Raw genomic sequence first — 57671 nt, 5'->3', positions numbered from 1 at the left:
TTTCTATGTTAGACGGGAGAGAGTATATTCTCCTAGATTATCGAAGACCAGAGTCATCGATCCGTGGGATGCAGCAATTCTTATTGCGTAAGAAGCATGAAAAGAATATTGCCACAGGAATACTCTGGGGTATTGGGCTCTTTCTAGCAGGTGCCTTTGTGGCGAACAGTGAAAACTCTTAGCAGGAGTGCTGGGAAATGCCACTTATTCAGATCACCATGAGTCACTTTGATGCCGTACTTGCTTAATGAAAGATAGCGAACTAATTACCAAAGCCGAACGCCTCTATTTGCAGGACGAGTTTGGCGCATCATTTAAAGCTTCAGAGAAGGCTCTCAAGGAAGCTCAAAGGACAAAGGACTTCCCACGTCAGGTCGAATGTCTCATTCTTCAGACGAAAGCATTGATGTCTACAGGTGAGGCGACCAAGGCCAAGCGCCTGGCAACCAAATTCGTCAAAATGGCACTAGACAGGTGCCCACAGGAAACGTATGCGAACGCGCTGATCGAATCCGGCTACCTGTTTCTGCAGTACCTGGAATACGCCAAAGCTGAAGAGCAAACCGCCGAGGCGCTGGTAATTGCTCGTGATCACGGTCTGGCGGCTTTGGAAGCAGACGCTCTGGTCCAACTTGCGTCTATAGACAGCTTGAGACAAAATCACAATCAAGCGCTGGTATATCTTCGCCAGGCACTTCACATCTCAGACGATGCTGATAACTCCCGATCGCGGTTGGAGACCATGCTTCAGCAAGGGCAGGTCTATGGAGCTATGGGAAACTATGAGAAGGCTCTGGATCTGTTGGAGCACGTACAATCGGCCTCAATGGAGCAACTCGAACTATTCGTTGAAAGTCTGTTATGTCAGGGTGATATTTACAGGTCTGTCGGCGACTTCGACAAGGCTGAGAGGATGTATGACGCCGCACTGAGCGCTTCCGAGAAACACGACGTCTCGACCAAGTCGGCAGACATTCTCAAGCGCGTCGGTAATTTGCTTCTTCACAAGCGCGATTTCAAGAGAGCGTTGGAGTGGTTCAGGTTTGCCGAGAAGGAGACGAAGCGATTCAAATCGCAATCCCTTTTTCCTTTCGTTCCGCTCGGTTATGGTACGGCCTATAATGGTCTTGGGGATTACAAACAGGCCATTCATCACTTGAAGAGAGCTATCGAATTCATCGCACCCGATTTCCTACTGCACAGCACTATCCTAAGTCAAACGCTTGATCAGTTTTCTCATGCCTTCGGATCGCTCAACAAAACCGGACCAAGCGGTCAGGCGGCTGAACTGTCACGCCGAATTCGGGACCTATCAAAGTCCGGAGTTGATGACTCCCCACATTCTGGCCTGTTGGCCCAGACCCTGAAACGTGATCTCAGGGATTTTATCACTTCACTTAAGAAGTCGGCCGTTACGGTATTTTCGCGTCACGGCGTCCGAATTGACCTGATTTCTGGTGAGATTTACGGTGAGGAAACACTCTCCATCGGCCAACTATCCGACCTCCAGCTTGCCATTTTCAACCTATTGGTCGAGCGCGAGGGTCATTTCGTGTCAAACACTGACATAATCAAACTGTATGAGGAGTTCGCCGAATCGCTGGAAGGCGTACCTCGTAGGGCTCATTATTTCATCGCCGAAATCCGCAAAAAACTCCCCGTCAAGCATATCATCGTGACCAAACGAGGTCGCGGTTACACGATTCCAAGCCTCTAATTCCCGTCCTTACAATCCTTACATAACGACTGGGTGGACTCGCATCTGAAAGCGGTCCATTTTGGCTTCGTGACAAGCAAACAAAACCCTCAAACTGAAAGGAGTTTGTCATGAAGCAAGTTGTAATCGTAATCGCCGGTTCAGGGCGTAGTCACGACGTGACTATTGAACCCGGTACCACACCCGAGGACATCTTCCGCGATCTCGGAATCGGGGAGGACTTTGTCCTGTCCAAGGACAACGGCGCTCACGTGTTCGGCAATACGGAAAACATCTACGCCGAAATCAAGGACGGCGAGAAGCTGCATGCCGCGAGTCGGACCGACGTGGGCCATGTTATCCATCACCACGGCGGGAGCCGGTAAGCGTACCGAACCGAGTCGGTGCAGGGAGGCGTCGGGCAGAACCGGCGTCTCCCACCCGCCTCCAACCAGAAAGGAGAAAAGACCATGGTCAATATCACGCGAAGGTTCCGGCCGCTGTGGATGGATCGCCGGTGGCAACGGCGTGGCGACAGTTTTTTCGGATGGTACCGGGTCAGCCCGTTCGGAGCGTGGCAGGGTCGCATCGTCAAACGCCACGCCACCAAGTGGTCATACTACATCTACGACCCGCCGCAGGAAGTACTGTCCGGCCCTCACGGCCCCTGTTTCATCCGCAAAGGAGATGACGTTTACGAAGTTCACTTTTCACGTCGAGGCAGATCGGTTGTTGACGGGATCGTGGGCATAGAACTAACCCTGCGCCAGGCATTCGAGGGATAAAGGGTCAATCACTTGTATCGAAAGGAAATAGAAAATGGAACGAGAACGGTTTTTGCGAAAGCTAACCGTAGAGCGTCTGGAGCAATTGTGTCAAAGTCTAGGCATGCAATCGCAGGTAGATTTCACCGCCCTGAGATCTGCCTTGACCAAAGGAGACATTGCCGATGCTGAGGCGATCTTCAGGCGGCTGATGACAGATCACGAGCTCCTGTACGGCCTAACTCATGCCAGAGCTTTGGCCAGTGATACTTTGCCTAACCAACCTACTTTCTTGGTGAGCTCCGAACTGCTTTACAATGAGTACGAACTTCTGCGGCAGTATGAGAACGAAGTGATTCGGTACGCAACCGGCACTGCTTTCAATGACCTGCTCACTATCGAGCGCACCGTAGACATTGAGCACGACCGCTCCGAGTACGGGCGGGCGACTTCGAATGCGGCCGCTACCAGCCGAATCCTGGCGCAACTCGAAAAACGGGGCAGTCTGCTGACGGCGTATCTACACATGCATCCGGGCCGCGGGAAATCTTCGAATCTGCCGTCACAGATCGATCTGACCAATCAGATGCAGCTGGAAACGGCTGGCTATCGCACGGTGGGGATCATCTATTCGCGCGATGGCTACGCCCGATTCTTTTCTCACCGGATGCCGTTTCGTGTTTGTGTCACAGGGAAAGGAGTTCGCCATGCGGCGGAAAAGCTCTATCGGCTCACTGAAGTCTAAATCGTTTCAAAGTCCCGATCTGAGAGATCAGGGTACCGAGCGCGACCGGGTATGGTCTCGCCAGGAAGGCATTCCGAATTGGAATCAGCAAACTGCCTGGGACACGACCGTGCTGCAGGTCGGCTGCGGAGGACTTGGGGGTGAGATACTTCACTCATTGGTCAAGAAAGGCTATGGAGAAATCCATTGTTTTGACGGTGACACCGTCGACTTGTCCAATCTCAACCGGCAACAATTTACACCCAAAGACTTGTGGAAGAATAAGGCTGAACGCCTTGCTCGCAATCTGGCGCAAGACGGTTGTATGGGCAGTCACATCAATGCCTATCCCTATTTCTTCGAAGCGGCGCTGGAGCGAGGTCTCGATCTTACTCCCGCTGTCGTCATTTGTGGTGTAGACTCCGATCAGTCGCGGCGGGCCGTCGCGGAATGGGCTATGAGAAAGCACGTACCGGCTCTGTTCTGCGCCGTATCACGCGACGGCGATCAATGTTACTGCTTGGTGCAACGTCCTGGCGAAGCCTGTTTCGGTTGCATCCTGCCGCACGCAATCAACATTGACATCACCCCCTGTCCCGGCGTACCGGCCATCATCGATCCGCTCAAGCTGGCCGCTGCTCTGACATCATTCGCCGTCGACTCGCTGGTTATGGGCCGCCCGATTGGCTGGAACTATCGGGAGATTCGCCTGGCCGGTTTCATGCCGGAGCTTGTCCGCACTGTCCCGAGAAATCCCGAATGTCCGCTGTGCGGTGAAAATCGTGAGGGACAATCATGACGGCGATAGAACGGATGCTCATACCGCTCTTTGAACGGCTGTTGGCTCGACCCCGATCGGCGAAGTCGAATGCGAGTCCGGGCGCGGGACGATTGCAGATCGGAGAGGCGAGCGCCTTGACAGATTGTCGAGTCATTGAGCCGTTCGCCATAGAATTGTCTGATTTGCAGCGCCACGCTGTCTCGCTGGGCTCGTCCGGTGGCGGGAAGACTTCATTGATATTCGTCTTCCTCGTGAACTTGCTCATGCATGGCTATGGCGGACTGATGGTCGACATTCATGACGCTGTTCCCAAGTTCCTCTCACTGGCAGCCCGATTGGTCACCACCGGCGTCCTGCCCAAGCGAGTCTTGAGCAGAATCCTCGTCGTCTCCTTTGATGACCAGGCCCCGCTGGTTCGATTCAATCCGCTGGCCAAAGTGACATGGGCCAAACCGCATCGAGTCGGGCAGCACATGGAACTTATGCTCCGCCGACAATGGCCCGAGGCAACCTGGGGTGCGCCCTCAAGTGAATTGATAGCCAACACCTTCTGTTTGATGGCCGAGCATGGTTTGCCGCTGACAATGACCGAACCGCTACTTAGAAATCCTGCCCTCCTGCATCACCATTGTCAGACTGTTCGCAATGAAGCCTGCCGTAATTACTTTCTCAATCGCTGGCTTCATCTCTCTGATGCCATGCGCGACTTCTACACGCAGGTTTTCCTCCCGCGACTCAGCACCTTTCTGGCCGATCCGAAGCTCCGCGTCATGTTCGGATCGAATACGTCCGATCTTGACCTGTTCCAATGCCTGAATGATCGCATGCTCGTTCTCTTTGACCTCAATAAGGGCATTCTCGGACGGGATGCTGAACTAGTCGCCAGTATCATTCTGGCAGTCGAGCAACAGGCAGCTTTCGCGCGCTTGCCCATTCCGGAGCCGGAGCGCCACCTGTCGACTCTTATAATCGACGAATTCAACGCCTTGGCCGGAGTCCACGAGATCATTGCTCCGGCCCTAAACGAGTTTCGCAAGCTGAAGATTCCGGTCCTCTTGAGCGGCCAGTCGCTAACCGGCATGGACCGAGCCATGCGCTCGACCATTCTCACCAACTGCGCGGTACGCTGCTGCTTTCGTATGGACGCCGAGAATCTCAAGACCGTAACGGCAGAACTGCAAGGGGAGGAACGGGAGTTACTCAGAAGCCGTATCGCCCGGCTCGGAGTTGGCGAGGCGATGGTCTTTGTCGGCGGGAAACCGGCCCGCCAGGTATCAGTCGATTATCTCCCCATTCCGGAGAAGCTCAGTCGGATCGAAGAGCAAATGGTCCGCCAAATGTACCGCAACGTCGGCGGTGTAACGTGGCCCCCGGCGTCTTCCGATGAGCACTCCAGTTTTGGTGAGCCGCCCAAATCTGAGCCACCCAAGGTAAACGAGCTACCGGCGTCTGACGCTGATCCGGACAGAGGCAATCATGACTTGCCGCCCGGCTATCGCGAAGGGGGATTCTGATGAGAGCCAACCCCTCCAGACGGCAAAGTGCGCCCCGCCTGGTCTTGAGTGATCGAGATCGAGAGCTACTCAACTTGCTGGACCGACATCTCCTTCTCACTCGGGAGCAGTTGCAATTGCTCCTGGACTGGCCGTGTGTCACCCGAATCAATCGTCGCCTAAGGCAATTATTCGATGCCGGTTTGGTGGAACGGCGATTCATGCCAGTGCAATCGGGGTCCGCACCAGCTATTTACTATCTCGGCCGAGAAGGTATCCGGCACCTTGCTTCTATAAGCCAGAATGATCTGGATATGCTACTGCGCCGCCGACGTCGAATTCGGCGCATGCCCGACAGCACGCTGGCGCATGATCTTGGCATCAGCGACTTCGCTGCCGCATTAATCGGCCACTGTTTGAAAACGTCCGGAGGTGAATGGATCTCCTGGCTTAACGAATACGCCTTCCTCAATACTTGCCAGACGGCCAAAGTGCCGTTGGCAGTCATGCCGAGGCCGGACGGGTATGGTCGATACGCCATTAACCGACTGCTGTACCACTTCTGTCTGGAACTGGATACTGGCAGTGAGTCGCTTCGACGCCTTCGCCGAAAGCTCGAACTCTATCAATTGGCCCAGTCATCCGGCTATTTCCGAAAGCTGTTCAAGCTCAGTCGGCTGACGGTTCTGATTGTAACCACGTCCTCAGGCAGAGCGGCAAGTCTCGCCGCAAGACTGCCACAGTCGCCTTCACTGCGAGTATTGGTCGGCACTCTCACAGAAGTCACACAAAACCCGCTTTTCGGCTCCGTTTGGAATATGCCGGGGCAACAAACGACCACTTCACTGCATCGTCAGGAAGTCACAAAGGAGCGTAGCTAGCATGCGTTGGTGCCCGTCGTGCAGGAGAATCTCACCCGGTCAGCCGGAACGGTGCCACTATTGCGGCCGTACCTGGAATCTCAGGCTTTGTCAGAGCGGGCACGAAAACCCGCCCGATAGCCAGTATTGCGGGTTATGCGGCAGCGCACGGCTCAGCGAACCGGCTCCCGGCGGCTACGTCGTCAATCGGTTGTTCCGCCTCTTTAACCAACCTGGCTTGATTGTGCGAACTGTAACAGCCGTGCTCGGGATCGCACTTGTAATCACGATTTTGACCAACATCGATAGCTTAATGCCACTACTGCTGGCCATTGCCTTTTTGGTGTTCGTGTTCTGGCTCGCCCGACGGCTGCTACCTGAATGGCCTGTAAGACGAGTCACACGAAGGCTTCGGTCGCCTAGGCGCAGTAAATCAACACCTAATAGACCACACAGGCGTCGGGGACGAACTACCGGCGCTTAATGAAAGGGAATCCAAAATGTCTAGTCGTCTTAACTCTTACGGAAACAACAGCCTTTCGGCAGGTCATCGGGAGGTACATCGGGACAGACAACCGGTGCACTGGTTGCATCAAGCAGGTGCACCAATCTGGAATAGGCACACGATCCCTGAGCACTTGATTCGGATTGATGTTGCAGCCGGTGTAGACACACCTCCCATGCCACGTGGGAGGTTCGATATCATCTATGCCGATCCACCCTGGCGCTACAAATGGTCGGGCATGAATACCAAAATAGAGAAGCACTACCCGACTATGGATTTGCAGGACATAAAGAGCTTACAGATTCCTTCGGCCGCAGATTCGGTTCTGTATCTGTGGACGCCACCGGCCATACTTGGTAATGCGCTGGAAGTTATGGAAGCTTGGGGCTTTCGGTATCGCAGCCATGCTGTGTGGGACAAGGAGATCATGGGGCTTGGCGTCTGGTGGCGAAATCAACACGAATTGTTACTGGTCGGCCGCAAGGGCACGTTTCCGGTGCCGCCACCGTCGCAACGGCTCCGTTCGGTGTTTCGTGAGAAACGAACCATCCATAGCAAAAAGCCGCACTCGGTTTACGAGATGATTGAGCACATGTACCCCGGAATGCGGTATCTGGAGTTGTTCGCCCGGAACCGCCGCCGCGGCTGGAAAAGCTGGGGCAACGAGGTATAAGGCGCTTAAGCCCTGTTTATGTCGCGTTCGACTACATATAGCGGTAGGCTCAACCAACGAGAACGAGTGTCGCTTGTTGCCGAGCTCTTGCTGGAAAGTGCCCTGAGGGTGATGGACTCTTCAACCGCGAAGACTGACGCAACAGAGCCGAAGGGACCGTGCCTTCATCCCGTCGCTGTCCTGACCAAAAACAACGAGTCAACTCGAATACCAACTGACTCATGAGAAAGGAGTTATCCAATTGAAAGACGACTTTGTTGAACCGACTGCCGAGGTAACGTGACAGTACATCAAGAAAACCCATTGCCGAAACAGCCGCCATGTGATCGCCCATGCGCCGGGTTACGAGGAGCACTTGGGAAAAGAGGTCATGTCTGTCTGTCAGGGCATTGCAGACCGGCGGTTTTTCTAAGTGTTTGAATCTTACGGTTTACGATTATTCGGCGTGGTTACTACGTCGTTGGACTTCACCTGCCGATCAGTCTTGATCGCCTGGCACACCCGGGTACATTGGTAGACGACGGTCAGGATCCACCCTCGCCCGTTTTCTTACCTCTTATTTCATTCAGGATTCTCGATCTCAAACTTCTTTAGGCGGTAGATCAATACATGGCGGGGGATATCGAGACGCTTTGCGGCCTTGGTCTTGTTCCAGCCGGTTTTCTCTAAGGCTTCGACGATCATTCTTCTTTCTGCTTCTTCGAGTGTTACCTGATTCTCGCCATCGCTATCATGGCCTTCATCCCGAGGGTCAAACTGACCGAAGTCCTTCGGAAGATCCTTCGCTGTCAGTTTGTTGCCTCGCCTGAGTATCGCCATCCGCGCTATGAGGTTCTCAAGTTCCCGGACATTCCCCGGCCAGTCATGCTCCATGAGTTTGTCCACAAGTTTTGGATCAAGGCTGATTTCGTCCTGTTCGCTGTATTTAAGAACAAACTCCCGAGCCAACAGGGGGATATCGTCGCGGCGTTCCCTGAGGCTCGGAACCTGAAGCGGAACCACATTGAGCCGATAAAACAGGTCTTCGCGAAATTTCCCGGAACGGACTCGTGCTCGGAGGTCAACGTTGGAGGCGGCAATGAGTCGCACATCAATAGGTCGTAAGACCTCGGCACCGACCGCCTCGATAACGTTTTCCTGGAGAACACGCAGCAGCTTAGCCTGTAGGTCAATGGCCAATTCGCTCACCTCATCAAGCAGCAACGTCCCTTTATCGGCAAGTTCGAATTTGCCCTTTTTGTCCCGGACGGCGCCGGTGAATGCGCCTTTCGTGTGTCCGAACAGCTCGGATTCTATCAACTCCCTCGGAATCGCGGCACAATTGACCGCGATGAATTCCTGCTCGGCGCGGGCACTCTCCTGATGAATTGTTCGCGCTACCACTTCTTTCCCAGTACCCGATTCACCGGTGACCAGAATCGTCGCATCGGTGTCGGCAATCTTGTGAATCATCGACTTCAATTGGCGAAATGGTTTTGAGGCTCCAATCAGTTTCTTGTCTGACTCAACCTTTTTCAGCTTGCCCCGAAGTCTCTTGTTCTCTGATTCGAGTTTTTCGAATTGAAGGGCCTTCTCGATTGCAACGAACAGCTCTTCATCCTCAAACGGTTTTGTGATGTAGTCGAATGCACCAAGCTTGACCGCCTGCACAGCCTGATTAACGGTAGCGTGGGCCGTGATCAAGATGACCTTTATGGCGGGCTGGGCGGTTTTTGCTTCATTCAATAACTCGATACCGTCCATTTTGGGCATGCGGATATCTGATAGCAGCAAGTCATAAGGTGCTGACTTAATCGCCTCGAGAGCCTGGAGGCCGTCTGCGGCTGTATCCACTTTGAACCCCTTTTTCTCAAGCTTGAATTGCAGCACTCTGCGGACAGAGGAGTCATCGTCAGCAAGGAGAATCTTCATACTGGTACTCCGACTACCGTCAATGGCAGTTTAATTTCCGCTCTTGCGCCACGGCTGGTATTATTTTCAAGTTTAATGCAACCCTTGTGCCGTTCAACTATGCTCTTCGCTATGGCGAGCCCAAGCCCCGTACCGGTTGATTTAGTCGTGAAGAACGGCTCGAAGATCTTCGATACATTCTCCTCACTTATGCCGTTGCCGGAATCTTCAATAGTGATCCGCGCATCGGACTCTTCGGTCCCAAGGCTGATTGTCACATTCGATTCATCTGGGGATGCATCCACGGCATTGAGCAGCAAATTAAGCATGACCTGGTGAATCCTCTCTTCGTCTGCCATCACGATTACAGGATCTTCAACGTGACTAATGATCCTTATATCTCGCCTCAAAGCCTGTGGCTGAATCTGCTTGAGGCTGGAGCGGACAACATCGGCCAGATTAAGTACGGCTAACGTTGTTTCACTGGGTCTGGCAAACTCGAGAAAATCGGTCACACTGGCGTTGATACGTTTCACTTCTTTCAATACGATGGCTTGGAATTCTGCCTTGTCTTCCTCAGAAGTACCATCTTCACAAAGGATTTCGACTGCCCCTTTAATGGAGGCCAGCGGGTTCTTTATCTCATGAGCCATGCCGGCAGCTATTTGCCCTACGAGCGACATTTTGTGTGAATGTTCCAGCTGAAGTCTCATATCTTCGGCTTTTTTTCGGCTTCGGAATTCCCGCTCGATGAGACCGCCGGACAGCAACGCGATCGCGAAGTAAAAGATGATTTCGGTCAGTTCATCTGCAAGCGCGTGAACTTCCAAGCCGGTTGTAAAAATGTAGGGAAGGACGGCAACGGAAATGAACAAGGCCGCGTAAAGGCCGCCACGCAACCCAAACCAGGCAGCGGCAATTACAATTGGGATATAGCAGAACCGGCCATGAATCGCATGAATCCAATGGACATGTCCGGATAATGGCTCCACTATCAAGCCATAATGTAAGGCCAGAGTGAAGGCGATTACACCGCCAAGGACATAGAATTTGGTTGTCTGTTTTTCAGGTTCCCACATAGAACTTTTGCCTCTGTCGATTTACTTAGCAATGAGTATGCCAGTCTACAGCTCCATCGCGTACTATCTCCGTAATGTATTGATTCACATTGGAATACAAGTATCAGTCCTGGAAAACAACGATAAGCGGTCCGGTCTTTTCTGCCGGGCTATACAGAATATTATTCGATATTGAAGAATATTCTACACACAAATTCTACACTCGCCTATCTCGGAATCCGGAAGTCGTTGTTGTTAAGTGGCTTGTGCTTTTGGGCATGCCATTTGATATCCCCATTGTTCAATGAAACCAACACGACTGAGAAACTGGATGATTAGGCCAAACATGATAATCAGACGTTTATTTGACCAGCCCCGATGCGCAACGAGGAACTACGGATACATGATCTCCTCACTGGCGGTGTTTGTTCTCTTCTGGGCAGGTTTAGTCCAGGCCGCCGACAAGTCTGAAGCGCGCTCGACTATCGACTCGCTGGCTCCTGTTCTGGACACAATCCCAAAACTGATTCCGTCCTTTGACTCGACCAGCACTCTGGCCGACTACTTGGCGGTGGCGATGGAAAGGAGTCCGCGGTTGCGATCCGCCTATAATCGTTGGATCGCGGACCTGAAGAAATCCGATCATGTCGGGGCATTGCCCGATCCGATGTTCAACTACGCCTACTTCATCGAGAACGTGGAGACCCGGGTCGGTCCGCAGGAACAACGGTTTGGGGTGCGTCAGTCGTTTCCGTGGTTTGGAACGCTTGGCGCGAAAGAAGACATGGCCTTTGCAATGTCGCAGGCATCATATCAGCGATTTGAAGCGGCCAAGTATGAGCTGTACTACGATGTAAAGTCCGCATTCTATGACTACTACTTTTTAGGTCAAGACCTCCAAATCACCAGTGAGAACTTTGAGCTTCTGAAGTTTTGGGAATCGGTCGCACAATCCAAATACAAGGTGGGACTAAAGCAACATCCCGATGTCATCAAGGCTCAGGTAGAACTTGGAAAGCTCGAAGACCATTTGCAGACGCTCCGTGAACAGGTTGAGCCCAAGGCCGCCCGATTGAGAGCCTGGCTAAATCTGCCGGGCGACGTAGAGATTCCCGTCCCGCAGTCTATTACTGTGGCGGAAGTGCCGCTTGTCGAAGATTCGGTGGTCGCCATCATCACCCGCCACAATCCGAATCTCCGAGCACTTGACCGGATTATCGAGAGTAGACGAGCCGAGGAGAGGCTGGCCGGCAAGCAAACGATGCCGTCGTTCTCCATTGGTGTCGATTACATCCAGACTGGGGAGGCTATCAATCCGGATATGTCGGAAAGCGGCAAGGATCCCTGGATGATTGGCGCCAGCGTATCGTTGCCAATCTGGTTCGGCAAGAACAGTGCTCGCAAGAAGGAAGCCGAAGCGCGGCGCCGGGCGGCTGAATACAATTTGAAGGACTCGGAAAACCAACTCGTGGCGGTGAGTGAACGGCTCCTGTTCGAGTATTCGGATGCTCTGCGCAAGACTCGCCTGTACCGCGACGGGCTTGTACCCAAAGCCGAGCAGTCCCTGAACGCCATCTATGCCGCCTATCAGGCAGGCGAAACGGATTTTCTAAATGTCTTGGATGCTCAGAGACAATTGCTGGATTTCCAGCTGACGGTGGCGCGAGAACAGACCCGACTTGCCACGAAGCGCGCCCAACTGGAAATGCTCAGCGGAACAGAACTCAGCAAACACCTGCAACAATAACCTACTCGGAAGGAGTAACGAAATGCGTTCATTCAAACATGCACTCACAGCCCTCGTCCTGCTCTTTGGACTTGTATCGGTCGCGCAAGCTGGGGATGCAGACAAGAAATCTGAAGCTGACGCTCCCAAGGAGCTGAAGAACCAGACTCATTGTCCGGTAATGGGCGGCAAGATCGATTCGACAGTCTATACCGATATTCAGGGCCAGCGGGTCTATCACTGCTGCCCGATGTGCTCGGAAAAACTGAAAGCCGATCCGGACAAGTTTTTCAAGAAAGCTGCCGGAGAAGGCGTACTGTTTGAGAACATTCAATCCACGTGTCCCGTCTCAGGCGAAATACTGGAGGACAAGTCTGTCTACTCAGACTACGAAGGCCGTCGAGTTGTGTTCTGCTGCAAGAAGTGCCGCGGCACGTTCAACGAAGATCCGGAGAACTACTTGAAGAAACTTGATGAGGATACTGACTCGAAGTCAGAAAACATGAAGAAGATGGATCACAGTGACCACAGCGGACACAATCACTAGGGTTGCTGTGCATTGAGATCGTAAGAGGGAAAGAACGTCATGAATACTGAACAGACAACTCGAAACAACTGGCGGGGGCTGATCCCGCGAGGACGCTCAGCAACCATCTCACTGTTGATTGTAGCTATCGTGGCGTTCTCCCTCGGCGGTCTCTTGTTTGGTGGTGGAGAATCGACAGAACCGAACAGCGGCGCAGATGAGCACGCTCCTGCCGCATCAGCTGAATCATCGGAACCCACCATGTGGACTTGTTCCATGCATCCGCAGATCCAGCTCCCGAAGCCGGGCAAGTGCCCGTTATGCTTTATGGATCTGATCCCGATTGAAACCAGCGGAGGCGGAGAAGACCTCGACCCCAGCCAAATTCGCATGTCAGAAACGGCTGTTAAACTGGCCGGCGTTCAAACGACTCCGGTCACCAGGGCGTTTGCCGAGCGATCGATCCGCATGGTCGGCAAGCTCGACTACGACGAGACCCGAGTTTCGTATATTACTGCTTGGGTGGCGGGACGACTGGACAGTCTCTTTGTCGATTATACGGGAGCGACAGTGTCAAAGGGTGATCACATGGTTCACATGTACTCTCCAGAGTTGGTAGCCGCCCAGGAAGAACTTCTGCAGGCCAAAAAGGCAGTTGCAACTCTCAGCACCGCCAATAGTACCGTTCTAAAATCAACGGCGAATCAAACATTGAAATCGGCCCGCGAGAAACTGCGTCTCTATGGACTCTCCGAATCACAGATTGCCGCCATAGAACAAGGAAACGTGCCCTCAGACCATCTTACGATTACGGCGCCTGCTGGTGGCGTAGTTGTCCACAAGGATGCAAAAGAGGGAATGTATGTTTCAACAGGAACCCGTATTTACACGATTGCAGACCTCAAGCGGCTGTGGGTTCTGCTCGAGGCGTACGAATCAGATCTACCTTGGCTGAAATACGGCCAGCGCATTGCATTCACATCGCCATCATTTCCGGGTGAGGTCTTCGATGCCGTTATCAGCTTCATCGATCCGGTAGTAAATCCCAAAACACGGACGGTCAATATTCGCGCGGTGGTGGGTAACGCCGACCAGCGGCTTAAACCGGAGATGTTCGTCAGTGCTTCGGTCCAATCTCGTTTGGATAGCGAGGGCAATGTCATAGCGCCGGAGCTTGCGGGGAAATGGATCAGCCCGATGCACCCGGAGATTGTCAAAGATGGCCCAGGCAAATGTGACATCTGTGGTATGGACCTGGTGCCGGCGGAGACGTTTGGCTACTCAGGAGGAAACAAGAAAACGGGGAAAGCTCCATTGCTGATTCCCGCCTCCGCACCGCTAATTACGGGCAAGCGAGCGGTTGTCTATGTGCAGGTGCCAAGCGACGAAGGTGTCGTTTTTGAGGGACGGCAGATCACGCTTGGTCCTCGTGCTCAGGAATACTATGTCGTAAGAGACGGGCTGGAAGAGGGAGAACAGGTTGTTACCAACGGGGCCTTCAAGATTGACAGTGAACTTCAGATCAAGGCCAAGCCAAGTATGATGTCGCCACAGGGTGGTGCCGTTGCTGCTGGCCACGATCACGGCGAGACCGGGTCGGTCAGGATGGCCACAGCGGAAGAACGCCCGTACGAAGCTGGTACCGCTGAGAGACTGGATGATTGTGAAGAAGCTCTGGTTGCCCTGGCTCCTGTATACGACGCTTACTTCGACGTTCAGATGGCCTTGGCCAATGACAATCTCGACGAGGCAAGAGAAGCATACGGCACGCTGGCCAAGTTGATCGATGGCGTGGACATGAGCCTGTTTGAAGGCAAAGCGCACGAGCGGTGGATGGACATATCCGAGAATCTTGCAGGAGCCGCTAAAATCGGTAACTCCGCAGGATCGATTGTCGGGGCGCGCGACGCTTTCTTCAATCTATCATTGGCAACTATAGAAATGCACGATACGTTTGGACACGCGTCCGATGAGCCGTTTTATCTGACGTATTGTCCGATGGCCCGTGACAATGCCGGAGCATACTGGTTGCAACAGGAAGACATCGTCTGGAACTCCTTTTACGGCGAATCAATGCTTCGTTGCGGAGAAATTAAGAAGGAGCTGCATGCCGGAGATGCAGTGACGGAGTAAATGCATCATGACTGAGCAACAACATTCACGTGAATTTCAGAGAGCGTCACTGTTGGACCGGGTGATCAGGTACTGTCTGGAGAATAAGCTGGTCGTTATACTTCTTATGCTGGTCATTATCGCTTGGGGAATCATGGTGGCTCCGTTCGATTGGCGGGTTGTCGGCTTGCAGCGAGACCCTGTTCCGGTTGACGCCATTCCCGATATCGGAGAAAACCAGCAGATTGTTTTCACCGAATGGATGGGCCGTTCGCCGCAGGACGTCGAAGATCAGATTTCATATCCGCTCACCGTTTCGTTGCTGGGTATTCCGGGCGTGAAGGACATTCGCAGCTATTCGTTTTTCGGATTCTCGAGCATTTATATCATCTTTAAAGATGATGTTGAATTCTATTGGTCCCGCTCACGTGTCTTGGAAAAGCTCAACTCATTGCCCAGCGGTACACTTCCGGACGGCGTCCAACCAGCCCTTGGTCCGGATGCTACCGCCTTGGGTCAGGTCTTCTGGTACACGTTGGAAGGACGTGACGAAGACGGCAACCCCACTGGAGGCTGGGATCTCCACGAACTGCGGTCAATCCAGGACTGGACCGTACGCTATGCCTTGCAGTCTGCAGATGGTGTCTCGGAGGTTGCGTCGGTCGGCGGTTTTGTCCAGGAATACCAGGTTGATGTCAACCCCGATGCCATGCGGGCAAACGATGTGACGCTGACTGATGTGTTCAACGCCGTCAGGATGTCCAATGTTGATGTTGGTGCAAAGACTATCGAGATTAACAAAGCGGAGTACGTGATCCGTGGTCTCGGGTTCATCGAAGAAATAGCGGATATTGAAAAGACCGTAGTCAAGCAGACGGGCAACGTGCCCCTGCGGGTGTCTGATGTAGCTACCGTCTCGCTCGGGCCCGCCTTGAGACGCGGCGCGCTTGACAAAGGCGGTGCAGAAGTTGTTGGCGGCGTCGTGGTGGTCCGCTACGGTGAAAACCCCCTCGCGAGCATTAAGAACGTCAAGGCCAAGATCAAGGAGATTTCGCCGGGTCTGCCGAAGAAAGTTCTGGCGGACGGCCGGACCTCGCAAGTCACGATCGTGCCATTCTACGATCGCACGGGGTTGATATACGAGACCCTAGGAACACTCAACACGGCCCTGGTTGACGAGATTCTGGTCACGATTATCGTAGTCATCATCATGGTCATGCATTTCAGGAGTTCGCTCTTGATCTCGGGGCTTCTCCCTCTGACCGTGCTGATGACGTTTATTGCCATGAAGCTGTTTGGAGTCGACGCAAACATCGTTGCGTTGTCCGGGATTGCGATTGCTATCGGCACAATTGTCGATATGGGTATCGTCATATGCGAGAACATTCTCAGACATCTTGAGAATGCGCACCCGGAGGAGAACCGCCTGGAGGTTATTTTCCGTGCGTCTTCAGAGGTAGGCAGTGCCGTTTTGACGGCGATTGCGACGACTGTCGTCTCGTTCCTGCCGGTGTTTACGATGGAAGCAGCCGAAGGAAAACTGTTTAAGCCGTTGGCATTCACCAAGACGTTTGCGCTGATAGCATCGGTGATCGTAGCGCTTACCATTATTCCGCCGCTGGCGCATATCCTGTTCACAAAGGGAAAAAACCTCTCGCGTTCGCGACGCTTTTGGTCTTTTGGACTGCTGCTTGGCGGATTGACTGCGTTCTTCTTCGCCTTTTGGTTCACAGGCTTTGTATTGATTGCAGTCGGAGCGTATCTGCACTTCAAGTCCCGTCTACCTGCGAAAGTCACTTCGAAGGTGCCAACATACTTCAACTATATAGTTGTTGTCATTGTCGCGTGGCTGCTCGCTGGTCACTGGGAGCCGCTGGGTGTTGACGCCGGTATAATACTGAACTTCATATTCGTGGTGTTCTCACTGGGTGGGGTTCTCTTGCTGTTTCAACTGTTCATCTGGGCCTATGAACCAATACTGCGCTGGTGTTTGTCACACAAGGCCTTGTTTCTTTCAATGCCGGTCCTTCTGGTTGTCCTCGGACTGACTGTCTGGCTGGGGTTTGGGTCCATTTTCGGTTGGATGCCCAGCTGGGTTAGTTCAAGCCGACCGTTTGTGGCAATGAATCACGCCTTCCCGGGTCTTGGGAAGGAGTTCATGCCGGATCTCGACGAGGGGTCGTTTCTGTGGATGCCGACGACGATGCCGCACGCCTCCATCGGTGAAGCATTGGATGTGTTGCAGCATCAGGATATGGCCTTCCGAAGTATTCCTGAGATTTCGTCGGTAGTTGGTAAGCTCGGGCGAGCGGATTCGCCGCTAGATCCGGCTCCCATCTCCATGATAGAAACAGTCATCAACTACAAGCCGGAATACAAGGTGGATGAGAGTGGTCACCGGCTGCGCTTCGAGTACGATGAGGAAAAGGGAGAGTTCGTCCGAGATCAGAACGGCGAGCTGATTCCGGATGATGATGGTAGGCCGTATCGTAATTGGCGCGACCATATCCAGAGTCCGGACGATATCTGGGACGAGATAGTAAAAGCCGGTAAGCTCATGGGTACAACCTCCGCTCCTAAGCTCCAGCCGATCGCGGCTCGAATAGTGATGTTGCAATCGGGTATGCGAGCCCCCATGGGAGTGAAGGTCAAAGGACCGGATCTTGAGACCATCGAGCGAGTCGGTCTTGAGATCGAGAAGTATCTCAAGCAAGTACCCTCGGTGGAGCCGGCGGCCGTGATTGCCGACAGAATCGTGGGCAAACCTTACCTTGAGATCGATATCGACAGGGAGAAGATTGCACGATACGGTCTGAGCATTCGAAAAGTGCAGGACGTAATAGAAGTGGCTGTCGGTGGAAAGAAGTTGACTACAACCGTAGAGGGCCGGGAGCGATATCCGGTTCGTGTTCGCTATCAGCGTGAACTTCGCAATAGCCTGGATGAATTGGGTAGTATCCTGGTACCTACGGCAAGCGGTGCCCAGATACCGATCATTGAACTGGCCGAGATTCGGTTTGTGCGCGGTCCGATGGTCATCAAGTCTGAGAATACTTTCCTTACCGGCTACGTCATTTTTGATAAGAAGCCGGGTTACGCTGAAGTCGACGTTGTGCAGGATGCACAGAGGCTGCTACAGGACAAGATTCGTTCAGGAGAATTTGATGTTCCGGCCGGAGTCAGCTACGAGTTCGCCGGCTCGTACAAGAACCAGGTTCGCTCCGAAAAGAAGCTGATGGTGGTAATGCCGCTCGCCCTGATCGTGATATTCCTGATCCTGTACTTTCAGTTTAAGCACGTTCCGACAACCTTGTTGGTTTTTTCCGGCATCTTTGTTGCGTGGTCGGGCGGGTTCCTCATGCTGTGGCTCTACGGCCAGGGTTGGTTTCTGGATTTCTCATTGTTCGGAGAGAATATGCGGGAACTATTCCAGGTTAGGAACTTCAACTTATCGGTTGCGGTATGGGTAGGATTCCTTGCCTTGTTCGGCATCGCTACCGACGACGGTGTGATCATCTCAACCTACCTCAAGCAGGTGTTTGACCGAGATCGTCCGAATACTATTCAGGCCGTGCGTGAGGCGACTGTCGAAGCCGGCAAGCGTCGAATCCGTCCGGCATTGATGACGGTAGCCACGACTATTCTTGCGCTGATTCCCGTGCTTACTTCGACTGGCCGTGGCGCAGATATCATGGTGCCGATGGCAATACCATCATTTGGCGGCATGACGGTAGTGTTGATAACCGTCTTCACAGTACCGACTCTCTACTGTTTGCTGGCAGAGCTGCGGGTCAAGCGCCAGATCTCCCGTGGAAAGGAGATTGAAGAATGAGACACCCGGTAAGTGCATATCTAGTGCGGTTTGCGGTACCCCTTCTATTGCTGGTCGTAACGTTCCTGGCACCTAGTGGTCAACTCAAGGCTCAAACGAATGAATACTGCCCTGTTACGACTTCCGAAAAGGCAGATCCCAACATCTATCTTGACTACGAAGACAAGCGCATTCATTTCTGCTGCAATAAATGTAAACGCGACTTTATTGCCGATCCTGATGAGTACATAGTTAGTCTGAGGGACGTTGACGCCGAGCCAGCGTCCGACAAGCTGGCGCACTACGCAGAGGATGCTGAGCGTGAGGCGGCCAAAGCGAGTGTATCGGACGACGGCCACAACCACGATCATGCGGTGTCTAGTGCAGACTCGTCAGAAGGAGCGACCGGGAGCTTAGGTCAGAAGGTTCACGATGATACCGATGTCGATTTGAATCACGGTAGTGGGACAGAGCCGGATTCCGATCACGATCATGCAACTGATCATGGGGCAAGTATCAGTGTCCTTGGCTTTCTTGGTAAACTACACCCGGTCGCCGTGCACTTTCCCATCGCGCTGATCATCATGGCTCTGATCTTTGTGGGAACGAAGTTCGTACTCGGTTCGGAAATATTCGACCAGATGGCGGCCGTCACCATGTATTGGGCTGCATTTTTTGCGGTGGTAGCCGCGCTGTTGGGATGGGCTCGCGCTTCAGGGGCCAGTTTCCCTTCAGCGCTGGAGGAATACTTCGAGTGGCATCGCCTGCTGGGGCTCGCCTCCACCGTGCTGACCGTGCTGACCGCATTGGTGGCATATCATTGGCGAAAGCGAGACTCGCAGCGCAGCCGACTGCTATTCAGAGTGCTGCTGGTGCTGAATGTAGTAGCAATAGGTGTGACCGGACATTTAGGAGCAACCCTCGTATTTGGCCCTAACTACTATGGTTTGTAAAGTACAATATGAGAAGGAAGGACAAAATGAAAACGCTAAGCACCTTAATCGGGATTACAATATTGGCTATCGCCGTAGTCGCCTTTGCGGGTTGCAGCGATGACGATCACGATATGATGTCGAACAGTGGCACGAGTGTCGTATCTGTCGCGGCGGTATATCCAGTGGATGGTTCGACGAACATATCAACGTCGGCCGCGGTTGCCCTAAAGTTCACCGGGCCGGTGGACACAATGTCGGTTATGCAAAATCTGCATCTGGCCGGCGGGCAACCGATGCATGAATGGCGCGATTCAGTTAGTCACCATGGCGGGTTCGGCATGATGAACATGAATATGGAACAGCAGATGATGCATTGGATGGACTCCATACACACGCCTGGTGAATTCCACTGGAATGGCACGCTCGATTCGTGCGAATTTGTGCCTGATTCCACATTGATGCCAACCACTGAGTATCTGTGTCTACTGTATGAGGGCGGCATGCATGACGGTCATGGCGGAATGATGGGTGGCGCCAACCACAACGACAACGGCTATCACATGTACGCCTTCACTACCGCTCCGTAGCGACGCCTCCTCCAGCGAGACGTAGGCCGGGATTCGGGAACAGAGCGGTTGCCGACCCGGCCTCGCTCTATAACTGCAGCTCTATGAATTGAGTCTCTTAATGGCAGATAGTGATAACAAACTAGGTCGACGGCCGTTCTTGGAATTGGCACTTACTGTATTCGGAGGACTTGCGGCGGGTACGATTGCGTATCCCATAATACGTTTCCTGATTCCCCCAAAGGGAAAAGGGCCCGGCAACAGTACCATCGACGTTGCCGCAGATGAAGGAATGGCGCCAAACTCAGGAATCATTTTCCCAATTGGCAATAGACCAGGCATTCTCATCCGAACGCCGGATGGTGAGCTTCGCGCTTTTACGGCTATCTGCACGCATCTGGACTGCACGGTTCAGTACCGCTCCGACTTTGAACACATCTGGTGTGCCTGTCACAATGGTCACTACGATCTCCGTGGCCGTAACATCGCTGGTCCGCCGCCTCGACCGCTCAAGGAATATGAAGTCAACGTACTCAACGGCCGGATCTTCGTCACAGTCACAGCATAGTCTCTTGACGTGTCAGCGCCGTTGGATACTACGTCTTGAGAATAATCGCCTACTTTATAGACTATTCTTCAACAGCATCACAGTCAAACGGCTCATCTATCATCACATAGTATTGCGTAGTCCTTGTAAGTGGTTTGCTTCTATGCGAGTAGACCAAGCTGGCACAATAGTGCTCTGCTTCGGCACGCGGGTTGCCTATCAAATCGAGTAGTGGGAAACTCGACGAGGATTGAGACAATGAGAAGTCCGACACAAATGACTGCAAAGCTGCTCTTGGCCGCGAGTATTGTTGGCTGGATCGCTACTTCACTGTCAAATACGGCCTACAGTAGCGAGTCGGGGCATGGTGCACTATCGCCGAATGTGGCAATGTCCAGTGGTATTGTGCCACAGTACTTTGAAGTCAGCCAGAACTACCCAAACCCCTTCAACGTGTCAACCAATCTCGACTACGATCTGCCTGACAAGGCGGATGTTGAAGTCAAAATCTACAATATTCTGGGACGGGAGGTAAGGCGGCTGGTAGACCGACGTCAGCAACCAGGGTCGTATACGGCACACTGGGATGGCACCGACGACCAGGCGCAGGTAGTGCCCAGTGGACTTTACTTTTTGGTCTTGCTGGCTGATGACAATTGGGCGGTAAGAAAAATGATGTTAGTGAAATAGAACCCTAAAAACAGGATGACAAGCGATGAAAACGAAGGCACTTATCTGGAGCGGAGCCCTGGCACTGTTGGCACTGCTGACCATATCGGCAGTAAGCACCGATGCGACCGGTGATCCGGAATCGGCCGCTGTCACTATCCAGACGGCTGACGAATGTCCGATGCACCCTCAAAAAGATGCTTCTTCCGAGACGCAGCCAGGCAGCGGTAGTGAACAAGACATGCTGAGGCTTCTTCAGGCATGTGAAGACGAAGTGAATTTAATTCTTAGCTCCGACAACATGGGAGAAATGACAGAGCGGCTCAATCAGTTCCGACAGAATCTTACCTATACGAAGCAAAGCTTGTTACAGCCACAGTCTATGGGTGGCTGCTGCGGTGATCCGAATCCATCTGTGATGTCCAGTCGTGACCCCCACGAAGGCTGTTCAGACGCAGAGGAGGCGAATTCATCCAACAAGTAGCGCAACCGCCATTGTACCAGCGCAGAAAGGAGGACGGCCGTGGAGTGGACTGCAGCTACAATAACCGTGGCAATCATACTCACCCTGACACTAGGAAGAACCGTTATGGATCGACAATGGCCGAAAGCAATAGGAATACTGCTATTAGTAGGGCTCATCGCTGTGCCGATGATGATCTCGCGGCGCACGGCACAGTCAGATCTCAAGCAATGGGACGCGGTTGAACCAGCCATTCAGACCGCCGCGATTATAGTCGATACGGCATTCGTTCCCGACCGTATTCAGTTCGCCGCGGGTGTTCCGGCAAAACTGATCTTCCTGCGAAACACGGGCGGGGAGTGCAACGAAGCGATTGTCTTTCCAGCCTTAAACAAGAGAGTAGAGTTACCGATAGGCCAGCGAGTGGAAGTTGAATTCAGCGGAGGAGAAGTACGACGCCTGGACTTCACATGCCTGAAAAGGAAGATGCGAGGCTTCGTTGAGTTTTCGACATGATTTCTCGCGACTGAAGGTGAGGTGAGAACTCGTCATGCAACCCGGCAACAGCAACGAACAGACACCCGGATTTGTCGACGAAACGCAGTCTAGCCTCCGGACAGGCAAACGATTGCCGCTGTTATTGTTTGCACTTGTGTTACTTGTCACAATCCTGCATTACCTGCTTCCGCCATCGAACTTCGTGCTCCACAACATTCTGCAACGGCTCTATTACATACCGATTGTGTGGGCAGCGTACGCCATATCGCGCAAGAGTGCCATTTTCATGGCGCTATTGCCTGCGGCGGTATACCTACCGCACATTCTCATGACATGGGAGGCGCACCCGGCTTACCAATCGGCTCAACTAATCGAAGTGCTGTTATTTCCAGTTGTTGGTTTTGTCGGCGGCTGGCTGTTTGGGCGAGAGGCTGAACTGAGGCATACCGCGCTCGGTTATGCACGTATGGCACAGTTTGGCTCTGTAGCGCGCTCTGTAATTCGATCGCTTAAGTCTCCGGTCCGATCGATTCAAGGAGTACTGATATCTTTGGAAGCGTCGATTGGAGACCACCCTGGTGCTCGTGAGTTCATCCATGTCATACGCTCTCAGACGGAGTCCATTGCAGACGTACGCAGCAGTTTAATCAGCTTGGTCGAGCGAAGACGAGTCCGCCTGGCTGTAATAGACCTGAATGATCTGGCAGAGGAATGCTCCCAACAAACATCCCCGTTACTCAATAGTTCCAATATCAGACTTGAGACGCGCTTGGCCTCAAGGCCACTAAAGTGCCGTGTCGCACGGAAACATCTCCTTCGGTGCCTGCACCGCCTTATTGAGGAGATGACCAGCGACAACGAGTTGATAGAGACAGTAACTATCTATACCGGGGAGTCCGGCAATTCCCGCTGGGTTGGTTGTTCAAGTGAGGACGTCAGGTTGCACTCATATTACTTAAGTGAACTATCAAGGCCCGAAAATGGCAATACCTCAGACTATTCCCTGGTCGATATCATAAACACGATGAATAGTCACTTCGGCAGCGTAAAAGTGCGACGACGCAGTGGTCAGCTTGTCGAATTCATACTGGTGCTACCCAGACGGATACGCTTACCGTGGTATCTAAAGGCGGAAGTGAAGCGTCCAGTTGGTTCGTCCGATTCAGCAGATACGTCATTAGATGAAAACAGGTTCTGAAAGGCAGCTACTTGACACCGTCTTGGTCAAGTCAATCAGAATCGCACGTGCTATGGTCTCGAAATCCCGAAAGGACTTTACTCCTATCGTACCGATTCGTCTTTTGAGTAATCAGGACGATCGTGAAACCGCGATCGTGGCTCACTTACGAGGAATTATTGCAGAACGTATCAACTACCGGAGAAACAACGACATCATCGCGGCCAGGATGTAAAGCACAACGGCTAGGCTCATCGCAATCGCAAAACCGGCGGACAGTGATACCGCTACCGCCGTAGCGGCACCGAGAACAGCCGCAAGGCCGTTAAGGGACCAATACAGAGGAACCTCGCCCGACATGCCCAGGCTGCCAGCGTAGCGCAATGCCGTAGGGAAAGGAATGGCCGCAGCGATCCCAAGAGGCGCCAGAGTAAGGGTTGCAAGCGCCATCCTCGTAGTCAGCACTTCGCCTTTAAATACCTCGAGCAGCATCGGCACAGCAAAGATATGAGCGGCCCCCACGAGTGCCACCGTGAGCAGTGATCCTACAAGCAAAGACCGCAGCGACCCGCCTATTTTGCTGCTGAAGAGACTACCTATCACACCACCGGCAAGCAATGAGCCGAGGACGATCGTCAGCCCATATATAGGTCTGCCCAGGAAAAGCGTGAAGCGCTGAACCAACGGCACCTCGATCAGCATAAATGCGAGCCCCAATCCTATAAAGACGGAGCCCCACGCTGAACTGTGAGCTCGACGCACTCCATTTGAGCGAATCCGCCACAGTATGACCAAAACTATCAATAGGCCGGAGATGAAGATTGCAAGATCAATCACCGCTGGGACATCCCGAGAGAAATTGTAGAAGAAAGGCGAATCATCCCGTGGGGGTGACAGGTTCAGATTACTCGCAGAAACCAACTCGTCCGGACCATAAGTGCCATCAGCCAGCCCCCTTATCTCTTCACTAAGCATTGGCATCTCCGAAGGGAGATTACCGGAAAGAAGGACCTGAATGTCGTGTGCCTGAATAAACGGGAACCAGGCACCGGCTGGATTGAAGTTGCCGGTTGCCATCGTAACATCGTGCAGCACGTTTGCCAAAGTGGAGTCCAGGGCGGTATTGTGAAATACAACAAACGGATTCATTCCGGCGCCAGCTGCGTAGAAGTGATTATAGAACTGCGATAGATGATTATTCGCGTAGTCACTTCGCTTTGCCGTCAGAACTAATTTCAATACCTCAGCTTCGTCGTGAGTAACTACCACCAGCCGTCCTCGCTCCGAAAGATGAGAGAAGTAATCATCGAATGCTTCGGTCGTGAACAGGAAGTTCTCGGTCAAGGCAAATGCTTCCGGGCTGCGACTTGACTTGATGATCGGTATGCTCAGATAAATAAGATCATAGTTTTGTTTCGCCCGCTTTATGAAACCGCGACCCTCAGCCTCGATCACTTTGATGTTGGGCAGTGCCCCATCGAAAATGCCGCCGTTAAACCAGCTGAACGTCCGACCCAGATTCAGGAGATCGCCATTGACCTCCACCGCATCAACCTTCTCATATCCAGCCAGCCGCACCAAGTGAATGTCGCGACCACCGCCAGGGCCAATAATCAGAGCACTCTGCTTCTCCGCGGGTGGAATCAGGGAAAGCGCGGAAAACGCCGGGAAGTACTTCAGCATCTGAACCGCAGTATTCGATGTGTCGGAGTAGTCGCCGTTGAATCGGAACATTGAAGATCCGGCGGAGCCGTCGGTAAAGAACACCATTCGGTCCGGCTCACTTTTACTTTGAAGCAGGTCGGTTCGTCCGAAACTGCTCCACTCGCTGGCGACAACTTCACCGTTGCGTCCGGGATGCTGTTGCATATGAAACATCTCTTTGTGTTGACCCGGTTGCAGGGCAATACGGGGTTGCCAGTAAGACGTTCCGGCCGCGAGCAAGAGCAGGGCCAAAATCGGAATCCACACAACCTGGGACCACGCTAGTAGCTGGCGGTGGGTCCTTACCAGGATTGGAATCAGAATGACGAGAACAAAGGCGCACAGAAGTAGCAGGAACAGAGCTCCCAGCGGTGCGGATATCACGTAGAGGCCAATTGCCACCAGGGCTCCGGCAAGATCAACCGCATACAAAATTGATGCCTTTCCCGAATGCGCCTTGAAGGCGTGGGCCAAAATCGCACCGCATGCCGCGAAGGGTACTATCGACAACCCCACAACCACATAGATATTGATCAGCAACGTGATTTGAGTGGAAATCAGGACGAGAAATAGCACTGTTGCCGTACCCAGCAACAACATCGACAACACGAGGGAAACAGGCTTCCGTCGCTCATGTTTTGACCAAACGTGATAGACTCCGGCACCCAACCCCAAACCGGAAAGAGCTAGAGAAATCGAGAGAAACGTAAAGTGGTAGTCAAACAGGAGAGAATAGACTCTCGGCAGAGTCAGCTCCATCAGCCAGACGAGCATTGAGGCTATGAATACAACCAGTGATGCGCGCAGTGCCGTATTTTTCCGAAAGTCCATTTTTCCCGATCTCTTTGAATAGCGTGGCCGTTAAAGATCGCCTCTACCGTCTTGGACCGGTCTGGCAGCGGCGTCCTGCTCCTCTTCAGTTTCCTTGGTTGCGCGCATGAGCGATCGCCAGGCGTTGCCTTTTGGGATGAATCGTGGCGTTTTGGCTGTGTACGCGGCGTACTCTGCACCGAACTTCTTAAGCATCTCTCGTTCTTCCTTTACAGCCAACCGCCAGTACATCAAGACAATCAACGGCGCCAGGACTAGAGTGAGCAATGTCGGCCAATGCAGGAGCTGCCCGAGAACAGCTATGAAGATCCCGGTGTATTGCGGATGCCTGACATACCTGTAGAGACCGTCTGTTACGAGCTTGTCCTGTTTCTGAGCCTTGTATACCTGGCGCCAACCGGCCGCGAGCAAGCCAATGCCGGCGAAGATGATTGCATAGCCGAGCACCATCTCGGCCATCGCTCCAATATCGCCGAGGCCGAGGAGGGAACTCCACAGGTGCCCTCGCATGTGGAGCCAAGGGATATCGACCCCGAAATATGCGGTAAGGATATAGATCGTGAGCGGAAAGCCGTACATCTCCGCGTACAAGGCGATAATGAAAGCCTGCAGGATACCTGCCGCACGCCATTCCTTCCAACTCTGGGGTATGAGGTATCGGAACAAAAACCAACTCACCAGTACTATCATGAGTATGGCGAGGAACCACTGGCCACCGAGGCCGCCAACAGCTAATGTATTCATTGAAACGACCTTTCACATTTCTTCCACAATTATGCCTCACACACCATTTGTTATCACATGCCATGCCAAATACGGGCAGATTGGATTTTGAATGTGTACTTTGTTCACAGCCCGATGGCTCATAGTGGCTTAGAGGGCGGCATGCTCTTTCTGTTGGTAGCTCGTACAGCTGGTGTCTGATCACCCGAGAAGTAATTCGTAGAATATTCTCTGAATTCGATGAATAGTCTTCGCCACTTAGTCGTTTGAGATCAGCCGGCCGACATGATGTGGACGCATGCGGCATTTTATTCTATTGTCTTTGAGACGGATGCCGGTTTTCTGGGGAGTTGCATGCTGAGTTGGCATTGCAGTTGCATCACACACGAATGAGCGAAAAAAGTAAGGACGGAGCAAGCGTCATGAAAGAGATTAAGGCATACATCCGCAGATCCAAGATGGACGACATCGTGCACGGGCTGAAAGCAATCGGGGTGAAGGCGATGTCTGTGATCCCGGTGGAAGGTATTGGCGCCCTGGCCGATCCTGAAGCGAGTGAACTGTCACTCAACTACGTTACCAACTACTCAATGGTTTACAAACTGGAAATTGTGTGCCGCGAGAGTGACGCCCATTGCATTGTAGATACGCTCCTTGGCCTTGCCCGCACGGGAGCAAAGGGCGACGGTGTCATCTTCATCAGCGACATCGAGAGAGCTATCAAGATTCGCTCAGGTGAGGAAGGTGAATTCACGCTTGACTCACCAACGGATGAAACTGGCAAACCGTGAACACCGCCAAATCGGGCGGATAAAGATTGGAGAGGACTATGAACCGCTGCATAACCTGTGACAAACCGGTGAATCGGAATAAGGCACACATGACAATCGAATTGGACGGCAACACCTATCTCGCATGCTGTCCCATGTGCCAGTCCGAGTTTGAGAAGGATCCGGAGAAGTATATCCGAAAGAGCAAGAGCAAACACCCCAGACATTGACAATCTGCATACACCCTCCTCGCCCCCTCCCCCCAGCCCCCGTGTGTGAATAGTGAGACGCACGGGGGCTCGGTCTTTACTTCTGGTTGCCTTCACAGTATTAGATTAGAATAGTCCACGATAATGAAGAATATTCTACGTAAAGTCCGTTGGTACCGAGACGGGGAAACGTAGTCGAAGCGCGCTATCCTACTGGCGGACAAGCACGTAGGCGTTCAGGGTCAGGCTTTGGCATGGCTATTGCTTAATATGTGAGCAGAAACCGAAATGAAGGAGTTAACGATGAGACAGAATCGCTTGATGTTAGTAATGGTAATCGCGTTGACCCTTGGACTCGCATCCTTTGCCGCGGCCCAGATGATGGGCGGCGATCACGATCATTCCTCCATGAACAAGGACGACAGTACTGCGCATTTCGGGATGATGGGTGAAGGGATGATGATGAAGATGGGCAACATGATGGGCGATATGTCAAAGCACTGTAAGATGATGTCGAGCGAATTCGACGACCTGCAGTCCCACTTTGAGAAGATGATGAAGATGGACGACATGAAAGCCCTGAAGGCGGAAATGCAGAAGCATCATGACATGATGACTCAGATGCATGAGAACATGAGCGAACAGCGAAGCATGTGTCAGAATATGATGTCACTGACGCACTCCGGCGGCATGCCTGGTATGATGGGGGCGGACTCCGCAAAGTCCGAAGCAGACGGCCAGCATAATCACGACCATTAACGCTGACGGCAAGGGCGGTCGGAAACGGCCGCCCCGATTAGCGAATGTGAGGATAGTATGATGAACAGATGCATTACATGCGGGAAGATTGTAACGAGGCCAAAAGCACAGAACTCCGTCAAGCGAGACGGCCACGAGTACCTTGTATGCTGTCCTTTGTGTGAGAAGGAGTTCCATCGTGACCCGGCGCACTATACGGCGGTGGCTCGATCACTATTCGGAGATTATGCGGTGAAAGCACACTCACATACCCAAGTTGCTGAGCGTTCGATCGACACTGACATTACGAGCAGAAGTGCCACTGAGCTAGTTCATATCGTCCGCAACCTGAAGGAATCATTCGAGACCCTGGAACGTGACAATACTGAGTTGTCGAAGCATCTCGATCAGATATCCGCATCAGGTGGGCTGGAGGGACTGCGAAAGGCCCTGAGTGATCACCGCAGAATGATGGATGCAATTGAGAAGAAGATGGCGGTCCATGCCGGTGTCTGCAGATTCGTTTTGTCTGTGACTGAGTCATCGGTGGAACCAATGAAAGCAACTTCCGATTAACTGCTCTGGAGTTAGTCAGGAAAAGTGAATAGGAGTGAAGAGCATGTCTACGTCCGAATATGGGATTAGAACGCGGGTGGACGGTGAGTTCGACAAGGTCGTGTCGCAAACCATCAACGCACTTAAGGATCAAGGTTTCGGAGTTTTGAGTGATATCGATGTCCAGGAAACTCTGAAGAACAAGCTCGACATCGACTTCCGGAGGTACCGGATTCTTGGCGCCTGCAATCCGCCTCTGGCCTACCAGGCATTATCAGAGGAAATAGAACTCGGGTTGTTGCTGCCGTGTAATGTCATTGTCTATGAGATCGAAGAAGGCGCCTGCATGGTAGCCGCGGTGGATCCGGTGACTAGTCTGAGTATTGTCGGCAATACCGCTCTTGGCCCCGTAGCAGAAGAGGTTCGTGCGCGCCTAAAGGAGGTTCTCGCTGTACTCGAGATACATCCGGCGAGTGCATAAGGAGGTGAATAGCAATGCATTTTGGATTCGGTGGCTTCGGAATGATACTAGTCTGGGTGGCGACCATCGCTGTGGTGGTTGTCGTGGTCAAGCTCTTGAGCAACTCGACCCGGAACCGCGATACCAAGTCAAAGACACCGCTGCAGTTCCTTGAACACAGGTATGCTTCAGGCGAAATTACTCGTGACGAGTTCGAAGAAAAAAAACGAGATCTGGCTCAAAGGTAGGTAGGTCATGGAAAACCTGATTTGGCTGGTTGTGATAGGCGCCCTGTTCTTTTTCATGATGAGAAAGGGCGGTTGCTGCGGCGGCCACTCACATGGTGGCCACAAAAAGCACGGTGACCAAGAACATGGACCGGCTGGCGAGGCTAAAAGCGAGAAGAAGTCGGGCTGTCATTAGCGAAAGGTGACTACCATGAACAAGTTGTGTTTCAAGCCGGTAGCGTTTTCTGTCAGCATTTTCCTAGCGGGTTCGTATATCCTATGCGTTATATACGGGCTGATATTCCACGAATATGCCATGCACAGTGCCTGGGAAGCTCTTCTCCCCGGTTTTCACTGGCTAACGTGGACGACCTTCTTCATCGGCCTCGTAGAGACGATTTTGTACGGAGTATATATAGCCCTCGTATTCGTACCCCTGTACAACTTCTTTAACGCCCGGACGGGCGATCGGTGCGCGGGCAAATAGCATTCAACAGCATTAATGAGGGTTATGCCAAAGACAGTAGCGGATATAGTATGAGAGACGCAGTAACCATAGTCGGTTCCGGTCCGGCCGGATTGACGGCGGCTATTACTTTGGCACGCAGAGGATATGCCGTCACAGTGTGTGAGCAACACTCAGATGTAGGATTCCGGTTCCACAACGACTTTCAGGGACTGGAGAACTGGAGTTCCGACTCTGATGTACTAGCAGAATTACGCTCATACGGTTTACAGCCGGATTGTGAATGCGTACCGGTCAGCAATGGAGTGCTATTCACTCCCGACGGTGAGGAATTGTCATTAGTATCCAGCCAGCCGGCCTTTTACCTGGTTAGGAGGGGCAGCGCCGGTGGCACACTCGATCAGAGCCTAAGACGTCAGGCTGAACAACAAGGAGTCCAAATTGTTTTCAATAAAAGAATCGACAAGTTTGAGGGCGAGGCCATTGTGGCAACCGGTCCGAAGGGTGCTGATATTCTGGCAGCCGGCGTGACATTTGAAACGAGCCACGATGATGTTGCAGCGATGGTATTCGACGACACATTGGCCCCCAAAGGGTATGCGTATCTTCTTGTTCACAACGGGAAGGGGACTATGGCCTCTGTTTTGTATAGAGATTTTCACAACTCCGACGCCTACCGTAATGCCTGTCTTGAATTCTTTTTAGCAAGGCTCGGTTTAAACCTTTCCGACTCTCGTCCATTTGGAGGCTTTGGCAATTTCTTCATGCGCCGGAGTCAAGTTCGCAACAGCAAGACGTATATCGGTGAAGCGGCCGGATTTCAGGACTATCTTTGGGGATTCGGTATGCGCTACGCGATTCGATCCGGGTACATCGCGGCACAATGCTTAATCAATGGCACCGACTACAATGAGCAATGGAAAGCTCATCTCCGTCCCGCTTTGAGAGCCTCGCTCGCTAACAGATTCCTGTTCGAGCGGCTGGGGCAGCGCGGATATGGTGTGTTGGCACGAAGGCTGAGCCGGCATGAACCTTCAAGAATCCTGAACCACCACTACCAGATGTCTTTCAGCAAATGGTTATTCTCGGGAATGGCACGACGTCACTATGTAAGCAAAGTGAAGGACCGCGAATGCACGCATGAGGATTGCACCTGTGTCTGGTGCAGGTGTGTCAGGGAGGGTCATGCGATGGGCATCGAGGATTGACAATGAATGGCTGGAGAGAGGAAGTCGCCGCGTAGCATGAAGATTAGTCACAATTGAGGAAGGAGTATTTCATGGACAAGACGTATACAGACCCGGTTTGTGGTATGTCCGTAGGTGCCGACACGCCACATCAGTTGGAAGTAGAAGGCGAACAGTACTACTTCTGCAGCGACAAGTGCCTCCAACAATTTGAGGCGAAACACGGGGGTTCCCGTGAGTCCGGGCAGACGACTGATCCTGTATGCGAAATGACGGTGCCGATGGACAGCAAGCATCATACCACCTATAAGACGAAGGAACTGTACTTTTGCTCGGCAAGCTGCCTGAAAACATTCAATAAGGCCCCAGACAGTTACGTATAGAACTCGGGGAGCGGTAGTATACGCGGTGAGGAAAAGGATGAAGCGAGGAGATTGACAATGTCTGATAGAACTCATAGAGACCCGATATGTGGCATGACTGTCGAAGAAGAGACCGCCCATCGACTGTCGCTTAACGGTGAGTCGATTTACTTCTGTAGCGACCATTGTAAGAGGAAGTACGAAACGGCACACTCGGAAGACCGAGATGACAAAGAGTTGAAGGACCCGGTGTGCGGCATGACAGTTACTGCCGAAACGGCTCACTCTGGCAAGCACAATGACCGTGAGTTCTACTTCTGTTCGACAGGATGTCGAGACAAGTTCCAGGCTGCCCCGGAAAAGTACTTGAACCAGTCGAAAACGAATCCGGGCCATGCTGCCGAACACCCGGGCCATGCCGGACATGGACACCGCCAAGACAACAAACAGGTCGATTCCAGTGATTCCGCTGCTGGCAAGGCCACCTATACCTGCCCCATGCACCCGGAGATAAGACAACAGGGGCCGGGCGATTGCCCCAAGTGTGGTATGGCTCTCGAACCGGAGACTCCGACTCTTCAGCCAACCAAGACCGAGTATACGTGTCCGATGCACCCGGAAATAGTCCAGGATAGTCCGGGCAACTGTCCCATATGTGGGATGGCGCTTGAGCCTCGCAGCGTCACAGCGGAAGAAGAAGACAATCCCGAACTTCGAAGCATGACGAGACGCTTCTGGGTCTGCGCGATCTTATCAGTACCGCTCTTGCTCGTTGCCATGGGTGAGTGGATTCCCGGTATCCATGACTGGCTTCAGACACTGGCCAGTGCGCGCATGCTAACCATACTTGAACTCGTCCTCGCCACGCCCATTGTTCTCTGGGGCGGTTGGCCGTTCTTCGTCCGCGGCTATCAGTCGGTTGTCAATCGAAGTCCAAACATGTTCACACTTATTGGGCTAGGCGTCGGCGTCGCCTATGTCTACAGCCTCATTGCCGCGCTGTTTCCGGGTATATTCCCTGATGCCTTTCGCGACGTGTCCGGCGAGGTCGGCGTGTACTTCGAGGCTGCCGCGGTGATCGTGACCTTGGTGCTGCTTGGCCAGGTCCTTGAGCTTAGGGCTAGAAGTCAAACCGGAGCCGCGATCAAAGCGCTGCTGGGTTTAGCCCCCAAGACTGCCCGGCGAGTCAATTCGGACGGATCCGAGGAAGATGTTCCACTCGAAAAGGTGCAGATCGGCGATAAATTGCGCGTTCGTCCTGGCGAAAAAGTTCCGGTTGACGGAATTGTCAGCGAAGGAAATAGTTCTGTCGATGAATCGATGATTACAGGTGAGCCTATCCCGGTAGAGAAGAGTGCCGGCGAAAAGGTTATCGGTGCCACCGTGAACGGGACTGGCTCGATAGTTATCGAGGCAGAAAAAGTCGGCGCGGATACACTTCTATCTCAAATCGTCCAGATGGTCGCAAATGCCCAGCGAAGTAAAGCACCCATCCAGAAAATGGCTGATGTTGTCTCGGGCTACTTTGTTCCGGCGGTTATTGCGATTGCGATTATTACCTTCGTAGTCTGGTCGCTGGTCGGACCTGATCCCAGGCTGACTCATGCATTGATCAACGCCGTGGCGGTACTCATCATTGCCTGTCCTTGCGCACTCGGACTGGCAACTCCGATGTCTATAATGGTTGCAAGCGGAAAAGGGGCCTCCGTTGGTGTGCTATTCAAAAACGCCGAGGCAATCGAGGTACTAAGGAAAGTTGATACGCTGGTCGTCGACAAGACCGGGACTCTCACCCTCGGCAAACCCAAGCTCGTAACAGTCCATGCTGAACACCCGTGGGATGAGCAGAAACTGCTGGCGGCGGCCGCTGGGTTGGAGAAAGGCAGCGAACACCCTCTTGCGGCTGCAATCATCGAGGGCGCCCGAGATCGCGGCGTTGCGCCCGGCAATATAGAAAACTTTGAGTCAGTTACCGGAAAGGGTGTTACCGGGAAGATAGATGGCGAGCAGATCGCCCTGGGTAATCGTGCTCTGCTCGATCAGCTTGAAGTAGATGCTCAGCCTCTCGTGGACAGAGCCGAAGAGATGCGGCGTGAAGGTCAGACGGCTATGTTTGTGGCGATCGGCAACAAAGCGGCCGGTCTCATTGGCGTTGCGGACCCGATTAAGGAGACTACTCCAGAGGCGATCAAGCAGTTGCACGATGAAGGAATTGCGGTCGTGATGCTCACTGGCGATAGTAAGACCACTGCCAAGGCTGTCGCCGAAAAACTGGGAATTGATGACGTGATGGCCGAAGTACTGCCCGATCAAAAGGCCGACGCTGTCAAGAAGCTCCAGGATCAGGGCAAATATGTTGCAATGGCCGGTGACGGAATCAACGACGCTCCAGCACTGGCCCAGGCGCAGGTGGGCATTGCAATGGGAACCGGTACTGATGTGGCGATGGAAAGCGCGGGGGTTACACTGGTAAAAGGTGACCTCCGGGGTATCGTACGGGCAAGAAAACTTAGTCGCTCCACGATTCGCAACATCAAGCAAAACCTGTTTCTGGCTTTTGTGTACAACTCGGCTGGCGTACCAATCGCGGCAGGCGTGTTGTATCCATTCTTTGGGATACTGCTCAGCCCCATCCTCGCAGCTGCAGCCATGAGCTTCAGTTCGGTGTCAGTGGTCGCCAATGCCCTCAGGCTACGACGAGTCAAAGTATGACAGCCTGTCCGATGTCAATTGCCTAGGCCCGGACGGTACGTGACTCAATGTTGAAATTGAAAGCCGTTTTTGTTTGCCTGCTGTGGGCACTCTGTTATCCCTTTATTTCGATTGCTCTGAGTGAGTCTCCGCCGCTCTACCTTGCCTTTATGAGATCGATACTGGCAGGGGGCACTCTGCTCCTCTTCGGGATGGGTTCCCCGGGGTCGGTGATTCCCCGTGCCTGGTCGAATTGGCAGAGCATCGGGATCGTCGGATTTGGCTACACCTCTCTCGGCTTCAGCGGAATGTTCCTGGCAGGTAGCCTCGTGTCGCCGGGCCTGGCGACAGTTGTGTCGAATTCTCAGCCAATGATTGCCGTGGCGCTTGCATATGTGTTAGCGGTTGAACGAGTGACGAAACGGCAGTTGGCTGCCCTCACTATAGGCTTAGTGGGGATCATCGCGATCGTGTTACCTTCACTTCACCACGTGCAGAATAACCTCTCGGTTGGCGGAATCGGCTTTGTGCTCCTGGGTGCGCTTGGAGTTGCCCTTGGCAATGTCTGGATGAAGAAGATAGCTGTTGAAGCCAATGTCTTGAGAGTTAGTGCGTGGCAACTGATAGTCGGGAGCATCCCTCTCGGAATAGCCGCCCTTGTGCTAGAAGATCCGAGCACAATAGTTTTTGGATCTGAGATACTGGTTTCGCTGCTTGTCTTGGCCATTCCTGGAACAGCCCTTGCGACGTTCATGTGGTTTCATGTGCTGAAAGTTGGGAAGTTGCACCGCATGAACGCCTTTACGTTTCTAACGCCTCTATTCGCGCTATTGATTGGAGCGGTTTTCATGGGCGAGGTCCTGCAGACCAATGAACTCATTGGGACGGCGATCATTATCGGCGGAATCCTGGTCCTGCACTGGCCTTCTAGTAGAATTCAAACGGCATAGGGATCGCGCCTTTTCGCGATAGTCGGGGACTAAGCGGTCCTGCAGCTTGCTCCTGAGGATGATTCGTTGTGTTCACCTAAGACATCGAATAGCTGGATTTCACTCAAAAGGCGAGTTCCACATAAGTTCGGGGAGACTGAGGGTCACTTCGCAATTTCATATCCCATTAACTACGAATAAATTACGAGCACCCCAAGAACCCGACATCACTCTCGACAAACTTCTGCGCTGATCCCAAATCTGCGTCAAGGCAGGGATTCACATAAATTCATCTCGACTCTTCATGATAAAGCGTATTTTTCCTTGAAACCCTGTAGTATAGTACAGGGTGTTTAAGAATATAGAATTGGAGAAAAGATGCATACTGATGACTTAAGAATAAGTGAATTGGCCAATAAGGCGGGAGTGAATAAAGAGACAATAAGATTCTATGAGAAAAAGGGACTACTGTATGATCCTGTGCGAACAGACGGCGGGTACAGGAAATATTCTCGACAGGATTTAGAGCGTCTCATCTTTATTAAGAATGCCAAAGGACTTGGTTTTGCTCTTTCAGAGATCAAGGAACTATTAGAAATAGCAGACGGGGAAATCTACAAGTGTAGTGATGTCAGAAAGATCGCTGAGGACAAGTTAGAATATATTGACAACCAGCTGAAGCATCTCAAACAGCTGAAGGCTACATTAGCAATGTTGGTATCTGAATGTCAACGTACCGGGACAATAAGGAATTGCCCGATAATTGAATCGCTTTCTAAAGGAGCATAATAATATGAAAATTGAATTCTTATATTTCGATGGCTGTCCCAATCACGAAACAGCCTTTAGCAAACTGAAAGAAGTTCTTTCTGAAACGAGAATAGGAGATGAGATTGACACCATAAAGATTGAGCAGCCCGAAGACGTGACAAGACATCGGTTCCTCGGATCACCATCAATCAGGATCAATGATCGTGACCTTGAAATAATTGAGGATGATTCTACAGAATATTCTATGCGTTGCCGCAGATACAAGAACGGGGAAACGATGGAAGGATTTCCTTCAAAAGAACTGATAAGAGTAAACCTGTTGGCGAGTCAGAGAGATTAAGGCATGGTGAAGAGAATCCTCTCAGTACTTCCAGGCATTGGAGCCGCTCTCCTTCCAAATGCAACTTGTCCGGCATGCTGGCCGGTTTACGCTGGAATGCTCTCAGCACTGGGATTAGGGTTTCTGATGACAGGTACTTACTTCTATCTGCTCATTATATTGCTCTTGAGTGTTTCGCTTTTCAGCTTAGCCTATAAAGCAAAAACCAGACGGGGTTATCGTCCATTTTGGATTGGACTGTTGAGTACGGTTATAATCGTCGGGGGAAAATACTACGCTCTATCCGATTATCTGTTCTACTTAGGTGCTTTTATTCTGATAATCGCATCAGTCTGGAACAATATCCCAATCAAGGAGAGTAGTTCCTCAGACAAGAATGAGTCAATTGTAGCATGCCCGAATTGTAAAACGAGCGAATCGTGAAAGAAAGGAGATCAAGAATGTCTCAGAAAAGAACAGTCGAAGTCTTTACTGCTGGGTGCCCGGTATGTGAAGATACAGTGAAACAGGTTCAAAAAGCGGCCTGCTCAAGTTGCGAAGTTATAGTCTATGATTTGAACCAAGGCTGCGAAACGAACGAATGTCGTGATAAGGCAAAAGAATATGGCGTCAAGTCGGTTCCCGCAGTTGCCATAGATGGCAAACTGGCATCCTGTTGTACGAGCGGTGGTGTCGATATCGAGACCCTCAAGAAGGCTGGACTGGGTCAGCTGATATGAGGTAGTTTGATCTGGGCGGCTTCATAGAACTTTTACTGCGTTCTCGCTATCGCCCTATGATATTGTCTTCCTGCGAATTCAGCTTGATGTAGAGTAGCGCGTTTTCACTGGAAACTCGATTACAGAAGGGCGAAGTCAAGTAGTACAGCTATTCTCGCAGTCGTTCTCGTCGTCAGATGATTCCAATTGCAGAGTGGTATGCGCGATGCCAAAGCGTTGATGCAGCTCGGAACGAACTGAACTCAGGAAATGATCATCGTTTCTTGCCGATACAACCAAGTGAGCCGTAAGGGCCACTTCCGTTGTGCTCATCCCCCATACATGCAGGTCATGAACTGATTGAACCTCCTCACGGGATCTCAGGAACTGCTGAACCTCCCCGAGATCGATGTCTTTTGGAACGGCATCAAGGGCGAGGTTGACTGAATCTCGAAGGAGTCCCCAGGTGCCATAGAGTATGACGCTGACAATCACCAGGCTGATAAGGGGATCAATCCAGTTGGCGCCGGTATACCGAATGAGTAAGCCGGCAATTACCACTCCAAGGGAGACGCCGGCGTCAGCGGCCATATGGAGGAATGCTCCTTTGATATTGAGGTCATCCTTCTGACCCTTCATGAACATCAAGGCGGTAATGGTATTGATTACGACACCGATACCGGCCACCAGGACGATGGTCATACCTGCAACCTCAGCGGGTTGCTGAATTTTCCTGATCGCATCCCAGGATATGACTCCGGCTGCGGCAACTATCAAGAGCGCGTTTACAATTGACGCCAGGATCGTGGTACGGCGCAATCCGTACGTATACTTCCCCGATGGCTTCTTGCCTGCAATCCAAATTGCGGCCCAGGCAAATACGAGGCTCAGCACGTCGCTGGCGTTGTGTCCGGCATCAGCCAGGAGCGCCGAGGAGTTGGCGGCAAGACCGTAGAATACCTCGACCGCCACAAAGATGACATTCAGCGCTATTCCGATACCAAAGGCTTTTTCCCAGCGCCGCATTCCATGATCATGGTCGTGGGTGGCACTCATTAGCGTAATCCCTGACGATTGTTTGCACTACAAGTAGCCTGGTGCCCCGCATGCCGAGATAATTGACAAGAAATCAGCATTACAGCTTTCACTTCAGCTTTAGTATACGCAGCGCACCGTAGAACACAATTGCCGCGATAATGCATCCGATCACCAGATCCGGGTACCGGGTGCCCGTGAGACTGACCAATACTCCGGCGACTATCACGCCGACATTGGCAATGACGTCGTTGGTCGAAAATATCCAGCTCGCTTTCATGTGCGCCCCCTTGTTCCTGTGCTTTGCCAACAGCCACAGGCAGGCGACATTGGCAACCAAAGCGACGACGGCAACACCAACCATGTAAAAGGGCTCAGGATCACTGCCAAAGATGAAGCGGCGGATAACCTCAGTCAGGGCGCCAAGGGCGAGAAGTAATTGAAACCACCCGCTTGCGCGGGCGGCTGTTAATTTATGCCTGGCCGCTTTGCCGACGGCGTATAGGCTAATACCGTATACTGTGGCATCCGCAAGCATATCGAGAGAATCCGCTATAAGCCCGGTAGACTCCACTACCCAGCCCGAGACGAACTCCACCACAAACGTGGTGGCATTGATTCCGAGCAATGTCCACAATACTTGCGATTCGTGCCGATCAGACTGAATCGAGCCTTGTGACAAATACTCACTCTCAGATACCGACTGAGATTCCGACAACTCAGCTCCAAGTCTCAGTCCAACGAGCTTGTCCGTTAGCCTGCCAACATCTATGGAGTGCCAGATTACCAGTCTACGCGCATTAAGTTCGAAGTCGAGAGACCGAATGCCCTCTATTTGAGAGAGGGCCATTCGGATCATCTGCTCCTCAGCGGGACAGTCCATTTTTGGAACATTGTACACAGATCGAATCAGCAACATTTCCGTTTTCTACACCGCTTTGTCACCGGTTTCTCCAGTACTAATACGGATAGCGTGGTCTATTTGCCAAGAATAGATCTTTCCGTCGCCATGGGCACCGGTATGAGCGTGTTCCTGAATGGTCTCGATGATCGTTGTGGCCATAGAATCATCGCACACAATATCGATTCGAGACTTGCGGACGAAATCGGCGACATCGTCTGGAACCAGCTCTCCCGCACCTTCGGCACGGGTACGGCCGAACCCGCGAACGTCCGTTACCGTCATGCCGGTGAGGCCCTCCAGTTTACGGAGGGCCAGGGTGACATCGGCTAATTTATGCGGCTTAATAATGGCAAGTATTGCTTTCATATTTCCTACTCCTTTGTCGTTTCATGGGCGATGACGGCTTCCGGATACTTGGCAAACCACCGGTAAATCGACGGAATTACCAGAAGTGTCAGGACAGTTGAGGTGATGAGCCCGCCGACCACCACAATAGCGAGCGGCCGCTGAACTTCACTGCCAACGCCGCTCGAAAAGATGAGGGGGGTGAGTCCCAGCCCGGTGGTCATGGCGGTCATCAGGACAGCCCGTAGTCGAAGAGACGCACCGGTGACGGATGCCTCTTCGTATGACTTACCGTCGCGAACCAACTGGTTCAAGTAAGTAACCAACACCATCCCATTTTCGAGTGCTATGCCAAACAGGGCTATAAAGCCTACCGAAGCCGGCACCGACAGGTTCTCTCCGGTCAGCCAGAGACCGACAATCCCGCCAACGAGCGCCAGCGGAATGTTTAGCAGGATAAGGAGTGAGTTCTTCAGAGAATTGAAGCTGGAATAGAGCATCAGAAAAACCAATAGCAAGGTAGCCGGAATGACTATGGCAAAGCGCTTGTTTGCCTCCTGCTGCAACCGGAACTGGCCACCCCACGTGACGAGATACCCCGGCGGCAAATCCACCTGTTCGTCGATGGCCGCCTGAGCCTCCTCGACGAAGCTGCCAATATCGCGATCAAAGACGTTGCACTGCACGGTGATGAATCGCTGATTGTCTTCTCGCGTGATTTGGCGCGGCCCGATAATCTCTCGCATAGTCACCAGTTGCTCAAGAGGAACCCAGGCACCGGAGGGAGCTTTGACCAAAATGTCTTCTATCTGTTCGGGCGTACTGCGATGTTCTTCGTGGTAACGAACAAGGATGTCGTAGCGCCGAATACCCTCAAACAGCTGACCGGCAGTGGCCCCACCGACAGCAGCCTCGATAGTATGCTGGACATCTTCGACATTGATGCCGTACCTGGCGATGGCGGCCCGATCCACCGTAATCAAGAGCTGCGGCGTACCGGTGATTTGGTCGACTTGAACATCAGCCGCGCCACGTACTTCACCGATGACTTCGGCGATCCGGTCGGCCTGCCGTTTGAGCTCCTGCAGGTCCTCACCGAACAGCTTGATTGCCAGCTCAGCCTTAATACCTTCCAGCAACTCATCGACAGTCATTTCAATTGGCTGCGTGAAATTAGTCTGAACACCGGGAATTGCACCCAACTGGTCGCGGATGTAATCCTGCAATTCCTCCTGGTTTTCACCGTGGGTCCATTCCTCTGGTTCCTTCAGCTGGATATACATCTCCGCGCTGTTGACCGGGTCGGTATGAGCACCGACTTCCCCGCGACCGATTCGCGTGACAACGCCAGTGACTTCGTCAACTTTCATAAGTCGCCGCTCGACGATCTGGGCAATTCGGGTGGACTCGGTCAGCGCGATTGAAGGGGCCATAGTCAGGCGCAACACAATTGTGCCTTCCTGAAGGGATGGTGTGAACTCGGAGCCAAGTTGCGGGAAGACCACCGCTCCGATCAGCAGCAACACAACCGCGACTGATACCGCAACCCAACGCTGTCTCACAAAGAAACGAATTATGGGCCGATACGGTATCAGAAGCCAACGCAAAACGCCGGTTTCTTCTCCATCCTTCGAAGAAGTGGCTTTCTTGCTACGTTTCATTAGGAGTGATGACAACACCGGGGCAAGGAATATAGCAAAGAGCAACGATCCAAGCATGGCAAAGGCCACCGTATAAGCCAGTGGACTAAAAGTCTTGCCTTCAACCCCCTGAAGTGTGAACAGGGGAATGAAAACGACAATGATAATGGCGATGGCGAAAATGATCGGTCGGCCGACTTCACCGCACGCTCGAGCGATGATATGAAGCTTCGATTCGGCGTGATCTGCCTCCCGTAGTTTTCGCTCAATGTTTTCGACAATGACTATAGTTCCGTCTACGAGCATTCCGATCGCAATTGCAAGACCACCCAATGACATGAGATTGGCCGAGAGATCGATTCGACGCATCAGAATTGCCGCAAAAAGAACTGAGAAGGGTATGGCGAGCGCAACGACGAGGCTCGGCCGTATACCTCCCATGAAAAGAAGCAAGACCATAACAACTAGAATGATACCAAACAGGAGGGCATTGGTAACAGTCGCAACTGCCGCCTCAACCAAAGACTTCTGCTCATAGTAGGGCACAAGCTGAATGCCGTCGGGTAGGATCTTGTTGATTTCAGCCATCTTCTGCTCAACGCGGCCGATGACTGTCGAAGAGTTCGTGCCATACAGTTTGACAACCTGACCCGATACTACCTCTTCGACGCCATTGCGCGTCTGCAGGCCGCGCCGAATAGCCCCGCCGACCTTCACTTCGGATATCTGACCGAGATATATCGGTGTACCGGCTTCAGTCTTCACAACTATGTTCTTTATGTCTTCGAGAGCGGTCACGAGGCCAACCGACCGGACAATGAACTCCTCTGCGTTGCGTTCCAGGAACTGGGCACCGACGTTCAGGTTGTTTGCTATCAATGTTTCCCGCAGTTCCTCAAGAGAGACATCATATCGAAGCAGTTGCTCGGGGTGCAGTATGACGTGATACTGTTTTTCATAGCCGCCGATACCGAGCACTTCAGTAACGCCTGGCACAGTCTGAAGATTGAATTTTACTACCCAGTCCTGGATACTGCGAAGCTCTTCCAGGCTATATGTGCCGGTCGTATCTTCAAGGTAGTAGAAAAGTACCAGGCCCATCCCGGTCGAAATCGGCCCCATCTCTGGTTCACCAAACCCTTCGGGGATCTGTTCACGAGCCTCCTGTAGTCGTTCACCGACCAGACGGCGCGTGAAGTAGATATCCAGGTCGTCTTCGAAATAAATGTTGACGACGGACAGCCCGAAGTTTGAAACCGATCGTATCTTGGTCACTCCGGGCAAGCCGTTCATTGCAGTCTCTACCGGATAAGTGACATATTTCTCGATTTCCTCGGGTGCGAGCCCTTCGGTCACCGTAAACACCTGAACCAGGTTTGGGGAAACATCGGGGAAGGCGTCAATCGGCAAGCGGTTATAGCTGTAATATCCGCCGATCAGAACGATGACACCGAGCACCAGTATGAGCAGGCGATTTTTCAGCGCAAAATCGGTAAGTTTTTCAAACATGATTATCCTCCCGATTAGTGCGCATGGCCGTCGCCAAACGACCCTTTTTGCATTTCAGCTTTAATGGTGAACCCGCCGCTGGCCGCATATGTCTGACCAGCCTGAAGGCCGCTCATGATTTCGGCATTGACATGGTTGGTGCGTCCAATTGAGACGGGTTGTGCCCGGAATCCCTCGGGAGTCAGCACAAACACAACCTCAGCATCATCCATATGGAAGATTGCCGACTTTGGCACAACCACAGACGCCGGGTAGGCGTCGGTAGCAATCCGTCCCTCAATAAGAAGACCGGGACGCCACTTACCGGTAGGATTAGCCAGCACTACGCGGGCAGTTGAAGTTCGTGTATGTTCATCGACGACGGGCGAGACGTACGAGATCACCCCGTTATCGTAATTTATCCCGTGATCAGCCGTTATGGCTGCGGTCTGACCGGTCTGTACTTCCGTGAGGTGCATTTGATAGATGCTCAGGTTGACCCAAACCGTGTCCAAATCGGCAATGATGAATGCGGGCCGGTCGCCTTGATGAACCTCACCGACGTTGATTTCCTTGTCGATTACGGTACCATCCATAAGAGCGGTGACATTGTACGGAGTCAGCCCTTCGTTGCTCTCAACAATAGCCAGGACATCGCCCGTACGCACTCTATCACCGATACGCTTTCTCACCTCTTTCACCACACCCGTAAAGCGAGGAACGATATGAGCAATACGGTCACCATTGACGGCAATTTCTCCGGGGACAACAATCTCATTGCGTATCCGACCCGGCCCGGTCGTGTCAAGAACGACGCCGAATTCCGCCATTTCTGCTGCAGTCAATTTCACGAATTCCGATTCACTTTCATCGTGTCCGGCATGATCATCATGAGCCTCCTCATCGCCGTGTTCATCGTGGTCTTCATGGTCATCATGCTGATCAGCCGATTGCTCCGATGAGGTTGCGGTGGCCGGTTTATCATGATCGTGCTCATCCTGGGCCTGAGCATTTAAGGCGATGCCCGGCAGAATCAATAATCCAATTAAAAGAAGGAATCTATTTTTCATGGCTATCACTACTCCTCGTCAATACGAATTGTTATTCCCGTCACGCGCTCGATCTCTATGACCTGGGTGTGGATTTGAAGCAGCATGTCGTTATGTTCGAAGCGAAGCTCATTCAGTGAGCGTTCGGCTTCAAGCAGTTGCGTGTAGGGAACACGACCGGCTTCGTAGGCATCCTGCAGTGTCGAATAGGCATTCTCTGCCGTTGGCAGCAGAAGTGAATCCAGACGATCATGGCGCTGTACCAGTTGCCGTAGTCGGAAAACCTGAGACTGCAAATCCGCCCTGGTTTCCACTCGGGTTTGCTTTGTTGTGTACTCCAGAGCGCGCATCTCCGACTCCAGTCGTTCCCGGGTACCTTGATTGCGGTTGAATAGCGGGAGTGGCAGGGATATCCCAAGAAGGAAGGAGTTTGAATTCGTTCCCTCCAGTCGTTTGAAGCCGCCACTCAAAGTAATGGGGGGACGAGCTTCGGCAGCCGCCAGCGAGGCTTCAGCTCTTAGAATCCCGGTCTCCTGCTCCAGCTGCAAGAGAGAGCGAGTAGAATCCAGTTGAGATTCGAGTGATGCAACGCTGTTCAGTGCGTCCTGAAAGTCTGGCTCAGTATTAGCCGAGACAGAGAGACTGGCGGACGAATCACCCCAGAGGGCGGTCAGAACTACCGAGGCGGATGAAACTTCCTGTTGCGCCTGCTCCAGAGCCAGTTCAGCACGCTGGTATTCCAGATCTGCTAGAAGAAGTTCGGACTGAAGCGCCGCGCCCTTCTCAATTCTGAATTTGATGTTGTCTACAATTTGTTCGGCAAGCTCCATTGACCGTTGTGCCAATTCCAGTTGTTGCTGGGCGTGGACTAACGCGTAGAATCGGGCCTTTGTCTCGAAATAGAGGTCAAAAGCGGCCAACCTTGCTTGCAAGTGGACGTTGTCAATCTGGGATCGTGCCAGGGCCCTGCGGGCGCCTCGTTGGCCAAAAAGCTCAAAATCCTGAGATAGCGAGATAGATAGTTCTGACTCTTCGAGACCGGGAGCGTCCCAACCGACTTCCTCAGCCTCCAATCCAAGCTCCGGATTCGACCACAGCCCTGCTTGCTTGAGCAATCCTCGCGCGGCCTCTTGTCGATATTCGAGAGCCTTGAGGGTGGGGTTTTGCAGCGCAACCAGCCTCATCACCTCTGCAATGCCATAAACCGAATCGGTCTCGGGCCGTGTTCCTGCTGTTGAGGTGTCAAAGGGTATCTGCCAGCGCTCCGCAGCGCCTACACTGCCTGATATAATGATTATGCCGACTATGAAAAGTCGGTACACGTTTCCTTTCATTTATACTCTCCAAAAAGGGTGAAATTAACTAACAGCATGCAACTCAATTGAGATGCACGGGATTGTTTACTTGGAAAAATAGAAAGAAAGGATCAGCAGCGTATAACTGTTGATGCGAGATGTCGGCTGAAGGAAGCAGAGAATAGATCCTGTAACCCACCCGGGGCGGCCCTCGATGTTACGGCAGTGAGGTATTGAGCCCCTGATACTGCGCTTAAGGTCTGCAAGGAGGAGAATTGGATCTGCAAGCCGGAACCAAGTGCGCTGTTTCTCTCGCATAGGATCTGCAGGGAGATGGCGACATCAGTACAGTCGAAGCATTCTTCGTGATCGTCATGCTCCAAACCGCAACCACTCGCATCGCAGTCGCGTTCAGCGCTCGCACAGCACGGCTGACAGACGGATTCTACCTCGACATGATCATCAGCGCCGATGCACAAGACACTCCCATTGCTGCCTGCTACGACCCCTGCTATCAGGAGGAAGCACAGTATGGAGGAAAGAGATGTTCTTAACTGTTGTTTCATTGGCTCCTAATATATTATCGACCGACTTGGTCGTCAATATCTTGCACATTAAACCCTTTACGTAGTCAAATGTTCCTTTGTTTGCCCTGCACCAATCGGTGAATCTGGTGCGGTCAGCGACCATATGCTATTCTATTGTCTTCCAACGTGTTCCGCTAGTTATTGAGTAACTGGATTTGACTGAAAAGGCGAATTCTACAAAAGTTTGGGGAGAGTGATATTGGGGCCGCTTTTTCTATCAATAGACAGAACTTCCCCCTTTGCCCCCTCCCGAATAAGCGGTAACGTGTACTCAACTTTGACGTCGGGATGAGTCACCTCGATCCTCTTCACGAACGATTTCAGAAACCCACGCCGCTCGAAGACCGAGGCGTTGGAAAGAAGATCATACAAGTCATCTACATAGTTCTGAAGTTGTCTCTGATTGAGGGGCTTGAACGTTTGCTGTGACGCTTGGGCACTGGTCTTTTCACTGAGCGTTGACTGCAGCTTGTCGATGTCGGTTCTGAGGCGCTTGATTCTCGGGCTTAGGTCAGCGAGATCCAGACTGCCATCCTCCAGAGCGGCGTAAAGGCGGTCGAGCTTCTTCTGGCGGGCTTCGATTTCTCTGGTGAGAGCGTCAATCTCCTTCTGGGTACCTCTCGACTGGGATACGATCTCCCTGTTTGTCATTTCCAGCAGCTCCGCGAGTCTCTCAGGTGTAAGGACCCTCTCCTTAAGCTTCTCCACCACGAGCTGTTCAAACCGTTCGGCGTTGACGAGCTTGGCGTCGCAGGTAGTCTTGCCCCGCCTCAAGTGATTGTAGCAACCATAGTATCGATATCGACCTGACTTCGCGGTGCCCCCTTGCAGCGCCCTCCCGCACTTGCCGCAATAGCAGAGTCCGCTGAGCAGGTATTCAGAGTGGGTCCGTGCTGGCGCGGTCACGAGAGGCGACCTACTCTCAATCAAACGCTGGGCTTCCTCGAACAGCGACTTGTTGATGATTGGCTCAATTCTGCCTTCTATCGTGAACCGATCCTCGCCTTTGGTCAGTTTCCGGTTTCGAGCATATACATATCTGCCGGTGTAGATAGGATTGCGGAGTATATACAGGATAGCCGTCTTGGACCATTGTCGGCCGCTCCGAGTTTGGAAGCCCCGGTGGTTAAGAACCTTTGCAATTTCCTTGGCTCCCAAGCCATCCCGGCACATCGCGAAGATCTCTTGGACAATCGGTTCCGTTTCTGGATCGGGCTCCAGGATGCTGCGCTTTGCTTGTCCGTCGATCACCCCTTTTCGCCGATAGCCATATGGCGCTATTCCACCATTGCAGAAGCCCCTCTGGGCGTTCTCTCGAAGCCCCCTCTTTGTGTCCTGGGCAAGGTTCATTGAGTAGAACTCGTCCACTACTTCGATTAGGCCCTCCAGAAGCATCCCCGTAGGTGAATCGTCCACCTGTTCATTGATCGAGATCAACTGGATGCCGCGTTTTCGAAGCATCGACTTGTAGACGATTGAATCTTCGCGGTTGCGAGCGAATCTTGACAGCTTCCAGACCAGGATGGCATCGAACGGACGTGCCTTCTGCTTGGCCACGCCGATCATTTCCTGAAACGCCGGTCGGTTCGCAGTCCTCGCACTTTCGGCTTTGTCGACAAACTCACGGACCACCGTGAAGCCTTGCCGATCTGCGTATCGCCGAAGCTCCTTAAGCTGAGCCGAGATGGAGAGGTCTTTCTCTGCCTGGCGTTCTGATGAGACGCGGGCGTATAGCGCGACTTTCATGCTCGATTTCCAATCCTGACTTGAATCCGAGTTGCTGTCTTGGCATACTTAGCAGCCCCAAGACATGGTCCGGACCGTGGTACTTGAGTTCCATTTCCAGTGTCCAACATTTGCTTAGACCAAGCGACGAGCCGTTCACCTCATGTTGGCTGTTTCGCCGATTGGCCAAGTAGCTATCCAAGAATGACGAGTCGGCAATTCTGGAGAAACGAGAGAGTCCTCGTGGAAAGAAACGCGAGGTCACTGCGTACCTTATTCGGTAGTGCTGACCGTATTCGTCCGGTTGCTGAAGCCTCTGGAAGTCCACCAAAGAGCACGGCCTGTCGGAGTATTTTACGAATTTGATTGCTGCCGATTCGAACGAAGCCTCAAACGCGTTAGCAAATTTCCGCAACTGGAGAAGAGTGAAGCGGCCACGGAGATAGTCAATAGACCATTCTAACGGCATTAACATTTCGGATGCGTAAGCAAAGGCTTCGCGTTCGATTCGCGCAGAATGTGACGACCAGGGACTGGTATCGCACACAAAACTGTGCTGTCCGTGCCACGGGAGGTCAAAGTGGCCCACCTCGTGGAATATAGACATCCGGTCTCGCTCCGCAGATTTGCGGGGCGCGAGATAAATGGTTCCGGTGTCCCCCTGTCGAATCAGGAATGAGTCAATTCCGGCTCTCTCTTTGCAAAACGAAGGGATCTGAGCAAGATCGGTCCTACGTAGCCGAATCTTCCTCAAGCCGAAATAGTCCAACACAGCGTCCTCTCTGACAGGCGGAGCCTCTTGCCCTATGTCCTCGATCACTCGTCGAGCATATGCACGCGGGTCAGCCGAAAGGTACTTCCTTGACATCGTTGATCCTGGACTCCTACTTTGCTGGGTCCTTCTTCTGCAACGAGAGCAAATACAAGACGTATTCTCTCAGTTGCTGCTTTCGATCTTCTGAGAGGTTCTCAAAGCCGCGAAAAATGACCTTCGCCGTTTCGTCTGCGGTCAGCGTTTCACTGAAATCCATCCGCGCTCGGCTACCTGCGAGGAAATCCGCGGTCACGCCGAGCGCCTTGGCGAGTCTTGCTAGATTTTCCGATCGCAGTTGGGTGACCTCACCTGACTCGACACGAGATATCGTTGCCTGCGTCAGGTTTGATTTCTTGGCCAGATCCTTCTGAGTCATTCCCAATTCCTCTCGTTTTATCCTGACCTTCTCGGCCAATGTGGGAATCGCCATGCGCCTTCTCCATCCTTTCCGTTGGGTAGTGCATGAAGAATATGCATATACGTATTGCCGCTGTCAAGAGAATCCTGAACTAAGTTCGGCCTTTCCTGAAGAAATGAGCGGTCATGAGCCAAATCAACCTTATTCCCTTGATTTTCCATATGGTTATGGCTATCATTCGGCCGTCAAAAAAACGGGTCATGTGGATTGGCGTGTCCAGAAATATGCAAGGATGTATGTCGATGACACGAAAACGCATCTTCAGCGAGCGGGTGGCGGGGGTGAAGCGACGCTATCGGAATCGAGTCTTGCAATGTCGCCTCAGTGCCAAAGTTGCTAAGCAGAAGGATCTCTCAAGGATGACAGGCATCCCCTGTACGACTATCTCAGCCATAGAGAGCAATAAGCTGTTTCTGTCAACTCCTTACGCATTGCTTATCGCGGAAGCGTTGGACTGCAAGTTGGATGATCTCTTCGAACCGTGGCTGGGTTCAAAGGGCAAGATGCCGTGACTTTAGTTCCTGCTCAAAACGACAAGGCCAGTCAAGGACTGCAGTACTTGGCCGGCATCATCGCGATCCGACACTGCGCGAGCATGGCATCACAGAGTGAGGTGCACCATGAGCAGTATCACAGGTACGAGACGCCAACCGACGCTGAAGCGGAGTTGAGGTACGGAAGTGTCCAACTTGGAAGAAGTTAAGGAGAAGGTTAGAGAGTCCATCGACATCGTGAATGTGGTGTCGGAGTATGTTGACCTCAATCGCAATCTCAAAGGGCTATGCCCATTCCACGATGAGAAGACTCCGAGCTTCTCAGTCAATCAAAAGGGTCAGTACTTCCACTGTTTCGGCTGTGGTGTAGGTGGCGACGTGTTTCGATTCCTTGAGCTGATGGAACGCAGGCCCTTTAAGGAAGTTCTCTGCAGCCTCGCCGCACAGGTGGGGATTGACATCGGAGTCTTCAGTGGCTCCGAGCTAATGGAGATGCAAAGGCATCGAGACCGCCACGAGTTGCTAACGTTCGCGACAGACTACTATCACGGCAGGCTGACGGATACAGTGAGGATGTATCTCAGTGAGGGACGTGGTTTAACTGCCGAGACAATAGGTCAATTCAGACTGGGATGGGCCGACGGGAAGCTCTGCGAGGAATTGAAAAGACGCGGCTCGAATTACTTCGAATTGGCAATCGAGATTGGATTACTCAGGAAAAGCAGTGGCGGACACTACACGGACTTCTTTCAGAATCGGCTGATCTTCCCCAATTGGAGACGCGGGCAGGTAGTCCACATGACGGGCAGAGTCCTGGGAAACACGCAACCCAAGTATCTACACTTGCCGGGTCCCATGACCTACCTATACAACGAAGATGCGCTGCATTCAGAGCAGGTTATTGTCGCGGAGGGTGCGCCGGATTGCATTTCCGTCAGTCAGGCCGGGTATTCTGCAGTTGGCATTCTGGGCACTGGTCAATTCAATGCTGATCACGCGAAGAAATTCAGGAAATGCAACAGAGTAATCGTCTGCACTGACGGCGATGAAGCCGGGCGACAAGCAGCAAAGAGAATCGGCAGTTTGATGCCTGAGAAGGCGTATGTGGCCAGCTTGCCCGAGGCGAAAGACCTCAATGATGTTCTTCGTGAGACTGGAACCGCAGGGATAGCCAAACTCCTTGATTCCGCCAGAGGCTTTGTCGATCTGGAGATTGACGCGATCCAATGCCTGCCTGAGAACGCCAAGGTGCAGGCAGCAAAAGAGATACTTCCGCTCCTTGTGGAGATGGATGACTTCGATCGGGACCGATACGTGTCGAATCTCGCGAAAGCGAGCAAGTTGCCGAAGAGCTCGATTAATGCCGGCCTGAAGCAGTCGCGGAAGAACGACAGTCGCTCCCAAGTCGAGAGCATTCCGGATGCTGAGGCTCAACCGATTTGCTCCGAGGACCGAGAGCGTGCTCAAGCACTCCTAAACGATCCCGATCTGCTTCAGCGGTTCCTTGAAGCCACTGAGAAGTCTGGCTGCGTAGGGGAGGACGACAACAAGATTCTGGTCTATCTTGCAATGACCTCTCGACTTCTCGACAAGCCTATCAGTCTGATTGTCAAGGGAGACAGTTCGGGCGGGAAGAGTTTCCTAGTAGAGAAGATGTCTGCATTTATGCCAGATGCCGAGAAGTTGGCGTTTTCGGCGATCACGCCGAGGGCGCTTTACCACAGACAAAACGATCTCTCGCACAAGATCCTAATAGTCTATGAACGTCCCGGTGCGGAGGATAGTGACTATTCGATCAGGACCCTTCAATCGGAGGGGAAGCTGACCATCAGCATGGCAGTCAAAGACGAGAAAACTGGCAAGTTCGAAACAATAGACAAGACTGTTGCCGGTCCGGTTGCGTACATAGAAACCACAACCAGGTCGCATCTCCACCCCGAGAACGAGACTCGCAGTTTCGAGGTCTTCATCGATGAATCCGAAGAGCAAACGGACCGCATACATGAGGTTCAGCGGGCTCGATACAGGTTGAAACACACTACTCAGCCACCGGATCTATCCGTTTGGACAATCGCCCAGCAGATATTGAAGAAGCGGAAGGTGAAGATTCCCTTCGTTGACCTAATCACATTCCCAAGTACACCGATACGCGCGCGGAGAGATCATCAGCGATTCCTTACTCTTATCGAGACGAGTGCACTTCTTCACCAGTTTCAGCGCGGCACCCAGACAGTCGATGGAGAGGAACACATCCTGGCGAGCGAAGTGGACTACGCGATTGCATACGGGCTTGCTTCAGCAGTACTGGGCCAGACCATCAAAGCTATCTCACCCAAGACAGAGTCACTCCTGATGAAACTGAAGGAGAAGTTCGGCGGCGAGGACGGCGAGTCATTCCAGAGGAAGGAAGTATACGGACTGGTCAATTGGAACACCAAGACCGTGGATCGTTGTCTCAAGGAAGCTGCTGGGCAGGGTTGTCTCGATGTGTTGAAGGGAGGTCAGGGCAAGGCGTATGAATACCAGTTTCTCAAGTTGCCGACAGTCCCGGAAGCACTCCTTAAGCATCCGCAGACCCTGCGTGATGAGTACAGGCAGCAGACGCCTCTCCGCTCTTCCAGTGCTTCGGAATCGATTCCTGAGAAGTCTAACACTATTCAGTGCAATGCCATAGAGCAACTTCACCACTTCCCCAACAAGGAAGCTGGCATTTGAATAGATTCCGGAGAATAGGAGAAAAACCCATTCGCCCTCATGCGCGGCTGGCGAAGTGGAGAAGTTGAGGTACTGGGTTGAGTCACAATAGGATAGAGTTCGACAAGCCCGATTCTCAGGATATGGAGAAGTAACATGCCACAGGGAAATGTCCTTGATCTCGTTCGAGAGTTGCGGAGAGATCAGGTGAACGAGGGTGTGCCGTCGGAGGAGATTGACGTCGACAATATTCTTGAGAATAGCCAGGACCAATTCAACGCTGCAAGTATGGTAGTGCTCATCCATAGCAAGGTGCTTGAAGATGAATTGGCGATTGTCCCCGAGTTCTGCGATTCTGAGGCGATGTCCCACGGTTTGATCGGATACACCTTCCAGGAGTTTCAAGTTCTGGCGGGGCTTTCTCCTTCACTCATGAAACGAGTTCACGAGCTGAAGAAGAAGTGCGGGGGCGAGATACTAACGGGGCTACCGAACTGATGGCCAAAACAACACCTGCAAAAGTGGAGTCAAATAGGCGCAACGCCCGGAAATCCACCGGGCCGAAGACCGAAAAGGGGAAGGACGCAGTGAAGTGGAATGCCATGAAACACGGTCTCCTCGCGCAGCAGGTAGTGATCGCAAAGGGGGACGGTAAAGAGGACCTGAAGCAGTTCGGCACTCTCTTGTACACCCTGCGTGCAGAGCTGGGACCTGTCGGTGTGCTCGAAGAGATGCTCGTAGAACGTATAGCCGTGTGTTACTGGCGGCTCAGGCGAGCGGTGATGGCTGAAACCGGTGTGATCCGAAAGCAATTGGATTGCCACGCCACCAATCAGGTGTCTCTACTCATCGATAACTTCAACGATCACAAGCGATTTCCCTTTACGGACGCCGAGCGAATGACTCTTCGCAGATCCACAATGGGTGTCACATTTCTCAAGAGCCTCTTGGAGGATGCAAAAGCAGAGGCAGCGGTCATGGGGAAACTGTCTGACGACACGATGTCCAGGATTCTCGCATACTGGGGCTCAGATAGCGACTCACACGGTGCATTTCTTTTTCTTATGAACAGCTTGGTTGACGATTCCGAGCTGACAGATGCCGATTTCACGACTGGAAAGAAGCCTCCAAAGGCGAAGCTCACAGCCAACCTCATCACGGGACTGGATGGCGAAATTGAACGGCTCAATACCTGTCAGGAGTTCAACGAGGAGCTTGAGTCTTCCGCCTCTGAATCGACCTTCTTGGCCAATCACATTCCCCCGGATGGCGAGTTAGATCGACTCCAGCGCTACGAAACGACCATTGAGCGCCAGCTCTATCGTGCGATCAACCAGCTTGAACGCCTGCAGCGCGGCAGATCAGGCCAGCCAATTCCCCCTCCTATAAACGTCGAAATTAACAGCCAAAACTGATTCTGCGAAACAAAGCCAAATCAAGAGCTTGACACTTCCCGTGGTCGCACGAAGCTTGTTCGGCTGAATCTCTCGGGTGGTGGACCCGCTTCGAAATTGGAACCGGAGTAGAGCCGAGACAAACCTCAAAGTCAGGATACGACCTGAGCACGTGTGGCAAGAGTCCTCTCTGGGATGCTACAAGATGCGCATCGAGTACAGCAAGACCAAGCCGCGGACTATATCATTGCCGCTGTCGACGAAGTACCTGAAGACGTGGTTGGACGAGCATCCGGCGAAGGGCAAACCCGAGGCGCAGTTGTTTCCGCTGCGCTACGACAACATGCGCATGATTGTGCATCGAGTGGGAAGGCGGGTACTGGGGAAGCAGGTGGCACCCCATCTGCTGAGACACAGCTCAGCCACCTACTATGCCAATCGACTGTCCAATCGCTTCAAGCTGTGCTATCGCTACGGGTGGGCCATGTCGAGCAAGCAGGTTGATCGCTATATAGATCGGGCGGGGATCATGGAAGAAGAGACTGCTCAGACTATACATGAAGATGAACGGTCCAAGAGGAGCAGGGAATCGGAGAGTTTGAGAGAAGAGGTGGTAATGCTCAGGGAGGCAAATGCGACGCTTTCAGCCCGATTTGATGAGATCGCGAAGGAGTTGGCTGAATTGAGAGACGGACGGGGGGTAGCAAACCTGATGCTCGAGTCATTGTCAGCGGCGAGTGATTAGGGGTAGCAAACGAGCACTATGTGGGGATTCGCTCTATCTAATAATGCACAATGGCACATGGTGGTAACCCAGAAGATTCGAGGGAGTAGATTACCGAGGCTGCGCCCCAAGATGCCGCCTAACGACGAGATGGATGATACCCGGCGCTTTGCGCCGGGATCGTGACTCGGAGAGGAGATGGGACAACGGATTCTGAAGGTGACCATTTGGGGGAGAAGGAGTTGACTTATCACAAGACGATAACTGGAACAGGAAACCGTCTCATGCTCACCATGAGCTGCTTAACGCAGAAATCACTTGACGAATCATGACATCGGTCCGTTCTTTATAGGTAAGAAAGTGGGGAGTTATGAGAATCCTCCTTTTCCTGCTATCACTATCTGTATCTGTCTTCGTAATCCATGTTGACGATTTATGTGCTCAGCGGCCGGCACTGCTTGGCAGAATTACGTCCGATACGATGGGTGTTCTGTTTGGTCGCCAGATCATATCACTTGGGGATCAGAACGGTGATCGCTGTTCGGACATTCTGGTCGGCGACACCCGGTTCAGCATGCACTTGTATTACGGTGGAGCACTTCTTGACTCCGTAGTTGATATTACATACGATAACACTAGTCAGCCTGTGAATTTGTATGACATTAATGGCGATTTCAGAGATGACTTTTCGTTGCTCTACGGCATCTACCCCGCTTACAGAAGAGCTGTTTATTATGGCGGAAATGATCTTGATACTTCCCCAGTTGCATTACTTGGCACCAACGACCTCTACGGGTATGGTCCATCAGTGAGGGGATATGATGTTGATGGCAATGGGGTGGATGAGTTGATTACTTGCGGTGATGATTTCTGGTCACTGTGTATCTATGACCTTAACTTACCTATGGATTCGTCGTTGGATCTGATCATAAGTCCGGCAGCGCTTTCCCCGAGCAGCTTTGCCTTCGCAGAAGGGCTCATCACCGGCGATTTCAATGGTGACGGATACGACGATCTTGCGGCCAGCCTTCGCCCTCTATACTTCGCCGACAGCCTGAAAGGCCAGGTATATTTCTATTGGGGCGGCCCGTCCTTTGATACCATTCCAGATCTTGTCATACCTCGACCGGGTTCGTATCAAAGGGATTGGGAGAGCTTTGGTGGTTTATTGGTAAACCTCGGAGATTTTAACGGTGATGGTTACGATGATGTCTACGCGGCTGCATCGGCTACTACTGACACTGCCGCGTTCATCTATTTTGGAGGTCCCGGTATTGACTCGATACCTAACTTGACCATACCTTCTCCTCGTGGTAGGGCAGCCTCCGCAGGTGATATCAACAACGACGGATATCCAGACCTGATCACGTCACTGCCCACCCAGTGGAGCGGTGTCGGCTGGGTGTATTTGTACTACGGTGGTCCCGACGCCGACAGCCTGCCTGATTTTGAGTTATATATCAATGAACTTCCCGGTTACAAGACGCAGTTCGGGATGGACGTGGCGGGTATCGGTGACTTTAATAGCGATGGTATTGACGACTTCGCGTTTTCCTGTGTTCACGCGGGGAGTATCGGCACAGTCTACATTTATGCGGGGTTTGACGGTTCTACCAGCACTGGTGGCAGCGGAGGTGGGGGTGTTGTTCTTCCCGTAGACTTCGAGTTGTTTCAGAATTATCCCAACCCGTTTAATCCATCAACAACGATCTCATTTTCTTTACCCGAAAAATCGTCTGTTACACTGACGATTCACAATGTGCTCGGTCAGCGAGTGAAGACGCTCATGTCATGTGATTTGTCGGCAGGGATGCACTCTGTTGACTGGGATGGAACAAATGACACTGGGAGTCCGGTGGTCAGCGGTGTTTACTGGAGTTTGCTCCGCACTCCTAAGTATTTCGACTCTAAGAAGATGGTTTTGTTGCGATAGCAGTGAATTCACAATAATCCTATTTGAGAACCTTAGGGAGGGGAGATATCACCATGAGATTTCCAGTCAGGACTGTATTAGTTACCGCACTGGTGTTTGTAGTAGTTGCAGTGACTGTGACGACAGGACATGCGCGTAATCGATTCAATGTGTTCTCATACCAGGATCCGTGGGAGGATGCGTGCGATAGCTTCGGAGTCTATTTTGCATACATGGATACGTGTGGTATCAGCCATCTGGAGAATTTCAATGCTGACTCGCTCGGATACTACACTGGCGGCACATGGGGGATTAAGGCGTACACGAAGCATTGGCCTAATCGGGTGGATCAAGAGTTGGAGATTCTCCCTGACTTGGACCTTTATAATGCCATGAGCGGTTCTGCAAATACTCGCATGGCAGGAGCCAATGACCAAGCCATAGATGGATATCTTAGGTCATCCTCAATCGTCGCGAGGCGCGCGACTGATGTATCTATTCAGAGACCTGTACTCATGGCAGTCGTTGACGATAGCAGTTTTTCAGGTATGCTACACGCTGACTTTGTCGAGGGTGTTCTCCACTTCATCGGAAAGCACCTCGGCGAAGGTCATGAGGTTGTATACGAAGCCAAGCTGAGGCTACCTGACACGAGCGGCTCAAACGGCTCAGTTGTTGCCCAACTTATTTTTGAGTATTGGATAGCTCAACGTAGCAGTTTTGTCGCTGATCTTGATAACAGCCCGTATCGTGTCTACCGGCTGAACGACACGCTTCTCGTTCGAAAGGAGAATGGTCAATTTGTCACATACCCGACGGTTGATAGGACACCATCCGTTGGCGAAAAACTCGTGGCAATAAATTTCCCGTCGTCGGAACAAAACCCTTCTTGGAAGGACCTTCGCGAAGTAACGAATGTATGTTATATTGCCAATGACACTACCTACTGCACTATCCCCTATCGCTTCGTCAAGGATGTATATGACACGAGTTTCCACAACGAGACGGAGTACCACTCCTACGCGGAGACCTGTGTTACCAAGAACGGCCTTTGGGGGGACCAGTATCAATATCATTACAAAGTGTATTGGCCGAACGTCAAAACGGTCTATTTAGACAGCTTCTATGTCTATGATGATATTGGAAGACGATTCGACTCTCTGGTCTATAACCACCGTTCTCAAGTAGTTAATTCTATTAAGGCGTGGTATGACGACCACGAGTATGCAAAGGGTGCAGTTACAGGATTCTATGCCTTTGATGAATCGTATGGCCCAGAATTTCAGGTTGTAGCCCGTGTCAAGGATGTTACTGATGCTATCGTCGATGATCAATATCCACATGAGGTCATAGGAACCCTTGGTGCATACAATAACACCTCCGCGGGCAACTTTCAAAGTCAGTATTACGACACCTACGTTCGGTACACGAATGCTGACTTTTTCATGGTAGATCTATATGGCGTAAACTCTTACTACACTTCGTCGTCGAATCCTGAGGACTATACTAATGTGCAGTGTATGGTCAATTGGTACAGGGACCGGTTGGCAATAGTCCGCGATAGAGCTATGGTTGCACCCGGAGGGGCAGTGGATTTCTGGATAGTCGTTCCCGTCTTTGACTTCTGGGCCAAAATCGATTCTGTGGTCTACAAGCCTGGTCGAAAACCGACGCAGAATGAATTGTGGATGCTGGTGAATCTTGCGTTATGTTATGGCGCGAAAGGTATTGGTTACTGGCCTTATCTTTCAGATGAGACGGAAGATCCTGCCAAGTATACTGAGTTTGTTTCTGACCACGAGAAGGACCCTTTCCAACTCCAAGCTCCCAACTGTGATGATACTCCTTTCGATTTCGCAACTTGGTGTAGCCTACCTTCGAGTGAGTGTGGGCGTAAGCTTCCCTGTCAAGTAGACAATTCATAAGTAGAGTTTTCGGCGGTTTGACGTTCCCGGAAGATCGTCGGCGGCAGGCCGCCCAGGGCGTCGTGACACCGCTGCTCGTTGTATCTGACCAGC

General features: G+C 52.3%; 53 protein-coding genes (1 of these 53 running past the window's edge). 41 read left to right on the top strand and 12 right to left on the bottom strand.

Annotated elements, in window-relative coordinates; genetic code table 11:
* From RBT76_07615 to RBT76_07575, 9 genes are all read left to right on the top strand, one after another.
* On the top strand, window positions 1–182 hold the 3' end of the coding sequence (locus RBT76_07615; GenBank protein MDX9857640.1) for a toll/interleukin-1 receptor domain-containing protein. Its footprint begins 295 nt before the window's first position; 182 of the gene's 477 nt are visible here — the last part of the coding sequence; its start codon lies off the left edge, out of view; it ends in the stop codon at window positions 180–182.
* 65 nt (window positions 183–247) lie between these two features.
* On the top strand, window positions 248–1717 hold the full coding sequence (locus RBT76_07610; GenBank protein ID MDX9857639.1) for a tetratricopeptide repeat protein: 1470 nt from the start codon (window positions 248–250) through the stop codon (window positions 1715–1717).
* A gap of 110 nt (window positions 1718–1827) precedes the next feature.
* The gene (locus RBT76_07605) at window positions 1828–2082 is read left to right on the top strand and encodes a hypothetical protein (protein MDX9857638.1); all 255 of its coding nucleotides are present in this window, start codon (window positions 1828–1830) and stop codon (window positions 2080–2082) included.
* Between the two features lie 84 nt (window positions 2083–2166).
* Window positions 2167–2481: a hypothetical protein gene (locus tag RBT76_07600; protein MDX9857637.1), complete on the top strand. Its 315-nt coding sequence runs from the start codon at window positions 2167–2169 to the stop codon at window positions 2479–2481.
* A 34-nt stretch (window positions 2482–2515) separates the two neighbouring features.
* The gene (locus RBT76_07595) at window positions 2516–3205 is read left to right on the top strand and encodes a hypothetical protein (protein ID MDX9857636.1); all 690 of its coding nucleotides are present in this window, start codon (window positions 2516–2518) and stop codon (window positions 3203–3205) included.
* Window positions 3099–3983 carry a ThiF family adenylyltransferase gene (locus RBT76_07590; protein MDX9857635.1) on the top strand — a complete coding sequence of 295 codons (885 nt, stop codon included), beginning with the start codon at window positions 3099–3101 and terminating at the stop codon, window positions 3981–3983. Before RBT76_07595 ends, RBT76_07590 begins: the two co-directional genes overlap by 107 nt.
* Entirely contained in the window at window positions 3980–5479 is a 1500-nt protein-coding gene (locus tag RBT76_07585; protein MDX9857634.1) for a hypothetical protein, read from the top strand. Before RBT76_07590 ends, RBT76_07585 begins: the two co-directional genes overlap by 4 nt.
* The gene (locus RBT76_07580) at window positions 5479–6339 is read left to right on the top strand and encodes a replication-relaxation family protein (protein MDX9857633.1); all 861 of its coding nucleotides are present in this window, start codon (window positions 5479–5481) and stop codon (window positions 6337–6339) included. Before RBT76_07585 ends, RBT76_07580 begins: the two co-directional genes overlap by 1 nt.
* A 659-nt stretch (window positions 6340–6998) precedes the next feature.
* The gene (locus tag RBT76_07575) at window positions 6999–7496 is read left to right on the top strand and encodes an MT-A70 family methyltransferase (GenBank protein MDX9857632.1); all 498 of its coding nucleotides are present in this window, start codon (window positions 6999–7001) and stop codon (window positions 7494–7496) included.
* 561 nt (window positions 7497–8057) lie between these two features.
* On the opposite strand, the gene RBT76_07570 is transcribed toward RBT76_07575, so the two are convergent.
* Entirely contained in the window at window positions 8058–9407 is a 1350-nt protein-coding gene (locus tag RBT76_07570; GenBank protein ID MDX9857631.1) for a sigma-54 dependent transcriptional regulator, read from the bottom strand.
* On the bottom strand, window positions 9404–10465 hold the full coding sequence (locus RBT76_07565; protein ID MDX9857630.1) for an ATP-binding protein: 1062 nt from the start codon (window positions 10463–10465) through the stop codon (window positions 9404–9406). The genes RBT76_07570 and RBT76_07565 overlap by 4 nt, the downstream gene beginning before the upstream one ends.
* 382 nt (window positions 10466–10847) lie before the next feature.
* On the opposite strand from RBT76_07565, the gene RBT76_07560 reads away from it, so the two are divergent.
* The 11 genes from RBT76_07560 to RBT76_07510 all read left to right on the top strand — a co-directional run bounded on the left by RBT76_07560 (window position 10848) and on the right by RBT76_07510 (window position 23495).
* Window positions 10848–12191 (top strand): TolC family protein, encoded by a 1344-nt coding sequence (locus tag RBT76_07560; protein MDX9857629.1) that lies wholly within the window; start codon window positions 10848–10850, stop codon window positions 12189–12191.
* Window positions 12192–12213: 22 nt separating this feature from the next.
* Window positions 12214–12717, top strand: a complete 504-nt coding sequence (locus tag RBT76_07555) for a YHS domain-containing protein (protein ID MDX9857628.1) — start codon at window positions 12214–12216, stop codon at window positions 12715–12717.
* Window positions 12718–12756: 39 nt separating this feature from the next.
* A complete protein-coding gene (locus tag RBT76_07550; GenBank protein MDX9857627.1) occupies window positions 12757–14829 on the top strand; it encodes an efflux RND transporter periplasmic adaptor subunit in 2073 nt (690 codons plus the stop codon).
* A gap of 7 nt (window positions 14830–14836) precedes the next feature.
* Window positions 14837–18640 carry an efflux RND transporter permease subunit gene (locus RBT76_07545; protein MDX9857626.1) on the top strand — a complete coding sequence of 1268 codons (3804 nt, stop codon included), beginning with the start codon at window positions 14837–14839 and terminating at the stop codon, window positions 18638–18640.
* On the top strand, window positions 18637–19572 hold the full coding sequence (locus RBT76_07540; protein MDX9857625.1) for a DUF2231 domain-containing protein: 936 nt from the start codon (window positions 18637–18639) through the stop codon (window positions 19570–19572). The genes RBT76_07545 and RBT76_07540 overlap by 4 nt, the downstream gene beginning before the upstream one ends.
* A gap of 26 nt (window positions 19573–19598) precedes the next feature.
* Complete coding sequence (locus RBT76_07535) at window positions 19599–20141, top strand: hypothetical protein (GenBank protein MDX9857624.1); 543 nt, start codon at window positions 19599–19601, stop codon at window positions 20139–20141.
* Between the two features lie 100 nt (window positions 20142–20241).
* Entirely contained in the window at window positions 20242–20688 is a 447-nt protein-coding gene (locus RBT76_07530) for a Rieske 2Fe-2S domain-containing protein (protein ID MDX9857623.1), read from the top strand.
* Between the two features lie 255 nt (window positions 20689–20943).
* The gene (locus tag RBT76_07525; GenBank protein ID MDX9857622.1) at window positions 20944–21357 is read left to right on the top strand and encodes a FlgD immunoglobulin-like domain containing protein; all 414 of its coding nucleotides are present in this window, start codon (window positions 20944–20946) and stop codon (window positions 21355–21357) included.
* A gap of 25 nt (window positions 21358–21382) precedes the next feature.
* The gene (locus RBT76_07520) at window positions 21383–21820 is read left to right on the top strand and encodes a hypothetical protein (GenBank protein ID MDX9857621.1); all 438 of its coding nucleotides are present in this window, start codon (window positions 21383–21385) and stop codon (window positions 21818–21820) included.
* 39 nt (window positions 21821–21859) lie between these two features.
* Window positions 21860–22315 carry a hypothetical protein gene (locus tag RBT76_07515; GenBank protein MDX9857620.1) on the top strand — a complete coding sequence of 152 codons (456 nt, stop codon included), beginning with the start codon at window positions 21860–21862 and terminating at the stop codon, window positions 22313–22315.
* A gap of 34 nt (window positions 22316–22349) precedes the next feature.
* A complete protein-coding gene (locus tag RBT76_07510) occupies window positions 22350–23495 on the top strand; it encodes a hypothetical protein (protein ID MDX9857619.1) in 1146 nt (381 codons plus the stop codon).
* Window positions 23496–23669: 174 nt separating this feature from the next.
* Here the strand turns inward: RBT76_07510 and RBT76_07505 are convergent, their stop codons facing one another.
* Complete coding sequence (locus tag RBT76_07505; protein MDX9857618.1) at window positions 23670–26009, bottom strand: hypothetical protein; 2340 nt, start codon at window positions 26007–26009, stop codon at window positions 23670–23672.
* A gap of 30 nt (window positions 26010–26039) precedes the next feature.
* Window positions 26040–26753 (bottom strand): isoprenylcysteine carboxylmethyltransferase family protein, encoded by a 714-nt coding sequence (locus RBT76_07500; protein MDX9857617.1) that lies wholly within the window; start codon window positions 26751–26753, stop codon window positions 26040–26042.
* Window positions 26754–27154: 401 nt separating this feature from the next.
* On the opposite strand from RBT76_07500, the gene RBT76_07495 reads away from it, so the two are divergent.
* From RBT76_07495 to RBT76_07430, 14 genes are all read left to right on the top strand, one after another.
* Window positions 27155–27523 carry a P-II family nitrogen regulator gene (locus tag RBT76_07495; protein MDX9857616.1) on the top strand — a complete coding sequence of 123 codons (369 nt, stop codon included), beginning with the start codon at window positions 27155–27157 and terminating at the stop codon, window positions 27521–27523.
* A gap of 38 nt (window positions 27524–27561) precedes the next feature.
* The gene (locus RBT76_07490; protein ID MDX9857615.1) at window positions 27562–27732 is read left to right on the top strand and encodes a YHS domain-containing protein; all 171 of its coding nucleotides are present in this window, start codon (window positions 27562–27564) and stop codon (window positions 27730–27732) included.
* A gap of 282 nt (window positions 27733–28014) precedes the next feature.
* Window positions 28015–28470 carry a hypothetical protein gene (locus tag RBT76_07485; GenBank protein ID MDX9857614.1) on the top strand — a complete coding sequence of 152 codons (456 nt, stop codon included), beginning with the start codon at window positions 28015–28017 and terminating at the stop codon, window positions 28468–28470.
* 231 nt (window positions 28471–28701) lie between these two features.
* Window positions 28702–29025, top strand: a complete 324-nt coding sequence (locus RBT76_07480) for a hypothetical protein (protein MDX9857613.1) — start codon at window positions 28702–28704, stop codon at window positions 29023–29025.
* A gap of 43 nt (window positions 29026–29068) precedes the next feature.
* Window positions 29069–29485: a DUF302 domain-containing protein gene (locus RBT76_07475; GenBank protein MDX9857612.1), complete on the top strand. Its 417-nt coding sequence runs from the start codon at window positions 29069–29071 to the stop codon at window positions 29483–29485.
* A 14-nt stretch (window positions 29486–29499) separates the two neighbouring features.
* Window positions 29500–29712, top strand: coding sequence for an SHOCT domain-containing protein (locus RBT76_07470; GenBank protein MDX9857611.1), 213 nt, complete (start codon window positions 29500–29502; stop codon window positions 29710–29712).
* Window positions 29713–29902: 190 nt separating this feature from the next.
* Window positions 29903–30178 (top strand): DUF5676 family membrane protein, encoded by a 276-nt coding sequence (locus RBT76_07465; GenBank protein ID MDX9857610.1) that lies wholly within the window; start codon window positions 29903–29905, stop codon window positions 30176–30178.
* 50 nt (window positions 30179–30228) lie between these two features.
* Entirely contained in the window at window positions 30229–31365 is a 1137-nt protein-coding gene (locus RBT76_07460; GenBank protein MDX9857609.1) for an NAD(P)/FAD-dependent oxidoreductase, read from the top strand.
* A gap of 71 nt (window positions 31366–31436) precedes the next feature.
* Window positions 31437–31727 carry a YHS domain-containing protein gene (locus RBT76_07455; GenBank protein MDX9857608.1) on the top strand — a complete coding sequence of 97 codons (291 nt, stop codon included), beginning with the start codon at window positions 31437–31439 and terminating at the stop codon, window positions 31725–31727.
* 93 nt (window positions 31728–31820) lie between these two features.
* Complete coding sequence (locus RBT76_07450; GenBank protein MDX9857607.1) at window positions 31821–34418, top strand: heavy metal translocating P-type ATPase; 2598 nt, start codon at window positions 31821–31823, stop codon at window positions 34416–34418.
* Window positions 34419–34465: 47 nt separating this feature from the next.
* A complete protein-coding gene (locus RBT76_07445) occupies window positions 34466–35347 on the top strand; it encodes a DMT family transporter (GenBank protein MDX9857606.1) in 882 nt (293 codons plus the stop codon).
* A gap of 357 nt (window positions 35348–35704) precedes the next feature.
* Window positions 35705–36115 carry a MerR family transcriptional regulator gene (locus RBT76_07440; protein ID MDX9857605.1) on the top strand — a complete coding sequence of 137 codons (411 nt, stop codon included), beginning with the start codon at window positions 35705–35707 and terminating at the stop codon, window positions 36113–36115.
* A 4-nt stretch (window positions 36116–36119) separates the two neighbouring features.
* The gene (locus RBT76_07435; protein MDX9857604.1) at window positions 36120–36437 is read left to right on the top strand and encodes a DUF2703 domain-containing protein; all 318 of its coding nucleotides are present in this window, start codon (window positions 36120–36122) and stop codon (window positions 36435–36437) included.
* A 440-nt stretch (window positions 36438–36877) separates the two neighbouring features.
* Window positions 36878–37156, top strand: a complete 279-nt coding sequence (locus RBT76_07430; protein MDX9857603.1) for a thioredoxin family protein — start codon at window positions 36878–36880, stop codon at window positions 37154–37156.
* Between the two features lie 135 nt (window positions 37157–37291).
* Here the strand turns inward: RBT76_07430 and RBT76_07425 are convergent, their stop codons facing one another.
* The 8 genes from RBT76_07425 to RBT76_07390 form a co-directional block, all read right to left on the bottom strand.
* Entirely contained in the window at window positions 37292–38191 is a 900-nt protein-coding gene (locus RBT76_07425; GenBank protein ID MDX9857602.1) for a cation diffusion facilitator family transporter, read from the bottom strand.
* A gap of 88 nt (window positions 38192–38279) precedes the next feature.
* Entirely contained in the window at window positions 38280–39089 is an 810-nt protein-coding gene (locus RBT76_07420; GenBank protein MDX9857601.1) for a cation transporter, read from the bottom strand.
* Window positions 39090–39098: 9 nt separating this feature from the next.
* Window positions 39099–39440 carry a P-II family nitrogen regulator gene (locus tag RBT76_07415; protein ID MDX9857600.1) on the bottom strand — a complete coding sequence of 114 codons (342 nt, stop codon included), beginning with the start codon at window positions 39438–39440 and terminating at the stop codon, window positions 39099–39101.
* 5 nt (window positions 39441–39445) lie between these two features.
* A complete protein-coding gene (locus RBT76_07410) occupies window positions 39446–42568 on the bottom strand; it encodes a CusA/CzcA family heavy metal efflux RND transporter (GenBank protein MDX9857599.1) in 3123 nt (1040 codons plus the stop codon).
* Between the two features lie 14 nt (window positions 42569–42582).
* Window positions 42583–43617: an efflux RND transporter periplasmic adaptor subunit gene (locus tag RBT76_07405; protein ID MDX9857598.1), complete on the bottom strand. Its 1035-nt coding sequence runs from the start codon at window positions 43615–43617 to the stop codon at window positions 42583–42585.
* 8 nt (window positions 43618–43625) lie between these two features.
* Entirely contained in the window at window positions 43626–44930 is a 1305-nt protein-coding gene (locus tag RBT76_07400) for a TolC family protein (protein MDX9857597.1), read from the bottom strand.
* Window positions 44931–45652: 722 nt separating this feature from the next.
* Window positions 45653–47224, bottom strand: a complete 1572-nt coding sequence (locus RBT76_07395; GenBank protein ID MDX9857596.1) for a recombinase family protein — start codon at window positions 47222–47224, stop codon at window positions 45653–45655.
* Window positions 47225–48087: 863 nt separating this feature from the next.
* Entirely contained in the window at window positions 48088–48447 is a 360-nt protein-coding gene (locus RBT76_07390; protein ID MDX9857595.1) for a helix-turn-helix transcriptional regulator, read from the bottom strand.
* A gap of 113 nt (window positions 48448–48560) precedes the next feature.
* Here RBT76_07390 and RBT76_07385 point away from each other — a divergent pair, with 113 nt between their 5' ends.
* The 7 genes from RBT76_07385 (at window position 48561) to RBT76_07355 (ending at window position 57578) form a co-directional block, all read left to right on the top strand.
* A complete protein-coding gene (locus tag RBT76_07385) occupies window positions 48561–48947 on the top strand; it encodes a helix-turn-helix transcriptional regulator (protein ID MDX9857594.1) in 387 nt (128 codons plus the stop codon).
* 177 nt (window positions 48948–49124) lie between these two features.
* Window positions 49125–51644 carry a CHC2 zinc finger domain-containing protein gene (locus RBT76_07380; protein MDX9857593.1) on the top strand — a complete coding sequence of 840 codons (2520 nt, stop codon included), beginning with the start codon at window positions 49125–49127 and terminating at the stop codon, window positions 51642–51644.
* Between the two features lie 135 nt (window positions 51645–51779).
* Complete coding sequence (locus tag RBT76_07375) at window positions 51780–52121, top strand: hypothetical protein (GenBank protein ID MDX9857592.1); 342 nt, start codon at window positions 51780–51782, stop codon at window positions 52119–52121.
* Window positions 52121–53038, top strand: a complete 918-nt coding sequence (locus RBT76_07370; GenBank protein ID MDX9857591.1) for a hypothetical protein — start codon at window positions 52121–52123, stop codon at window positions 53036–53038. Before RBT76_07375 ends, RBT76_07370 begins: the two co-directional genes overlap by 1 nt.
* 184 nt (window positions 53039–53222) lie before the next feature.
* Window positions 53223–53762, top strand: a complete 540-nt coding sequence (locus RBT76_07365) for a hypothetical protein (protein ID MDX9857590.1) — start codon at window positions 53223–53225, stop codon at window positions 53760–53762.
* A gap of 349 nt (window positions 53763–54111) precedes the next feature.
* Entirely contained in the window at window positions 54112–55674 is a 1563-nt protein-coding gene (locus tag RBT76_07360) for an FG-GAP-like repeat-containing protein (protein MDX9857589.1), read from the top strand.
* A 53-nt stretch (window positions 55675–55727) separates the two neighbouring features.
* Window positions 55728–57578, top strand: a complete 1851-nt coding sequence (locus tag RBT76_07355) for a hypothetical protein (protein MDX9857588.1) — start codon at window positions 55728–55730, stop codon at window positions 57576–57578.
* Window positions 57579–57671 lie beyond the last annotated feature (93 nt).

Source organism: Candidatus Zixiibacteriota bacterium, from assembly GCA_034003725.1.
In the GTDB taxonomy this organism is placed as follows: domain Bacteria; phylum Zixibacteria; class MSB-5A5; order GN15; family FEB-12; genus WJMS01.
The sequence above is the reverse complement of the archived record's forward strand: the minus strand, read 5'-3'. Positions and strand labels throughout refer to the sequence as shown.

What these genes read in the sequence shown, in the direction of transcription:
- RBT76_07610 (MDX9857639.1), top strand. Translation starts at nt 248, where the DNA reads ATGAAAGATAGCGAACTAATTACCAAAGCCGAACGCCTCTATTTGCAG.
- RBT76_07605 (MDX9857638.1), top strand. Translation starts at nt 1,828, where the DNA reads ATGAAGCAAGTTGTAATCGTAATCGCCGGTTCAGGGCGTAGTCACGAC.
- RBT76_07600 (MDX9857637.1), top strand. Translation starts at nt 2,167, where the DNA reads ATGGTCAATATCACGCGAAGGTTCCGGCCGCTGTGGATGGATCGCCGG.
- RBT76_07595 (MDX9857636.1), top strand. Translation starts at nt 2,516, where the DNA reads ATGGAACGAGAACGGTTTTTGCGAAAGCTAACCGTAGAGCGTCTGGAG.
- RBT76_07590 (MDX9857635.1), top strand. Translation starts at nt 3,099, where the DNA reads ATGGCTACGCCCGATTCTTTTCTCACCGGATGCCGTTTCGTGTTTGTG.
- RBT76_07585 (MDX9857634.1), top strand. Translation starts at nt 3,980, where the DNA reads ATGACGGCGATAGAACGGATGCTCATACCGCTCTTTGAACGGCTGTTG.
- RBT76_07580 (MDX9857633.1), top strand. Translation starts at nt 5,479, where the DNA reads ATGAGAGCCAACCCCTCCAGACGGCAAAGTGCGCCCCGCCTGGTCTTG.
- RBT76_07575 (MDX9857632.1), top strand. Translation starts at nt 6,999, where the DNA reads ATGCCACGTGGGAGGTTCGATATCATCTATGCCGATCCACCCTGGCGC.
- RBT76_07570 (MDX9857631.1), bottom strand. Translation starts at nt 9,407, where the DNA reads ATGAAGATTCTCCTTGCTGACGATGACTCCTCTGTCCGCAGAGTGCTG.
- RBT76_07565 (MDX9857630.1), bottom strand. Translation starts at nt 10,465, where the DNA reads ATGTGGGAACCTGAAAAACAGACAACCAAATTCTATGTCCTTGGCGGT.
- RBT76_07560 (MDX9857629.1), top strand. Translation starts at nt 10,848, where the DNA reads ATGATCTCCTCACTGGCGGTGTTTGTTCTCTTCTGGGCAGGTTTAGTC.
- RBT76_07555 (MDX9857628.1), top strand. Translation starts at nt 12,214, where the DNA reads ATGCGTTCATTCAAACATGCACTCACAGCCCTCGTCCTGCTCTTTGGA.
- RBT76_07550 (MDX9857627.1), top strand. Translation starts at nt 12,757, where the DNA reads ATGAATACTGAACAGACAACTCGAAACAACTGGCGGGGGCTGATCCCG.
- RBT76_07545 (MDX9857626.1), top strand. Translation starts at nt 14,837, where the DNA reads ATGACTGAGCAACAACATTCACGTGAATTTCAGAGAGCGTCACTGTTG.
- RBT76_07540 (MDX9857625.1), top strand. Translation starts at nt 18,637, where the DNA reads ATGAGACACCCGGTAAGTGCATATCTAGTGCGGTTTGCGGTACCCCTT.
- RBT76_07535 (MDX9857624.1), top strand. Translation starts at nt 19,599, where the DNA reads ATGAAAACGCTAAGCACCTTAATCGGGATTACAATATTGGCTATCGCC.
- RBT76_07530 (MDX9857623.1), top strand. Translation starts at nt 20,242, where the DNA reads ATGGCAGATAGTGATAACAAACTAGGTCGACGGCCGTTCTTGGAATTG.
- RBT76_07525 (MDX9857622.1), top strand. Translation starts at nt 20,944, where the DNA reads ATGACTGCAAAGCTGCTCTTGGCCGCGAGTATTGTTGGCTGGATCGCT.
- RBT76_07520 (MDX9857621.1), top strand. Translation starts at nt 21,383, where the DNA reads ATGAAAACGAAGGCACTTATCTGGAGCGGAGCCCTGGCACTGTTGGCA.
- RBT76_07510 (MDX9857619.1), top strand. Translation starts at nt 22,350, where the DNA reads ATGCAACCCGGCAACAGCAACGAACAGACACCCGGATTTGTCGACGAA.
- RBT76_07505 (MDX9857618.1), bottom strand. Translation starts at nt 26,009, where the DNA reads ATGGACTTTCGGAAAAATACGGCACTGCGCGCATCACTGGTTGTATTC.
- RBT76_07500 (MDX9857617.1), bottom strand. Translation starts at nt 26,753, where the DNA reads ATGAATACATTAGCTGTTGGCGGCCTCGGTGGCCAGTGGTTCCTCGCC.
- RBT76_07495 (MDX9857616.1), top strand. Translation starts at nt 27,155, where the DNA reads ATGAAAGAGATTAAGGCATACATCCGCAGATCCAAGATGGACGACATC.
- RBT76_07490 (MDX9857615.1), top strand. Translation starts at nt 27,562, where the DNA reads ATGAACCGCTGCATAACCTGTGACAAACCGGTGAATCGGAATAAGGCA.
- RBT76_07485 (MDX9857614.1), top strand. Translation starts at nt 28,015, where the DNA reads ATGAGACAGAATCGCTTGATGTTAGTAATGGTAATCGCGTTGACCCTT.
- RBT76_07475 (MDX9857612.1), top strand. Translation starts at nt 29,069, where the DNA reads ATGTCTACGTCCGAATATGGGATTAGAACGCGGGTGGACGGTGAGTTC.
- RBT76_07470 (MDX9857611.1), top strand. Translation starts at nt 29,500, where the DNA reads ATGCATTTTGGATTCGGTGGCTTCGGAATGATACTAGTCTGGGTGGCG.
- RBT76_07465 (MDX9857610.1), top strand. Translation starts at nt 29,903, where the DNA reads ATGAACAAGTTGTGTTTCAAGCCGGTAGCGTTTTCTGTCAGCATTTTC.
- RBT76_07460 (MDX9857609.1), top strand. Translation starts at nt 30,229, where the DNA reads ATGAGAGACGCAGTAACCATAGTCGGTTCCGGTCCGGCCGGATTGACG.
- RBT76_07455 (MDX9857608.1), top strand. Translation starts at nt 31,437, where the DNA reads ATGGACAAGACGTATACAGACCCGGTTTGTGGTATGTCCGTAGGTGCC.
- RBT76_07450 (MDX9857607.1), top strand. Translation starts at nt 31,821, where the DNA reads ATGACTGTCGAAGAAGAGACCGCCCATCGACTGTCGCTTAACGGTGAG.
- RBT76_07445 (MDX9857606.1), top strand. Translation starts at nt 34,466, where the DNA reads ATGTTGAAATTGAAAGCCGTTTTTGTTTGCCTGCTGTGGGCACTCTGT.
- RBT76_07440 (MDX9857605.1), top strand. Translation starts at nt 35,705, where the DNA reads ATGCATACTGATGACTTAAGAATAAGTGAATTGGCCAATAAGGCGGGA.
- RBT76_07435 (MDX9857604.1), top strand. Translation starts at nt 36,120, where the DNA reads ATGAAAATTGAATTCTTATATTTCGATGGCTGTCCCAATCACGAAACA.
- RBT76_07430 (MDX9857603.1), top strand. Translation starts at nt 36,878, where the DNA reads ATGTCTCAGAAAAGAACAGTCGAAGTCTTTACTGCTGGGTGCCCGGTA.
- RBT76_07425 (MDX9857602.1), bottom strand. Translation starts at nt 38,191, where the DNA reads ATGAGTGCCACCCACGACCATGATCATGGAATGCGGCGCTGGGAAAAA.
- RBT76_07420 (MDX9857601.1), bottom strand. Translation starts at nt 39,089, where the DNA reads ATGTTGCTGATTCGATCTGTGTACAATGTTCCAAAAATGGACTGTCCC.
- RBT76_07415 (MDX9857600.1), bottom strand. Translation starts at nt 39,440, where the DNA reads ATGAAAGCAATACTTGCCATTATTAAGCCGCATAAATTAGCCGATGTC.
- RBT76_07410 (MDX9857599.1), bottom strand. Translation starts at nt 42,568, where the DNA reads ATGTTTGAAAAACTTACCGATTTTGCGCTGAAAAATCGCCTGCTCATA.
- RBT76_07405 (MDX9857598.1), bottom strand. Translation starts at nt 43,617, where the DNA reads ATGAAAAATAGATTCCTTCTTTTAATTGGATTATTGATTCTGCCGGGC.
- RBT76_07400 (MDX9857597.1), bottom strand. Translation starts at nt 44,930, where the DNA reads ATGAAAGGAAACGTGTACCGACTTTTCATAGTCGGCATAATCATTATA.
- RBT76_07395 (MDX9857596.1), bottom strand. Translation starts at nt 47,224, where the DNA reads ATGAAAGTCGCGCTATACGCCCGCGTCTCATCAGAACGCCAGGCAGAG.
- RBT76_07390 (MDX9857595.1), bottom strand. Translation starts at nt 48,447, where the DNA reads ATGGCGATTCCCACATTGGCCGAGAAGGTCAGGATAAAACGAGAGGAA.
- RBT76_07385 (MDX9857594.1), top strand. Translation starts at nt 48,561, where the DNA reads ATGAGCCAAATCAACCTTATTCCCTTGATTTTCCATATGGTTATGGCT.
- RBT76_07375 (MDX9857592.1), top strand. Translation starts at nt 51,780, where the DNA reads ATGCCACAGGGAAATGTCCTTGATCTCGTTCGAGAGTTGCGGAGAGAT.
- RBT76_07370 (MDX9857591.1), top strand. Translation starts at nt 52,121, where the DNA reads ATGGCCAAAACAACACCTGCAAAAGTGGAGTCAAATAGGCGCAACGCC.
- RBT76_07365 (MDX9857590.1), top strand. Translation starts at nt 53,223, where the DNA reads ATGCGCATCGAGTACAGCAAGACCAAGCCGCGGACTATATCATTGCCG.
- RBT76_07360 (MDX9857589.1), top strand. Translation starts at nt 54,112, where the DNA reads ATGAGAATCCTCCTTTTCCTGCTATCACTATCTGTATCTGTCTTCGTA.
- RBT76_07355 (MDX9857588.1), top strand. Translation starts at nt 55,728, where the DNA reads ATGAGATTTCCAGTCAGGACTGTATTAGTTACCGCACTGGTGTTTGTA.